At 45.4% G+C, this 57,671-nt stretch carries 55 protein-coding genes (2 of these 55 only partly in view); 21 read left to right on the forward strand and 34 right to left on the reverse strand.

Annotation, left to right across the window (positions count from 1 at the left end):
- The 17 genes from QZ371_RS02440 to glmS form a co-directional block, all read right to left on the reverse strand.
- Positions 1–547: the 5' portion of a DnaD domain protein gene (locus QZ371_RS02440; protein ID WP_295208688.1), read on the reverse strand. The gene continues 500 nt to the left of window position 1, outside the view; 547 of the gene's 1,047 nt are visible here — the first part of the coding sequence; its start codon is at positions 545–547; its stop codon lies beyond the left edge, outside the window.
- A gap of 107 nt (positions 548–654) precedes the next feature.
- Entirely contained in the window at positions 655–756 is a 102-nt protein-coding gene (gene spoVM / locus QZ371_RS11555; protein WP_366558686.1) for a stage V sporulation protein SpoVM, read from the reverse strand.
- A gap of 28 nt (positions 757–784) precedes the next feature.
- Positions 785–1,447: a thiamine diphosphokinase gene (locus QZ371_RS02445; RefSeq protein ID WP_295208695.1), complete on the reverse strand. Its 663-nt coding sequence runs from the start codon at positions 1,445–1,447 to the stop codon at positions 785–787.
- The gene (gene rsgA, locus QZ371_RS02450; protein ID WP_295208703.1) at positions 1,440–2,324 is read right to left on the reverse strand and encodes a ribosome small subunit-dependent GTPase A; all 885 of its coding nucleotides are present in this window, start codon (positions 2,322–2,324) and stop codon (positions 1,440–1,442) included. The genes QZ371_RS02445 and rsgA overlap by 8 nt, the downstream gene beginning before the upstream one ends.
- A gap of 3 nt (positions 2,325–2,327) precedes the next feature.
- Positions 2,328–4,448 (reverse strand): Stk1 family PASTA domain-containing Ser/Thr kinase, encoded by a 2,121-nt coding sequence (gene pknB, locus QZ371_RS02455; protein WP_295208715.1) that lies wholly within the window; start codon positions 4,446–4,448, stop codon positions 2,328–2,330.
- A 47-nt stretch (positions 4,449–4,495) separates the two neighbouring features.
- Complete coding sequence (locus tag QZ371_RS02460; protein ID WP_295208721.1) at positions 4,496–5,224, reverse strand: Stp1/IreP family PP2C-type Ser/Thr phosphatase; 729 nt, start codon at positions 5,222–5,224, stop codon at positions 4,496–4,498.
- Positions 5,225–5,247: 23 nt separating this feature from the next.
- The gene (gene rlmN / locus QZ371_RS02465) at positions 5,248–6,294 is read right to left on the reverse strand and encodes a 23S rRNA (adenine(2503)-C(2))-methyltransferase RlmN (protein ID WP_295208731.1); all 1,047 of its coding nucleotides are present in this window, start codon (positions 6,292–6,294) and stop codon (positions 5,248–5,250) included.
- Between the two features lie 4 nt (positions 6,295–6,298).
- The gene (gene rsmB, locus QZ371_RS02470) at positions 6,299–7,615 is read right to left on the reverse strand and encodes a 16S rRNA (cytosine(967)-C(5))-methyltransferase RsmB (protein ID WP_295208736.1); all 1,317 of its coding nucleotides are present in this window, start codon (positions 7,613–7,615) and stop codon (positions 6,299–6,301) included.
- Positions 7,616–7,628: 13 nt separating this feature from the next.
- Positions 7,629–8,561 carry a methionyl-tRNA formyltransferase gene (fmt, locus tag QZ371_RS02475; RefSeq protein ID WP_295208741.1) on the reverse strand — a complete coding sequence of 311 codons (933 nt, stop codon included), beginning with the start codon at positions 8,559–8,561 and terminating at the stop codon, positions 7,629–7,631.
- On the reverse strand, positions 8,561–9,025 hold the full coding sequence (gene def, locus QZ371_RS02480; protein WP_295208747.1) for a peptide deformylase: 465 nt from the start codon (positions 9,023–9,025) through the stop codon (positions 8,561–8,563). The genes fmt and def overlap by 1 nt, the downstream gene beginning before the upstream one ends.
- 18 nt (positions 9,026–9,043) lie before the next feature.
- The gene (gene priA, locus QZ371_RS02485) at positions 9,044–11,518 is read right to left on the reverse strand and encodes a primosomal protein N' (RefSeq protein ID WP_295208750.1); all 2,475 of its coding nucleotides are present in this window, start codon (positions 11,516–11,518) and stop codon (positions 9,044–9,046) included.
- Between the two features lie 24 nt (positions 11,519–11,542).
- Positions 11,543–11,752, reverse strand: a complete 210-nt coding sequence (gene rpoZ, locus QZ371_RS02490; RefSeq protein WP_295208753.1) for a DNA-directed RNA polymerase subunit omega — start codon at positions 11,750–11,752, stop codon at positions 11,543–11,545.
- Complete coding sequence (gene gmk / locus QZ371_RS02495) at positions 11,742–12,386, reverse strand: guanylate kinase (protein ID WP_295208761.1); 645 nt, start codon at positions 12,384–12,386, stop codon at positions 11,742–11,744. The genes rpoZ and gmk overlap by 11 nt, the downstream gene beginning before the upstream one ends.
- A complete protein-coding gene (gene remA / locus QZ371_RS02500) occupies positions 12,379–12,636 on the reverse strand; it encodes an extracellular matrix/biofilm regulator RemA (RefSeq protein WP_295208765.1) in 258 nt (85 codons plus the stop codon). Before remA ends, gmk begins: the two co-directional genes overlap by 8 nt.
- Positions 12,637–12,653: 17 nt before the next feature.
- Positions 12,654–13,532 carry a YicC/YloC family endoribonuclease gene (locus QZ371_RS02505; protein ID WP_295208786.1) on the reverse strand — a complete coding sequence of 293 codons (879 nt, stop codon included), beginning with the start codon at positions 13,530–13,532 and terminating at the stop codon, positions 12,654–12,656.
- Between the two features lie 124 nt (positions 13,533–13,656).
- Complete coding sequence (locus tag QZ371_RS02510; protein WP_295208791.1) at positions 13,657–14,304, reverse strand: HAD family hydrolase; 648 nt, start codon at positions 14,302–14,304, stop codon at positions 13,657–13,659.
- 55 nt (positions 14,305–14,359) lie between these two features.
- Positions 14,360–16,180 carry a glutamine--fructose-6-phosphate transaminase (isomerizing) gene (glmS, locus tag QZ371_RS02515; RefSeq protein ID WP_295208802.1) on the reverse strand — a complete coding sequence of 607 codons (1,821 nt, stop codon included), beginning with the start codon at positions 16,178–16,180 and terminating at the stop codon, positions 14,360–14,362.
- A 237-nt stretch (positions 16,181–16,417) separates the two neighbouring features.
- Between glmS and QZ371_RS02520 the strand changes: the two genes are divergently transcribed.
- From QZ371_RS02520 to QZ371_RS02555, 8 genes are all read left to right on the forward strand, one after another.
- Positions 16,418–17,017, forward strand: coding sequence for a hydrolase (locus tag QZ371_RS02520; protein ID WP_295208805.1), 600 nt, complete (start codon positions 16,418–16,420; stop codon positions 17,015–17,017).
- Positions 17,014–17,451, forward strand: a complete 438-nt coding sequence (locus tag QZ371_RS02525) for a YaiI/YqxD family protein (RefSeq protein ID WP_295208809.1) — start codon at positions 17,014–17,016, stop codon at positions 17,449–17,451. Before QZ371_RS02520 ends, QZ371_RS02525 begins: the two co-directional genes overlap by 4 nt.
- A gap of 155 nt (positions 17,452–17,606) precedes the next feature.
- Entirely contained in the window at positions 17,607–19,877 is a 2,271-nt protein-coding gene (locus QZ371_RS02530; protein ID WP_295208812.1) for a glycoside hydrolase family 3 C-terminal domain-containing protein, read from the forward strand.
- Between the two features lie 8 nt (positions 19,878–19,885).
- Entirely contained in the window at positions 19,886–20,767 is an 882-nt protein-coding gene (locus tag QZ371_RS02535) for a helix-hairpin-helix domain-containing protein (protein WP_295208814.1), read from the forward strand.
- Between the two features lie 237 nt (positions 20,768–21,004).
- A complete protein-coding gene (locus QZ371_RS02540; protein ID WP_295208817.1) occupies positions 21,005–21,301 on the forward strand; it encodes a hypothetical protein in 297 nt (98 codons plus the stop codon).
- Between the two features lie 8 nt (positions 21,302–21,309).
- Positions 21,310–21,675: a hypothetical protein gene (locus QZ371_RS02545; RefSeq protein ID WP_295208820.1), complete on the forward strand. Its 366-nt coding sequence runs from the start codon at positions 21,310–21,312 to the stop codon at positions 21,673–21,675.
- Positions 21,675–22,277 carry a flavin reductase family protein gene (locus QZ371_RS02550; RefSeq protein ID WP_295208822.1) on the forward strand — a complete coding sequence of 201 codons (603 nt, stop codon included), beginning with the start codon at positions 21,675–21,677 and terminating at the stop codon, positions 22,275–22,277. The genes QZ371_RS02545 and QZ371_RS02550 overlap by 1 nt, the downstream gene beginning before the upstream one ends.
- Before the next feature lie 4 nt (positions 22,278–22,281).
- Complete coding sequence (locus QZ371_RS02555) at positions 22,282–23,430, forward strand: zinc dependent phospholipase C family protein (protein WP_295208829.1); 1,149 nt, start codon at positions 22,282–22,284, stop codon at positions 23,428–23,430.
- 46 nt (positions 23,431–23,476) lie between these two features.
- Here the strand turns inward: QZ371_RS02555 and QZ371_RS02560 are convergent, their stop codons facing one another.
- The 14 genes from QZ371_RS02560 to QZ371_RS02625 all read right to left on the reverse strand — a co-directional run bounded on the left by QZ371_RS02560 (position 23,477) and on the right by QZ371_RS02625 (position 40,319).
- Entirely contained in the window at positions 23,477–24,253 is a 777-nt protein-coding gene (locus tag QZ371_RS02560; protein WP_295208832.1) for a hypothetical protein, read from the reverse strand.
- Positions 24,247–24,945, reverse strand: coding sequence for an ABC transporter ATP-binding protein (locus QZ371_RS02565; protein WP_295208835.1), 699 nt, complete (start codon positions 24,943–24,945; stop codon positions 24,247–24,249). Before QZ371_RS02565 ends, QZ371_RS02560 begins: the two co-directional genes overlap by 7 nt.
- A 70-nt stretch (positions 24,946–25,015) precedes the next feature.
- A complete protein-coding gene (locus QZ371_RS02570; RefSeq protein ID WP_295208838.1) occupies positions 25,016–25,276 on the reverse strand; it encodes a stage V sporulation protein S in 261 nt (86 codons plus the stop codon).
- Positions 25,277–25,414: 138 nt separating this feature from the next.
- Positions 25,415–26,182 carry a TIGR00282 family metallophosphoesterase gene (locus QZ371_RS02575; RefSeq protein WP_295208841.1) on the reverse strand — a complete coding sequence of 256 codons (768 nt, stop codon included), beginning with the start codon at positions 26,180–26,182 and terminating at the stop codon, positions 25,415–25,417.
- Positions 26,183–26,330: 148 nt separating this feature from the next.
- Positions 26,331–28,289, reverse strand: a complete 1,959-nt coding sequence (ftsH, locus tag QZ371_RS02580) for an ATP-dependent zinc metalloprotease FtsH (protein WP_295208844.1) — start codon at positions 28,287–28,289, stop codon at positions 26,331–26,333.
- 39 nt (positions 28,290–28,328) lie between these two features.
- Positions 28,329–28,853 carry a hypoxanthine phosphoribosyltransferase gene (gene hpt, locus QZ371_RS02585; RefSeq protein WP_295208847.1) on the reverse strand — a complete coding sequence of 175 codons (525 nt, stop codon included), beginning with the start codon at positions 28,851–28,853 and terminating at the stop codon, positions 28,329–28,331.
- 117 nt (positions 28,854–28,970) lie between these two features.
- Positions 28,971–30,296: a tRNA lysidine(34) synthetase TilS gene (gene tilS, locus QZ371_RS02590; RefSeq protein ID WP_295208849.1), complete on the reverse strand. Its 1,326-nt coding sequence runs from the start codon at positions 30,294–30,296 to the stop codon at positions 28,971–28,973.
- The gene (gene dnaB / locus QZ371_RS02595; protein ID WP_295208852.1) at positions 30,289–31,647 is read right to left on the reverse strand and encodes a replicative DNA helicase; all 1,359 of its coding nucleotides are present in this window, start codon (positions 31,645–31,647) and stop codon (positions 30,289–30,291) included. Before dnaB ends, tilS begins: the two co-directional genes overlap by 8 nt.
- A 1-nt stretch (position 31,648) precedes the next feature.
- Positions 31,649–32,095: a 50S ribosomal protein L9 gene (gene rplI / locus QZ371_RS02600; protein ID WP_295208856.1), complete on the reverse strand. Its 447-nt coding sequence runs from the start codon at positions 32,093–32,095 to the stop codon at positions 31,649–31,651.
- 36 nt (positions 32,096–32,131) lie between these two features.
- The gene (locus QZ371_RS02605) at positions 32,132–34,108 is read right to left on the reverse strand and encodes a DHH family phosphoesterase (RefSeq protein WP_295208859.1); all 1,977 of its coding nucleotides are present in this window, start codon (positions 34,106–34,108) and stop codon (positions 32,132–32,134) included.
- Positions 34,109–34,126: 18 nt separating this feature from the next.
- Positions 34,127–36,079: a ribonuclease J gene (locus tag QZ371_RS02610; RefSeq protein WP_295208863.1), complete on the reverse strand. Its 1,953-nt coding sequence runs from the start codon at positions 36,077–36,079 to the stop codon at positions 34,127–34,129.
- 343 nt (positions 36,080–36,422) lie between these two features.
- Complete coding sequence (locus QZ371_RS02615) at positions 36,423–38,786, reverse strand: ATP-dependent helicase (RefSeq protein WP_295208866.1); 2,364 nt, start codon at positions 38,784–38,786, stop codon at positions 36,423–36,425.
- A gap of 174 nt (positions 38,787–38,960) precedes the next feature.
- On the reverse strand, positions 38,961–39,173 hold the full coding sequence (locus QZ371_RS02620; RefSeq protein ID WP_295208873.1) for a hypothetical protein: 213 nt from the start codon (positions 39,171–39,173) through the stop codon (positions 38,961–38,963).
- 57 nt (positions 39,174–39,230) lie between these two features.
- Positions 39,231–40,319, reverse strand: coding sequence for a nucleoside recognition protein (locus tag QZ371_RS02625; protein WP_295208882.1), 1,089 nt, complete (start codon positions 40,317–40,319; stop codon positions 39,231–39,233).
- Between the two features lie 107 nt (positions 40,320–40,426).
- Between QZ371_RS02625 and QZ371_RS02630 the strand changes: the two genes are divergently transcribed.
- The 13 genes from QZ371_RS02630 to gatB all read left to right on the forward strand — a co-directional run bounded on the left by QZ371_RS02630 (position 40,427) and on the right by gatB (position 54,330).
- On the forward strand, positions 40,427–40,705 hold the full coding sequence (locus QZ371_RS02630) for a YabP/YqfC family sporulation protein (protein ID WP_295208886.1): 279 nt from the start codon (positions 40,427–40,429) through the stop codon (positions 40,703–40,705).
- 18 nt (positions 40,706–40,723) lie between these two features.
- Positions 40,724–41,911, forward strand: coding sequence for a sporulation protein YqfD (locus QZ371_RS02635; RefSeq protein WP_295208892.1), 1,188 nt, complete (start codon positions 40,724–40,726; stop codon positions 41,909–41,911).
- 142 nt (positions 41,912–42,053) lie between these two features.
- Positions 42,054–43,013: a PhoH family protein gene (locus QZ371_RS02640; protein ID WP_295208901.1), complete on the forward strand. Its 960-nt coding sequence runs from the start codon at positions 42,054–42,056 to the stop codon at positions 43,011–43,013.
- A gap of 8 nt (positions 43,014–43,021) precedes the next feature.
- Entirely contained in the window at positions 43,022–43,531 is a 510-nt protein-coding gene (gene ybeY / locus QZ371_RS02645; RefSeq protein ID WP_295208924.1) for an rRNA maturation RNase YbeY, read from the forward strand.
- On the forward strand, positions 43,518–44,003 hold the full coding sequence (locus QZ371_RS02650) for a diacylglycerol kinase family protein (protein ID WP_295208932.1): 486 nt from the start codon (positions 43,518–43,520) through the stop codon (positions 44,001–44,003). The genes ybeY and QZ371_RS02650 overlap by 14 nt, the downstream gene beginning before the upstream one ends.
- Before the next feature lie 43 nt (positions 44,004–44,046).
- Positions 44,047–44,958, forward strand: coding sequence for a GTPase Era (era, locus tag QZ371_RS02655; RefSeq protein ID WP_295208937.1), 912 nt, complete (start codon positions 44,047–44,049; stop codon positions 44,956–44,958).
- Between the two features lie 187 nt (positions 44,959–45,145).
- Entirely contained in the window at positions 45,146–45,904 is a 759-nt protein-coding gene (recO, locus tag QZ371_RS02660; RefSeq protein WP_295208944.1) for a DNA repair protein RecO, read from the forward strand.
- A 17-nt stretch (positions 45,905–45,921) separates the two neighbouring features.
- Positions 45,922–48,318, forward strand: coding sequence for an endonuclease MutS2 (locus QZ371_RS02665; RefSeq protein WP_295208948.1), 2,397 nt, complete (start codon positions 45,922–45,924; stop codon positions 48,316–48,318).
- A 50-nt stretch (positions 48,319–48,368) separates the two neighbouring features.
- Positions 48,369–49,004 (forward strand): sporulation protein YunB, encoded by a 636-nt coding sequence (gene yunB / locus QZ371_RS02670; RefSeq protein WP_295208950.1) that lies wholly within the window; start codon positions 48,369–48,371, stop codon positions 49,002–49,004.
- Positions 49,005–49,085: 81 nt separating this feature from the next.
- A complete protein-coding gene (gene ligA / locus QZ371_RS02675; protein ID WP_295208962.1) occupies positions 49,086–51,101 on the forward strand; it encodes an NAD-dependent DNA ligase LigA in 2,016 nt (671 codons plus the stop codon).
- Positions 51,102–51,142: 41 nt separating this feature from the next.
- Positions 51,143–51,412, forward strand: a complete 270-nt coding sequence (gene gatC / locus QZ371_RS02680) for an Asp-tRNA(Asn)/Glu-tRNA(Gln) amidotransferase subunit GatC (RefSeq protein ID WP_295208976.1) — start codon at positions 51,143–51,145, stop codon at positions 51,410–51,412.
- A gap of 12 nt (positions 51,413–51,424) precedes the next feature.
- Positions 51,425–52,876 (forward strand): Asp-tRNA(Asn)/Glu-tRNA(Gln) amidotransferase subunit GatA, encoded by a 1,452-nt coding sequence (gatA, locus tag QZ371_RS02685; RefSeq protein WP_295208989.1) that lies wholly within the window; start codon positions 51,425–51,427, stop codon positions 52,874–52,876.
- A 17-nt stretch (positions 52,877–52,893) separates the two neighbouring features.
- A complete protein-coding gene (gatB, locus tag QZ371_RS02690; RefSeq protein ID WP_295208992.1) occupies positions 52,894–54,330 on the forward strand; it encodes an Asp-tRNA(Asn)/Glu-tRNA(Gln) amidotransferase subunit GatB in 1,437 nt (478 codons plus the stop codon).
- Positions 54,331–54,441: 111 nt separating this feature from the next.
- Here the strand turns inward: gatB and QZ371_RS02695 are convergent, their stop codons facing one another.
- The 3 genes from QZ371_RS02695 to QZ371_RS02705 all read right to left on the reverse strand — a co-directional run.
- Positions 54,442–55,641, reverse strand: a complete 1,200-nt coding sequence (locus QZ371_RS02695; RefSeq protein ID WP_295209003.1) for a PLP-dependent aspartate aminotransferase family protein — start codon at positions 55,639–55,641, stop codon at positions 54,442–54,444.
- A gap of 190 nt (positions 55,642–55,831) precedes the next feature.
- Positions 55,832–56,299 (reverse strand): flavodoxin, encoded by a 468-nt coding sequence (locus QZ371_RS02700; protein ID WP_295209014.1) that lies wholly within the window; start codon positions 56,297–56,299, stop codon positions 55,832–55,834.
- Positions 56,300–56,385: 86 nt separating this feature from the next.
- Positions 56,386–57,671 carry the 3' portion of an L-fucose/L-arabinose isomerase family protein gene (locus QZ371_RS02705; protein ID WP_295209020.1) on the reverse strand. Its footprint extends 202 nt past the window's final position, so only the last 1,286 of its 1,488 coding nucleotides appear in the window; its start codon lies beyond the right edge, outside the window; its stop codon occupies positions 56,386–56,388.

Here is a 57,671-nt window from a genome sequence, read left to right on the forward strand (position 1 = left end):
ACGCAACGTCAAAATGATAATACTCATAAAGCGCCAAAAGCTCGCCCTGCTCCGTGCCGTTTATCGTGTACTGCAAAACAGTCTGTATCTCGTTGAAAAGGTGTTTGAGGTCGCTATCCTTGTTTACCTTTTCCAGTATCTCGGAATTCTTGTATCTTATGCAAAGCTTGTGTGATACCGCCGCCTTTGTAGGATTGACAGCTTCAACCGCCGAAACAGGCGGCTTCTCTGCCTTAACAGGCGCATCAACATTAACCGCGGGCTGAACATTTTCCGCCGACAGCGGCTGTGCAACAGAGTCAACAGACTTTTGCGCAGATATAACGCCAAGGTTCTGCCAATGGGTGATAGCGTCAATAACAGTTTCCTCGCCAAGACCCGATTTTTTAGCAAGCTCCGCCGTATCTATCTCACGGCTTGAGCTGCAAAGTATGCACAGCAGAACTTTTATAAAAGTCCCGTCACTAATTTTTATGTAATCATCGACCACCTTAGAAGGCACGCTGAAATTAGCCCCCCAGAGGTCGCAGTCAAATTTATATACCATTATCATTCTCCGCTCAACATTTTTGAAGCAATACTCCATATTAGATTATAACACATTTATCATCTTATTGCAACAAAAATCGGAGCGGATTTATCCGCCCCGACGTTTCAGCATTCTTCGTCTTTCTTGATCTTAAAAATGAGTCTCATTATTCCCGAAATGACCTTTGGACTTTTTACAACTACAACTTTCATAAGTATTACCTCCATAATCGTTATAGTTCATATTATTCAAAAATCAAAAATCGGTTACTAAATATGACTGCACCGCCAGCAAATATCCACTTTCAAAGGATATTTCGGCGTATTTTTCATCGTCCTGACTATCGTCACCCAGCACAACATTTGATATTCCAAGGGGAAAATCATTTGTCAGCAGGCAGTTTTCAACGTTGTATTTTGCACCAGTTATGGTTAGATTTTCGACCTTGTCAGTATAAGCCACCAGCGAAAATGAAAATCCCTCACGCTTATATATCCTGTATGTACCGTGGCGATAAAGCCGCAAAAGCTCTTTGTCAGCGATAATTTCAGCCTCGCCGCCGTGAGAAAGGATATATCCCAATGACTGGATATTGCCCAGCAGATGATCTATCCTGCCGCCTGTTGCGCCGAATATCTTAAAATTTGAGCAGCCCGACTCAAAGCCCTGCTTTATGGCAAGCATAAGGTCTGTGTCATCCTTTTCAGAGGGGAAAACCTCGATATTATCGAAAACAGGACGTTGAGCAGAGTCAAAATCTCCCATAATGATATCGGACTTTACCCCCACCGCCTGCGCAAGCTTATAGCCCTTGTCGGCGGATATCACAAGCGAATCGTCAATAAACCCCTTATGCTCTGCGACACATTCTGCCGAAACAGCTTCTCCGCCCGAGAAGATCGTACAATTCTTAGTCATTTTTATATTCCCACTCCTTGAGCTGCTTTGCTTGCTCGTACATTTCAGCATAGCTGTCGTGACGTGACTTTGCAATATCGCCACGCTTTACCGCCTCGATCACCGCACAACCTTTTTCCTTCGTGTGGCTGCAATCGGGAAATCTGCACTTGTCAGAGTATTCAGCAAATTCCGTAAAGCAATCAGCAAGTTTATCCTTGAAAATTATGTCATATCTGTTGGTATCGAATGAAGAAAAACCCGGTGTGTCGGCAATATATCCACCGCCCTCAAGCTTATAAAGCTCAACGTGGCGTGTGGTGTGCTTGCCTCTGCCAAGCTTTTTGCTTATCTCGTTCGTCGCAAGACCAAGCTCAGGGAACATATTATTGAGCAGTGATGATTTGCCCACTCCTGTATTTCCCGTGAAAGCCGAAAGCTTGCCCTCAAGATATGCCTTTACCTCTGCGCTGCCCTCGCCTGTGGTATTATCCACCTGAAATGTCTTGATACCAGCATTTACATAAATATCCGCAAGTTCTTTGCAGCTGCTCTTGTCGATCTTTGTAAAAACAACGACAGGCTCGATCTTCTTGAAAACTGCGATTGCGATAAACTTATCAAGCAGCAAAAGATTGGGCTTCGGCTCGCAGGTCGAGGACACGAACACCAGCATATCGAGATTTGCCAGTGGCGGTCTTATAAGCAGCGATCTGCGCTCGCCTATCTTTTCGATAACGCCGCAGCCGTCAGCTTCAAGTGAAAATTCAACTCTGTCGCCGCAGACGGGAGAAACGTTTTGTTTTCTGAATACGCCCCTAGCCTTACATTCATAAATGCCTTCGGAGGCTTCTACTGTGTAGACGCCTCCGATAGCTTTAACGATTATTCCGTTCATAGACTACTGATCCTGCTCGTCTGACTGCTGAGGCTCCGTTGTTGGAGCTTCAGTAGTAGTTGTTGTAGGTGCTTCAGTTGTCGTAGTTGTGGTTGTTGTAGTTGTAGTTGTCGGAGTGATGTTGATAAGTTCGCTCTCGTTGACACTACCGCTGAGCGTTGCTGTCTTTTTGTCATAGTCGATATCGTAAACAGCGTAGCGGCACTTCTGCTGACTCTCATCATTTGTGATGAAGATAGTCAGAGTTTCTGTCTTTTTGCCTTCAACTGTGATGTTTACAGAACCACCTGCAACAGACTCGCCGTCGCCGATTTTCTGTGTATAAGCAACGTTACCGTTTCTGTAAATGTCGATAGAATATGCGCCGTGGATACCGCTTGGCATTGGTAGAGCAAATGTCAGCTCAACAGGTGAAGTCTCACCGGTCGATACATAGATAATAACTGTTGAGTCACGATCAACATATGTGCCTTCGTCAGTATCCTGCTCGATTACCTTGCCCTTATCGCCTTCGTGTTCGATCTCCTTGACCTCAGCCTTGAGCTTGTTTTCCTTGAGAAGTGCAACAGCCTTCTCTTCTGTCAGTCCAACAACGCGTGGGACCTTAACTCTTGTTTCAACAGGACCCTTACTTACAAATATAGTAACGGAAGCGCCTTCAGGATACTTCTCGCCTGCTTTTGGCTCGGTCTTAACAACAAGACCTTCAGCGACTTCATCGTCCCAAGTCTCTCGGAACAATACTGTAAAGCCTGCCGCCTTCAATTCACTTTCAGCGACCTTGCTTTCCTTCTTGACCATATCCGGGATAACAGCCATCTTTCTGCCCTTACTTACTGTAAGCGTAACTGTGAAGCCTTCCTTAACGGACTTGCCTGCTGCCTGTCCCTGGAAGAAGATGATGCCTTCATCGTATTCGTTGTTATACTCTTCTGTGATATCGAACTTGAGCTTGTCCTTATAGTCCTGCTCGACCTGTACGATATTCTTGCCGACAAAGTTCGGAAGCGTTACTGTTCCTGTGTGGAGACCGTTCTGTCCCTTGAATGAGTTGAACACAACTGCCACGATAACGAACGCTGCAATAATTACGACTGCGACTGTTACAGCAAGCAGTATCGGAACGACGTAAGAACGCTTTTTCTCGTCCTCTTCGTCATCATCGTCCTCGATATCCTCGTCCTTCTCGTCATAGTCCTCTTCATCATAATCATCTGAATTGTTATCATCGTAATAACTATTGTCGTCCTGAATAGGAACTGCAACAGCGCTGTTCTTATAACCGAACACAACAGACTGATTGAGCTTGAATGTGTCGATATCCTTTATCATCTCAGCAGCGGACTGATAACGTCTTGCAGGGTCTCTTTCCATTGCGTGCATAACGATCTCTTCAAGAGCCTCTGGGATAGACGGCATGATCTCTCTTGGCGGGATAGGCTCTTCCTGCATATGCTTGAGAGCTATCGCAACAGGGTTCTCGCCGTCAAATGGCTTTCTGCCTGTGAGCATTTCGTAAAGCATAACGCCGACAGAGTAGATATCCGATCTCTCGTCAGTCATATCGCCTCTTGCCTGCTCAGGTGAGATATAATGAACTGAACCGATAGTCTTGTCGGAAAGCGTCTTTCCATCGATCCTTGAAAATCTTGCGATACCGAAGTCCATTACCTTAATAGTTCCGTCGGTAAAAAGCATAATGTTCTGCGGCTTAATATCTCTGTGAACGATACCCTTGTCGTGTGCGTGCTGGAGAGCACGGAGTATCTGTGTTACAAAGTGAAGTGCGTCCTTCCATCTGAGCACGCCCTGCTGTTCAATGAACTCTTTGAGGGTAATGCCGTCGATGTACTCCATTACGATAAACTGGATCTCGTCAGAAAATCCTACGTCGTATATCTTTACGATATTTGGGTGTGAAAGCACGGCGATAGCCTTGCTCTCGTTTCTGAAACGTCTGAGGAACTCTTCGTTCTCAGAGAATTCCGGTTTAAGTATCTTGACTGCTACGGTACGATTTTCCATAACGTCGTTAGCCTTATAAACGTCAGCCATTCCTCCGACGCCGATTAGCTCGGTTATCTCATATCTGCCGTCAAGCTTCTTGCCGATATTAGAATCCATATAATTCAACTCCTACATTATTTGAATAATTTCCACAATTTTATTTATCAATTAGCAACAACCGCAGCGGTGATATTGTCCTTTCCACCGCATTCGTTTGCATAATTTATCAGATCGTTGATCGCACCTTCGAGATTTTTTCCATAAACAGTTTCATATATCTGTTCATCGGTGCAGTAATTTGTCAGACCGTCTGAGCAAAGCAGCAGAGCGAAATTTCCGCTCTCCTCAAGCTCAAAATAGTCCACCTCAACATCAGACTCAACGCCCACCGCCTTGGTGATAACGTTTCGCATATGATGATTTTTAGCTTCTTCCCTGGTTATTTGACCCGAGCGGAAGAGCATTTCCACATAAGTATGGTCTGTGGTGATCTGCTTTATTCCCTCGTCTGTGAGCAGATATCCTCTGCTGTCGCCTACGCTGACAAGATATATCATCTTATCAACAACAAGTGCCGCAACGCAGGTCGTGCCCATTCCGTTTTTGTCGATATCCTCTCTGCTCTTGTCATACACAACGGTGTTTGCATAATGCACCGAGGTGAGCATCAGATTTCGTATAGAATTAGGCTTCATATCAGGTCTGAAATTCTCCTTGATACGGCTCACAACTGCGTCAATGGCAAGCTGGCTCGCAACACCTCCCGAAGAAGCGCCGCCCATTCCGTCGCACACCACCGCAACAGCAGTATTCTCAGCCAAAAACTCGGTATAAACTCTGTCCTGATTTTCGCTGCGCTTTTTTCCAATGTTCGTATCAGACGCTATAAACAAGCATTTCACCACCTTTTATCAAATCATATTTCATATTCCCGTCTAAGCTGACCGCATGCTGCGTCGATATCCGCACCAAGCGTTCTGCGAACAGTCGCATTGATACCAAGCTCTTCAAGATAGCCCTTGAACCGATTGGCGGACTTTCTGTCGGAGTGATAATTGCGCTCCTTGATCTTATTGACGGGTATTATATTAACGTGACAGACAAAGTTTTTCAGAAGCGAGGCAAGCTCTTTAGCGTCCTCCCTCGAATCGTTATGTCCGTCGATCAACGCATATTCAAAAGAAATTCGTCTGCCCGTTACCTTAAAATAGTATCGGCAGGCCGTAAGCAGTTCGTTGATATCATACTTATTATTGATAGGCATGATCTCACTTCTGCTTTTGTTATTAGAAGCGTGCAGAGATATTGAAAGGGTTATTCCAAGCTTTAGCTCTGCAAGCTCATAAATTCTAGGCACAACGCCGCAGGTGGACACCGAGACGTGTCTCAGCGACATATTGAATCCCTGCGGACAGGACAGCAGATTGAGAAAATTCACAACATTGTCGTAATTGTCCATAGGTTCGCCTATCCCCATAAGCACAACGCCAGATATCTTGCGGCCGCTGTCACGCTCGGAAGTGTATATCTGTCCGAGTATCTCAGAGGACGTAAGATTACGCTTGAAACCTGCAATGGTCGAAGCACAGAACCTACACCCCATTTTACAGCCCACTTGCGTTGACACACAAATGGTATTGCCGTAATTGTATTCCATTATAACAGACTCGACGTGATTGCCATCGGGAAGCTCATATAGATATTTTACAGTATTATCGGTATGAGATTCAAGCTTTTTTGACACAAATAGTGATTTTAAACAAAATTTTTCATTTAGCAGATTCCGTAATTGTACAGATAGATTAGTCATTTCATCGAAAGTCGCAACACGCTTGACGTGCAGCCATTCAAATATCTGTTTTGCACGGAACTTCTTTTCACCAAGCTTCAGTATCTCAGCTTCAAGCTCATCGGGCATAAGTCCTAAAATATCAATTTTTCCATTATCGTCAAACGATACCAAATTATCACCTCTGCCTGATAAACTTCGCTATAAAGAAACCGTCTGAATTGTATTTTGCAGGTGTTATGGACATTCTGCAAAGTTCGCTGTCGCCGCCAAAAGCCTCGCCAAGTGGCGCAGGCGCAAAGTCGGGATTTTCTTTCAAAAATCTGTCCGCAACTTCGTCATTCTCAGCCCTTGAAAGCGTGCAAGTCGAATACACCAGCGTTCCGCCCACCTTTACATATCCAGCCGACGTATTAAGGATATCGAACTGGATTTCGGGCAGCCGCTCAAAATCTTTGGGAGCTTTGAACTTGATCTCGGGCTTGCGCCTTATAACGCCAAGCCCCGAACAAGGTGCGTCACAAAGAACTTTGTCCGCCATTGGCATTGCCTCAGAGAACACCTTTGCATTGTTGACCCCAGCTTTCACGCAGTCAAGTCCCAGCCTTTTTGCTCCGCTTTCGATAAGCCTTGCCCTGTTGACGTGAAGATCGAAAGCGTGGACTTCGCCCTTATTGTGCATTCTCTCAGCGATCGTGAAAGTTTTGCCACCCGGAGCTGCGCAAAGATCAAGAACTACATCGCCCTCTTGTGTGTCAAGCGCCGCACAACAAAGCTGACTTGACAAATCCTGAACGTGAAGTCTGCCCTCTTTGTAAGCTTTCGTGTGCTCGATAGCCCCGGCGCCGCAAATTCTTATGCAGTCGGGCAAGATCGCAAGCCGTTCAAAGGTCACGCCGTCCTGCACAAGCATATCAAGCGTGCTTTCAAGAGAATGAAAGACCGTGTTGACCCTTGCGGTAACAGGTGCTTGTCCGATAGAGCTTTCAAGCATATCGAGACAGACCTCTTTGCCGTATTCTTTCTGCCATTTTTCCGTCAGCCAAACCGGTGCGGAATATTTTATAGACAGCTCTTCAAGAACATTTCTGCCCTCAGGGAGCTTTTTGTCATTTCGTATAAATTCCCTCAGCATTGCGTTTATAAAACCGCTTGCCGCTGGATTTCTATTTTTCTTCGCCAGCTTCACCGACTCGTCCACCGCCGCATTGTCGGGAACGGAGTCCATATACAAAAGCTGGTAAAGACCCATTCTGAGGATAACTTTAACCTCAGTACCAATTTTATTCTTAGGGTTGCGTGAGTATTCCCGTATTATCTCATCAATGGTTATCTGCCTTTCAAGAACGCCGTAAAACAGCGCCGAAGCAAACTTTTTATCCTGCGCAGAAAGATCGCTGCGCTCAAGCCCCTCGTCAAGAAGTATATTAGAATATGATCCGCTGTTTTCAAGCCTTGTGAGAAGTCTTAAAACAGTTTTTCTGGCATTTCCCATTATATCCTCCGAATTATCCCAGCACTATGCCGTTTTCAATGTGTCTGCCTCTCAAAAAGTCGGCAGTATCCATTCTCTTTGAGCCTTCGGCCTGCACCTGTGTAAATCTGATAACACCGTCTAAGCAGGCAACTGAAAAGTCGCTGCTGTCAACAACAGTACCGACAGGCTTGCCGCAAGGCTTTGTTGAAGCGATCTCCGACTTGTAAACTTTAAGTCTCTTGCCCTCAAGAACAGTCGTTGCACAAGGCCAGTCAGAAAGGCCGCATATCTGCTTGTGGACTTTTCTCACAGGGTCGTTAAAGTTGATCTGACACATATCCTTTGTGAGCATTGGCGCATATGTTGCAAGGCTCTCGTCCTGCTTAACAGGCGTAACTTCGCCCTTTTCAAGCTTTTCAAGTGTCTCTGTCAACACCTCTGCGCCCATTTCTGAGAGCCTGTCAAAAAGCTCTGCCGCCGTTTCGTTCTCACCGATAGGAGTTGCTCTTTCAACAAGAATATCGCCCGTGTCCATACCCTCAGCCATAAGCATTGTGGTTATTCCCGTCTCAGCCTCATCATTGAGCACAGCCCATTGGATAGGTCCAGCGCCACGATATTTCGGGAGTAGCGAGCCGTGAACATTCACACAGCCATACTTTGGAATATCAAGCACAGACTTTGGAAGCATTTTTCCATAAGCCGCAACAACGATACAATCAGGAGCTAAGTCCTTTATTATCTGAACGTACTCTTCGCCGTCTTTTTTAAGGCTCTGGGGCTGATAAACAGGCGTGCCGTGCTCCTGCGCCAAAACCTTTACAGGCGGCGGAGTGAGCTTATAACCTCTGCCCTTCGGCTTATCGGGCTGAGTGAAAACAGCCTGCACATTATAGCCGCAGTCATAAAGTCTTTTTAGAGTAGGAACGGCAAAATCGGGCGTTCCCATATATATAATATTCATTACTCGTCCTCGACCTCTACAAATTCCTCAACGATCTCTGTGAATAGATGACCCTCAAGGTGCGCAAGCTCGTGACAAACGCATTGTGCGAAAAGTTCTGACGTTTCCATTTCATACCACTTGCCGTGTCTATCCTGCGCTTTGAACTTAACTCTCATAGGTCTTGTTACATAGCCCCACTCGCCCGGACAAGAGAGACAGCCCTCAAGAACTCTTTGAGTTTCCTCGCTCTGCCAAGTTATCTCAGGGTTTATGAGCTCGTACACCTTGTCGTCGATGATGATGACAACAACTCTTCTGAGCTTTGCCACCTGTGGACCTGCAAGGCCAACGCCGTTTGCCTTGACAAGGGTCTCAGTCATATCGTCAAGAAGCTGACCAAGCTTGTCGTCAAACTCAGTAACAGGCTTGCAGACCTTGTGAAGTATCTCATCACTTTTATTAAGTATTTTTCTTAATGCCATTTGTTAAACTATCCTTTCTCACAGCCCGATATCGCCGTTTATATCTGCATAAATGCGGACTGACTGATAATCTCTGTTTTTATAGAACTCGCCCAGAACATACTTTATCATTTCACGAAAATCCGCAGTATTGCGTGTTTTCAAGATAAGTCTGTATCTGTAACGATTATTTATCATTTCAAATGTGCAGGGTGCAGGACCCAAGGCACGCAGCGGAAAATTCACCTTATTTTGTGAAACATACCGCCCGATACGCTCCGTCACCCAGCGTGAAGCGCCTATTGCTTTGCTTTCAAGGGGCGCTGAAAAGCCTATAACGCATATATCGCAGAAAGGCGGATAGGTCAGCGACTTTCGCAAAGCGATCTCCTCATTAAAGAACTCGTCATAATTCTGCTCCGCCGCAAGGTTCAGCACATAATGATCGGGCACGAATGTCTGAATATATGCCGCACCGGGCTTATCGCCTCTGCCGCTTCGTCCTGCCACTTGTGTAAGCAGCGAGAACGTGCGCTCATAGCTTCTGAAATCGCCTGTAAACAGCGCCTTGTCAAGGGATATCACGCCCACAAGAGTAACATTCGGAAAGTTCAGACCCTTTGCGATCATCTGTGTTCCCAACATAATGTCATACTCGCCGTTTTCAAATGCCTTAAAATTCTCTTCATAGGAATATCTCGAAGAGGTAGTGTCAGCGTCCATTCTGAGCAGCCTTGCTTCTGGAAAAAGCCTTGCGATCTCGTCCTCAACACGCTGAGTTCCCACGCCGCTTGATTTAAGCTTCTGCGAACCGCAATGTGGGCACTTCTCGATATTATCCATTGTATAACCGCAATAGTGACACATATACCGATCGTTCTTTTTGTGATAGGTCAGCGGTATATTGCAGTTAGGACAAGCCACAGGCTGACGGCACTCAACGCAGGAAATATACGTTGTATAGCCACGTCGATTGAGCAAAAGTATAGCCTGTTCGCCTTTTTTCAGCGTTTCACCAAGCTTATCGCTGAGCGTTCTGCTGAGTAGGCTGTCATTGCCCTCGGCGGCTTCCTGCTGCATATCGACTATCTCGACTGCTGGCAAAGGAACGTCTGAAAACCTTTTTTTAAGCTCAAACAAATGAAATCTGCCCTTTTGAGCGTAATAAAAGCTTTCCAGCGAAGGTGTTGCCGACGCCATCAGCAGCACACAGTTATTGTGTCCGCACCGCTGTATGGCCACGTCTCTTGCGTGATAGCGTGGGGTGGAATCTGATTTATAAGAGGGTTCGCCCTCTTCGTCCATTATGATTATGCCCACGTTTGATATGGGCGAAAATATAGCGCTTCTTGTGCCGATAACTATCCTCGCTTCACCGTTTTTGATACGCTTGAACTCGTCCGTCCTCTGTCCTAAGGACAAAGAGGAGTGCATAACTGCTATCTTATCGCCGAAAAGCGACTTGAACTTGCCAAGCATTTGCGGCGTCAGCGATATCTCCGGCACCAGCATAACAGCGGTCTTGCCCATTTTCAACACGCTGTCGATAAGCTTGATAAAAACGGAAGTCTTTCCGCTTCCTGTCACGCCGTAAAGCAATGCACCCGACGGCTTTTCAGCCTTGACAAGCTCCATTATCCCACCATAAGCCTTTGTCTGCTCTTCGTTCAAATGGATATCGTCGGGGCTCTGCCTGTCGCCAAGTTTGCCGATAGCGTCACGGAGGACTTCATATTTATACTGCTTTATAACGCCCTTGTCCTCCAGCCTTTTGAGTATGCTGGAAGTGCAGTTCGTCATATAGCATACTTCCTTGACAGAAGCACAGCCGCTCTCTTCAAGGAGCTTCACAACAAGGGTCTGCTTCGGCGTTAGGCTGACCTGCAAAGACCCCGAAAGATAATTCTCGGCAAGTCTCACCATACTGACGCTCTCATCGCCGACTTTGCGTTTAAGCTGATCGCTTATTTCCACAAAGCCTTTATCAACAAGGCTGTCAAGTATATTCTTTTTCTTAGGGTCGCCCTTTACGTCAAGAAAGCTGTCTATCTCACGCTGATTTTTTGCACAACGGAGAAAATCAATAATATTTTTTTCATCATCGCTAAGCTCGTCCTCGTCGATAAACGTATTGACTAGGCTGTAATGCTCAGAGAAATTATAGGAAAACCCTGTTGGCACAACCGATTTGAATGCGTCAAAATATGTGCAGAAAGTATTTTCTTTCAGCCAAAAGATTATCTTCATCATCTCGTCAGTAACAAGGCTTTCGCTGTCAATGACCGATATAACAGGCTTTAGCTTCTCGTTATATTCGGCCTCAGTATAAGTCCTTGCCACAAAGCCAACGGCTTTTTTATTGCCCTTTCCGAATGGAACGAGCACCCGCATTCCGATCGTCAGATTGGCTGCAAGCTCTTCGGGAACGCTGTAACTATACAGCGCATCAAAGCTATATGAGGCACGGCTGATAGCAACCTTTGCAACTGTAAAAACGCCTCGCAACCGTACCACACCTCCTTGAGAATGTTATGCTTCTTAGCTTCTGAGACTTGGATCTTCGATAAGCTTGTATTCGCCGTTGTAAAGCTCGTCAACAGCAGTCTTTACAGGCTTCTCATCAAGCACGATCTTGTTATCGAAAGCGTTGCTTGTGATCTCTCTTGCTCTCTTCGCAACTGCGATAACGAGTGAATAATAGCTCTCATTGTTCTTCAAAATCTGGCAAACAGCCGGTCTAAGCATCATGGTTAAGCACCTCATCAATTAATTTCTTAGTATCTTCATTTTCTGCTTTAAATTTATCCGCAGCGCCGTCCTCGGCCTTTACGGAATTCATAACTGTAACAAAATCATCAACGGCTTCTTCAAGTCCGTCATTCATTATAACATAGTCATAATCCACCGCTTTTGCGATCTCACCTGCGGCTTCGCTAACACGGTTCTGAATAACTTCCTCAGTCTCCGTTCCACGCTTTTTAAGTCGTCTCTCTATCTCCTTTACAGAAGGCGGCAGAATGAACATTAGCACAGCCTCCGGAAAAGCCTTTTTTACCTGGAATGCGCCGTTAGTCTCGATCTCCAGCACAACGTCTCTGCCCTGCTCGAGGTTATCGAAAACAGGCTTCTTAGGCGTTCCGTAAAAATGCTTCACATAGCCTGCGTGCTCGAGAAATTCATTCTGGTCTATCATCTTCTTGAAGCCGTCATCGGTGATAAAATGATAATGCACACCGTCAACTTCGCCCTCTCTGGGGCTTCTTGTGGTGCAGGAAACAGAATAAAAAACATCTCTGTTCTTGAACACTTCACCGAGGATAGTTCCCTTTCCGCAGCCCGAGGGAGCGGATATAACAAATAGCTTTGCGTTATTCTTATACAATTTCGTCGTCCTCCTCATCATCAGCAGCTCTGCCGCCCACAGTTTCGGGGGCAACAGCCGAAAGCACAACGTGGTCGCTGTCCATAATGAGCACAGCCCTTGTTCTTCTGCCGTATGTGGCGTCAATGAGCGTGCCCTTATCCTTAGCTTCCTGTATAATGCGCTTTATCGGTGCAGACTCGGGAGAAACTATTGCGATGACTCTTGAAGAGGACACCATATTTCCAAAGCCGATATTAATTAGCTGCATAATTTATCACACCGCCGTTATTCGATATTCTGTATCTGCTCTCTGATCTTTTCGATCTCTGCTTTAAGATCAACCACCATTTTAGTGATAGTAAGATCGTTGGCCTTTGAGCCGATAGTATTGACCTCACGGTTAAGCTCCTGCACGAGGAAGTCAAGCTTTCTTCCCACAGGCTCTTCCGAATTGATAAGCTCTCTGAACTGAGAAATGTGGCTTCTGAGCCTTACGGTCTCTTCGTCGATAGCCACCTTGTCCGCAAAAATTGCGACCTCAGTAAGTATCCTCTGCTCGTCGATATCCTTATCGCCAAGAGTTTCCTTTATCTTCGCATAAAGTCTTTCTCTGTAACTCTCCGTAACGTTTGGCGACTGCGCTTCTATCTTGCCCACAGTTTCCTCGATATAATCGAGTCTGCCGCTGATATCATCGTACATCTTAATGCCTTCGGTGCTTCTCATCTCAACAAATCTGTCAAGCGCCACCTGTGCAACAGCCTTTACTTCGTTCCAAATAACTTCCTCATCGTCAGTCTTTTTAACGACTGTGAACACGTCAGGCAGTCTCATAATATTGGAAAGTGTAAGATCATCGTCAAGGTCAAGCTCGTCCGCAGCACCTCTCAGAGCGTCAAGATAGCCCTTTGCAACAGCCTTGTTGAGTTCGATCTCAGCGTCAGTACCCTCTTGGTTATAGATAGTGACCGCAGCCTCTACCTTGCCTCTTGAGATACCGCTCTTGAGAAAGCTCTTGAGCTTTTCATCAAGATAGCCGTAAGCTCTCGGCGTCCTCGAAGTGAACTCATAATATCTATGATTTACAGAACGTATCTCAACGATAATTTCTCTGCCGTTGGCGACGATATGCTCTCTTCCAAATCCGGTCATACTTTTTATCATAGCATACCAGCCCTTTCATATAATAATTTTATAATATCATAGTACATCAAATTATATTATAACATCAAGCGCATAAAATAGCAATAGTTTTTCACATTTATTTAAAATTATATTTACTTAAAATTTATATATTTTGAAATATATCCAACAGACTTTTTCCAATATAGCTATTAGGATATTTCTCAAAGTCTGCCTTTGTGGTCGAACCTGTTGTAACGCCCGCAAAATCTACCCCTGCGTTCTGCGCCGTCTCGGCGTCAATATAGCTGTCGCCGATATACAAAACGTCCTGCTTGTCCGCACCAAAACGCTCTATTATAAGCTCAAGTCCCTGCGGGTCTGGCTTTGCCGCCTTTACGTCCTCGCCGCCGATAACTATATCAACAGGGAAAGAGCCTGCCTGCTGTTTGAAAGTATCAACGATTCGATAACGATACTTTGTTGACACTATGCCCACCTTGACCCCAGCGTTTTGCAATGTCTGCAAAATTGCGATAGTATCGTCATAAAAATATGTGTGCTTCACCATAACCTCGTCAGCCTTTTTCACATAAGCCTTGCGCATTTCCTCACGCTTTGGATTGTTCGGCGTATCAGTCAGCAGATCAAATGCGTCAACAAGTGTCAGACCGATAGTGTTATATATGGTGGTATCGTCCTTTTCAGGATAGTTATACTCTTTCAGAACGTGTTTGAAGCACTCGAGTATTCCTTGTGATGAGTCAGCAAGGGTAAGGTCAAAATCGAAAACAAAATATCTGTATTTGCTCATAAATAAACTCCCGTCTTAAACAGCAAGGGCAACCCTGCTGCGGATTGCCCTGTTTTTATTCAACTGTTACTGATTTTGCAAGATTTCTCGGCTTATCAACGTCATTGCCTCTGAGAACAGAAGTGTAATAAGCGATAAGCTGGAGCGGAACGACTGCAAGCATTGGCATAAGCAGGTCGTCGATAGTCGGCAGACCGATCTTATAGTCAGCCACGTCAGTTTCAACATTTATGTATCCGTGAGTTACAAGCACAACATATGCGCCTCTTGCCTTGACTTCCTTAACATTGCTTATGGTCTTGTCAAAAAGCTCACGCTGTGTCGCAACGGCGATCACAGGCATACCATCTGTTACAAGTGATATAGTTCCGTGCTTGAGCTCGCCTGCTGCGTAAGACTCAGAATGAATGTAGGATATCTCCTTGAGTTTCAAAGAACCTTCCATTGAAAGGGCATAGTCAAGACCTCTGCCGATATAAAGCAGGTTCTCGTCATTGACAAGCTGTGAAGCAACATACTGGCAATTGTCAGGCGTTTTCAGAACAATGTCTATCATATTAGGAACGTTTTGGAGTTCTGCTGTAAGTCTCATACACTCTTCCTTTGAGATAGCACCGTGAGCATATGCAAGGGCAAAGCTCAGCAGATAGAAAACAGAAAGCTGAACGATATAAGCCTTTGTTGAAGCAACGGATATCTCTGGGCCTGCGTGAGTATAAAGCACCATATCTGACTCTCTTGCGATAGAAGAACCTTTTACATTTACGATAGAAAGGGTGTCAGCGCCTCTCTCCTTTGACATTCTCAGCGCTGCAAGTGTATCGGCAGTTTCACCCGACTGTGAGACCAAAATAACAAGGTCTTTGTCGCTTATGATCGGGTCTCTGTATCTGAATTCAGAAGCCACGTCAACTGTAACAGGTATCCTGCCTATCTTTTCAAGAACGTACTTGCCAACAAGTCCTGCGTGCATAGCTGTTCCGCAAGCAACAACGAAAATGTTGTTGTAGCTCTTGAGCTTATCATAAGTAAGGCCGCACTCTTCAAGATTCGGCATACCGTCGATTATCCTTGGTGTGATAGTTGTTCTGATAGCTGTTGGCTGCTCGTGTATCTCCTTGAGCATAAAGTGCGCATAACCACCCTTTTCAGCCGCTTCCATGTCAAAATCAGCGATAAGCATTTCCTTATCCAACTCTATTCCGTGATCGTCATAGAATGATACCACACCGTCATCAAGTACAGTTATCTCATTCTCATTGAGAAGATAATATTTCTTTGTATACTTTAAAATCGCAGGAACGTCAGAAGCGATAAATGCTTCATCATCGCCAACCGCAACTATAAGCGGAGAGTCCTTTCTTACTGCATAAATACGTCTCGGAAAGTCCTTGAACATAATTCCGAGAGCGTATGAGCCCTCGATCTCAGAGATAACACGCTGGATACAAGCCATAGGGTCGCCTTCATAGTAGTAATCAAGAAGCTTTGCAACTGTTTCCGTGTCAGTCTGTGACTCGAACGTGTAACCCTTTTTGGTAAGGAAATCCTTTATCTTTCTGTAATTCTCGATAATGCCGTTGTGCACGATAGTGATATTAGCATTACCGTGTGGGTGAGAGTTTATGTCAGAAGGCTCACCGTGAGTTGCCCAACGTGTGTGACCGATACCACAAGTGCCGTTGAGCCAGCCATCTCTCTTGAGCTTTTCTTCAAGGTCGGCAAGTCTGCCCTTTGTTTTCTTTGTCTTTATAACGTCATTTTCAAAAACGGCTATTCCTGCCGAGTCATAACCTCTGTATTCAAGCTTGGAAAGCGAATCGAGCAGCACCTTTGTGCAGTCCTTCTTTCCAACGTAACCAACTATTCCGCACATATTCAAGACTCCTTTCAGTCTGTGTACATAATATTTATATCAATCATCGAATTATCTTTAAACAAATATATTGTAATGATAACACATAAATGCCTTAAAATCAAGAGCATACGCAAAAAATTAAGAAAAACACTTTTAATCGTCTTAAAAATATGATATAATATTGTCGAAAAAAGCTATCGCTTTAAGATGAAAACAAACTGCGCTTTTGCGCTGATACATATAAGGAGGATATTTATGTCAAAGGTCACAGAGATGAAAGACAAATTCGTAGAAATATACACAGAGAACATCAAGCGCCCGGGCTCTGACAAGCTGCTCAACTATCTGCTTTCAGAAAGCAGCGATTTCTTTGTCGCACCTGCTTCAACACGCTATCACGGAGCATATGAAGGCGGACTTTGCGAGCACAGTATCCACGTTTACGAATGCTTGAAAGACTATCTTGAAAGAGAACGTGTCAAGAACGAATATCATATGGAATATTCTGAGGAAAGCGTTGCTATCGTTTCCTTGCTCCACGACATCTGCAAGGTAAATCTTTACAGAACAAGTTACCGCAACGCAAAGAACGAGCAAGGCGTATGGGAGAAAGTACCTTATTTTGAGTATCACGACACGCTGCCATACGGACACGGCGAAAAGTCTGTTTACATAGTCAGCAGCTATATGCGTCTCACCCGTGAAGAGGCAATGGCTATTCGCTGGCATATGGGCTTTTCGGGCGAGGAGAACACAAATACTATCGGCCGTGCATTGGAAATGTACCCGCTTGCCCTTGCCACACACATTGCCGATATGGAATCAACATTCTATATTGAGGGTGGCAAGCTTTGAGGTTACTTATCGACGCCGACGGCTGCCCTGTTGTGGATATCACAGTCAGAACGGCGAAAAAGTTCGGGCTGGAATGTATCATCATCTGCGACAGTTCGCACATTTTTAGTTCCGACTATGCACAAGTCATAACAGTTGACAAGGGTGCAGACAGCGCCGATCTGCGGCTCGTTAACCTTGCTCAGCGTGGGGATATCGCAGTAACACAAGATTATGGGCTGGCGGCAATGTGCCTTGCCAAACATGTGCTTGCACTTAATCAAAACGGACTTGTTTATGATGATTCCAACATTGACAGCTTGCTGCTTTCACGACATACAGCCAAAAAGATAAGGCGCAGCGGCGGTCGGCTTAAAGGCCCACCAAAGCGGACTTCTAATCAGGATAAAGACTTTGAGACGGCGCTTGTAAAGCTTATAACGAATAATAAATAGCAAAAGCTTTGTCTGTTCCGAGAATATTAATAATATGTAAAATGTACACAAAAACTATGGTATTTGATATCGAATTGTGTTACAATTACACTATGGAATGTTTTATAAAATGCCATAATAGCGATATCAGATCATAGAAAAGAGGTAATAAAAAAATGAACATAGAAAAAATATTAAAGGAACTGACCCTTGAAGAGAAAGCCTCCCTTTGCTCAGGCTCTGACTTCTGGCATACAGAGGCTATCCAGCGGCTCGATATACCAAAGATTATGGTATCAGACGGCCCTCACGGACTTAGAAAAATGAAAGAGGGTTCGGAAAATCCAAACGAAGCCATAAAGGCCGTTTGCTTCCCTGCCGCCTGTGCCCTTGCCTGCTCATTTGACAGAAAGCTGCTCACTACTCTCGGCAAGGCTCTTGGCGAAGAGTGCCAAGCAGAGGACATTTCAGTAATTCTTGGCCCTGGCTGCAATATCAAACGCTCACCACTTTGCGGACGTAATTTTGAATATTTCTCGGAAGACCCTTATCTTGCTTCACAGCTTGCCTGCGCACACATCAAGGGCGTTCAGAGCAAGGGCGTTGGAACGTCGTTGAAGCATTTCGCTATGAACAATCAGGAGACACGCCGAATGAGCTATTCTGCGGACGTTGATGAAAGAACGTTCCGTGAAATATATCTCAGCGCATTTGAAACGCCTGTCAAGGAGGCCAAGCCTTGGACTGTTATGTGCTCATACAATCGCATAAACGGCGAATATTCGTCACAGAACAAGAGACTTCTCACGGATATCCTCCGCAATGAATGGGGCTTTGAAGGCCTTGTTATGAGCGACTGGGGCGCAGTTGACGACAGACCCCTTGGAATTGAAGCAGGTCTTGACCTTGAAATGCCCACAAGCAACGGCAAGAATGACGAGCTTATTATCGAAGCAATCAACAACGGCACTCTTTCAATGGAAGCACTTGACAACGCCGTTAGAAATGTGCTCAAGCTCGTTCAAAAAGCTGAGGACGGCTATGCCCCTGCAACAAAGTGGGATAAAGAGAAGCAGCACGATCTTGCCGGAAAGATCGCTGCTGAATGTGCTGTTCTGCTGAAAAATGATGACAAACTGCTGCCGCTCGACAAGTCCGCAAAGGTCGCTTTCATAGGCGAATTTGCCGACAAACCAAGATATCAAGGCGGTGGCAGCTCACACATAAATTCGTTCAAGGTAACGTCTGCACTTGAAGCCGCAAAGGACATGGATAATATTACATATGCACAGGGCTTCGTAACAGACAGAGACGAGACAGTTGACGAGCTTCTTGGAGAGGCTGTTGAACTTGCTAAAAACAGCGACGTTGCGGTTATCTTTGCGGGTCTGCCCGACAGCTTTGAGTCTGAGGGCTTTGACAGAAAGCATATGAGAATGCCAAATTGTCAGCTCAAGCTTATCGACGAAATTTATAAGGAAAACAAGAATATCGTTATCGTGCTTCACAATGGTTCGGCTGTTGAAATGCCGTTCGTTGACAAGGCAAAGTCTATCCTTGAAATGTATCTTGGCGGACAGAATGTCGGCTCGGCTGAAGTGGCGCTTCTCTTCGGCGATGAGAACCCAAGCGGCAAGCTTGCTGAAACATTTCCTGTAAAGCTTTCGCACAATCCGTCCTATCTTAACTTCCCCGGCAATATGGATAGCGTGCCATATGCAGAAGGAATTTTTGTGGGATATAGATATTATGACGAAAAGGGCATTACACCGCTGTTCCCGTTCGGTCACGGACTTTCTTACACCACATTTGAGTACAGCGATCTTACTGTTTCTGAGAATGAGATCAATGATGATAAGACACTTACAGTTATGGTCAACGTGACAAACACGGGCGATCGTGAGGGTATGGAAGCGGTTCAGATTTATGTTTCCGACAAGGAAAGCTCAGTCCGCAGACCTGTCAGAGAGCTCAAAGGCTTTGAAAAACTCACACTCAAACCGGGCGAGACAAAGAAAGCTGTTTTCCACCTTGACAAGCGTTCGTTTGCTTATTATGAGCCTGAGATACAGGATTGGTTCGTTGAATACGGCGAATTTATCATCGGCGTTGGTTCTTCCTCGAGAGATATCAGGCTGGAAACTTCTGTTTATGTATCCTCAGAGGCACGACTTCCGATACACTTCACCCTTAACACCACCTGCGGTGAGATCAATCAGATACCCGAAGGCAAGGCAATGTTCGGCGACCTGTTCGCAAAGATCGACTGCGGTTTTGGCGACACGGCTACTGACGATATGGGCGCTTCCGCAAAGGAAATGCAGGAAGCAATGCTGAGAGATATGCCGCTGAGAACGCTTGTTACTTTCACGAATATCCCTGAGATAACAAGGACGAAAATATCCGAAATGCTGGAAAATCTCAACGATATGCTGACACAAAAATAGTTTAAAATATGGACAACAAGGAAACGACACAAACAGAAAAGAAATACCGCAAGAACGCCATTATCTGCGCAATCGTTGTGGGTGCGGCGATCTTGTCGGCAGCTGCGGCTGTTATTGTCAATCGGCCGCAAAGAGACGATGTTATCGTGCTTAAACCTGCGGTGCAGACTTCTGAAACAGAGCGAACCACCAAGGCAACTCACAAAAGTACCAAGACCAGCAGGACGACAAAAGCCACCACCACAAGGGTGAAAAAGTCCACTACGACCGCTTCAAAAACGCAGAAAACCGAACCCGAAACTCAGGCTGAAATAGCGTACAGCTTCCCTGCCGATATCAACACGGCGGACAGAGATATGCTTATGGCAGTCAACGGCATTGGCGAAGTTACGGCGGACAGGGTGCTGGATTATCGTGACAGCGTGGGCGTAATATACAATATGGATATGCTGTTGGAAGTCAACGGTATCGGTGACGGAACGCTGGGGCTGCTGAAAGAGTATTTTTATGTTGACGAAGCCGATTATCGTGATATGCCTGAGGATAATGACGAGGGTGAAAATGGCGATAATAATTACAATGACTATGAGCAGACGCAGACCTCAAAAGCTGAGACTACCGCCCGTCAGACAACGACACGTCAGCGGCGAACGACAACTGTTCGCACGACCACAACAACTATCCCGAAAGAACGTCAGCCCGTGAATATAAACGCCGCCGACTGGGAAGAAATCGCCGACAAGCTGCTGCTTGATGAGGACAGGGCAAAAGAGATCGTTGCTGTTCGTGAGCAGATCGAGTATTATTCTAGTCCGAATGAACTGCTTCTTTGCAGCGGCTTTTCAGAAAAGCTTGTGGCTGAGCTTTGGGACTATATACTCTTGGAATAACTAGGGCACCACCGCACAAGGCACGCCTAGCGGCTTTGCATGCAATCTGACTGCGCATCTTACGCACAATCCTTGTGCGGTGGCGCCCTTAACAATTTACTGAGCGGAAATTTCTCTGTGAAACTTCCGCTCTTATTGTGATTATTCATACATTGGTACTTGAAATGTGGCAAAAAATATAGTATAATAATTATGTATTGTATAAAAACAACGCAGAGGAAGGACTGGTGGAACGATATGAAAAAAGCTGTTTTTTCGGTCAGCTCAAACGCTGAAAAAACTATTCTTGCAATGACGGCTTCTTTCGTGCTTGCGATATTGTTTGACGGCAAGAAAAAGAAACCCTCAAAGCGCAAAAGCTTCACTCAGCGTGTTTCAAAGCACTATAAATTCATCGACGAGCTTCTACTTATGACTGTCGCAAGGGACGTTAAGAAAAACGAAGAGGAAAAGGCTAAGCTCAAGGAAAAAAACTCTTTCAAGACAAAGCTCCGTGACCTTGAAGTTCAAGACGCTGAGTTTATCGAATTGTAGGTGAGCTTATGACAGAGTATTTCAAAAGCTACCGCAAATTCGTGAGAGACTGCCTTGATGATGAGAATTGCGATCTCGAAAAACTGCTGGATTATCACAAGGAGCATATCGGCTTTTTTCAGCACGAAAGGCTCATTCATCTAATGGTGACTGTGCTGTTTGCACTTTGCACTGTGATGACATTTATCGCCATTGCTGTTTGGCAGATAATGCTGCTCATTCCCCTTGCAATAGCCTTTCTTGTCCTGCTTATCCCTTATATCAAGCATTACTACTTTCTTGAAAATCAGACACAGCTGCTTTATAAGGACTATGACGAGATTTACAGACGAGTACATAATTTTGGTCTTGAAGCAGAGAAAGGCAAGCTATAATGGAATATACAAAGTATACTAAAGAACAATGGAAAGGCAGCGTGATAACATCTCCCCTGCCGCCTACCCTCGTCACCTGCGGCGATATGGACACGCCAAACATTTTCACAGTTGCGTGGACGGGAATTTTATGCACGCAGCCACCTGTGACTTATATATCGGTAAGACCTGAGCGCTATTCACACGAGCTTATTTCAAAAAACGGCGAATTTGTCATAAATCTGCCAACAAGAGAGCTTGTCAAGGCTGTTGACTGGTGCGGCGTAAAGACAGGCCGAAAGGTCGATAAGTTCAAGGAAATGAAGCTCACCGCTGAGCCGTCGGCAAAGGTATCGGCACCTGTGCTGGCTGAATCACCTGTGAACATCGAATGTAAAGTCCGTGAGATCGTGAGCCTTGGAACCCACGATATGTTCATTGCGGATATCGTCGGGCTGGACGTTGCAAAAGAGCTGCTTGACGAAAAGGGCAAGCTTTGCCTTGATAAGGCTGGACTGCTGGCATATGCCCACGGAGAGTATTACGGGCTTGGCAAAAAGCTGGGTACATTTGGCTACTCAGTAAGAAAGACAAAGAAAAATAAAAACAGAAAAGGAAAATAGAGTTATGAAAAAGATTTTGGCTGTTTGCTGTGCATTGGTGCAATGCTTCCGTCTGAAGCCGATAAAAGCCTATGCGTGGAGCGGCACGACACACGAGGATATCACAAAAAAGGCGCTGGCGCTTCTTGAAAAGGAGAAAAAGCTAAAGCAGGCGACTTTTTACAAGGACTATCACAGTCAGCTTTTGAAAGGCTGCACAGAGCCTGACGGCGAAAAGGATATGGACAAAGGTCCTGGCAAGCATTATTATGCCTGCGTCAATCCAAAGGGTAAGGAGCTTCCCGACACTAAGGGCTATTACAGAAACCGTCTTGGAAACCTTAACGAAAGCGCTAGGACAATGCTTGAAGAGAACTACACGGCGGCAGTTTCTCTTTACAAAAGCGGCGATATCGACAACGCTATGCGAGTTCTCGGCCGTGCGATACACTTTGTCTCCGATATGGGCTGCACAGTCCACGTTGCAAATATGAAGTATCAGGACAAGGCGAACAACGTGCATTTTGCTTTTGAAAGGCACGTTACCACCACCTGCACAAGTCACACAGCCAATAGCTTTGACAAAAGACTTTTAAAATATTATGATAAGGACGGCTTCGGCGAGGCTTCAAACAAGCTTGTTAAATATGCGGCAAAGTTCGTTGACACCATTTCGCACCTTGACCCAAGAGCATTTGATGATGTCGCAAAGAACACCCTGCCTGTAACACAGCAGAACGTTATGGCGCTGCTGCTGAAATTCTATGATGACTGCACGGCTGATAACGGCAATTACATTGTCAACGGCAAGGCGTACACATTCAAGAATGAAGTTTCGGGACTTATCCTCACAGTAACTCCAAAGGGCTTGCAGCTTGAAAAGGCTGACAAGGAGCTTGAGCAAAAGCTGACAGTCTGTCTCACAGAGGATGGCACTTTCGGACTTAAGATCGGCGACGGCGGATATGTGAACGCTTCCTGCAAGGGTTACGACTATATCAAGCTTGACGGCCAGCCTGTTCAGTTCAGAGTGGCAGCCCTTGGCAAAAGACGTTTCAGGATTTCCACAGAGTCCACCGACTACATAAAAATGCTGGCAAATTCAAAAGGAGGCAAGCTGAGCTTTGCAGACTTTGACCCCGAAAATCCAGCGCAGATATGGATAATGAACTGATGTGAATAAAACGAAAAGCGGACACTTTTTACGGTGTCCGCCTTTTTTATTGCAGATTGTGTTTTCTTGTGATGATGTAGTTCGTGAGGAAATAGAATATTACAGCATATACCAGCTGATAGATTATCATAAACAACGTTCGCAGGTGGTAGTCAATATCATAGAAGTTTGTATCAACAACAAATACCAAGCTCCACAAAGAGTAATTGCCCACAAAGCTGCCGATAATTGAGCTTATAACATTGCAGCCGAAAACGATAGCAAAGCCTGCAAGGATCTTATGTCTAAACAAATTCGCAAGGGATATGACAAAATAGAAAAATACTTGCAATGTCGCAAACAGGACGATAAAGTACAGGCAAACAAGAATTACCATCAATGGGTCTTGAGCCATTGAATCAACAGCACCCTTTACAAAATCGCCCAAATATCCCGTAAATTCTTCGGGGTCAAGTATGAGAAGCGATATTACAAAGAACCCAAGACTTGCGATCGACCATATCACAGATGAGATAAGCTTTGTGATAATATGGTAATATGGCTTCACAGGTATGGTGAGCATTAAATAGCCCTCGTCTGTAAACAGCGTTTGGTTGAAGCTCGCCAATGAGATCACAAAACCTAAAATAAAAATAGCCGCCGTACCAATAACGTATGGCAACCCAACCACTATTAGCGGAAAAATAAAATTCCGGTCATAATTCGCAATACTGGTGGTTATCAGCAGCGATAATATCAGGCTAATTATAAGATAGCCTATGGCGAATGGGAAAAACTTTCTTGCAGAGCGTTTTAGCTCGTATTTAAGGAGTTTACCTAACATCTGTACACCTCCCTAAAAAGCTGATCGACAGTCTTGCCGGTCTCACGGTGGATAGCTTCAACAGACTGGTGCAGGCGCAGAACGCCGTTTTGCAGCATTACCACGTCGTCAAGCACAGGCTCGATGTCAAGTATAAGGTGCGTGGATATTACCACCGCCGCCTTTTCGCTGTAATTTGAGATTATCGTGTTGAGGATATATTCTCTCGCCGCAGGGTCAACGCCTGCGATAGGTTCGTCAAGGAGATAAACGTCCGCTTCCCTGCTCATAACAAGGCAAAGCTGAACCTTTTCCTTTGTACCCTTTGACATTGCCTTGAACCTCATTTTCGGGTCTATACCCAACCTGTTCATCATATCCCAAGCTTTCGGCTGATTAAAATTCTCATAAAAATCTTGGAAAAAGTCCACCATATCCTTAACAGTCATATCGTCGGGGATAAAATTTCTGTCCGGCAGATATGAAACTATCTTTTTGGTCTCCACACCCACAGGCATTCCACCAATGAGTATCTGACCACTGGTCGGCTTTATAAGTCCGCAGCAAAGCTTTATAAAAGTCGTCTTGCCGCTGCCGTTTGGTCCAAGCAGACCGATTATCTTTCCTCTTTCAAGCTGGATATTCAGTCCATTCAAAGCAGTAAAACCGCCATATTGCTTTGTAAGCCCCGTTGTCTGTAATACAGCTTCCAAAATATCTCCTCCTATATTTTCTATTTATTATAAAAAAGCAGCAAGACAAAAGCCGTCCTGCTGCACTTTATCATCTTTCTTCACAAATGAGCTTGATCGCTGTTCTCTCTTCGCCATCGATAAGAACATTGGCAAATGCAGGAATGCAGATCATATCAATACCCAAAGGGGCAAGATAGCCTCTTGCGATCGCAATAGCCTTGATCGCCTGGTTCGCTGCGCCTGCGCCGACAGCCTGCACTTCAACAGCGCCGCTGTCTCTTATAACACCCGAGATAGCGCCTGCAACTGAATTAGGAACAGACCTTGAAGAAACCTTTAAAACTTCCACAGTTAATGACCCTCCACACTTATTTTATGCACATATAGTCGTCTTCGCCGCCCCCACGGCTGAAATATGTCGACTAGCACTTTATACATTATAACACGCATTAACGCATATTTCAAGCGTTAGTGCTTTTTTTCGTTATTATCGCTTAATAACACGCTTTATATTTGTTGCTTTTCCCGATTTTTCATCAAACTGCACAACCACGCCATTGAGGAAGCAAGGCTTTTTGCTCTCCTCAAATTTAACGGGCGTGAGATATTTGAACTTATTTATGACGATATCGCTTTCAACGCCGAGCACGGAAAGCTCCGCTCCTGTCATACCAACATCCGTGATATAAGCCGTATGTCCGCCGAGGATAGTCTCGTCAGAAGTCTGCACGTGAGTGTGCGTGCCGAGAACAGCGGTACATCTGCCTTGGAGATAAAAGCCCATTGCCTTTTTCTCAGAAGTCGCCTCAGCGTGAAAATCAACGATTATATTCGGCGTGTCGATATCCGCAAGCACTTTATCAACATAGTTGAAAGGATTTTCAACCGCTTCCATATACATCGTGCCCATAATGTTCACCACAGCGATCTTGTACGGGCACATATCAATGCAGGTAACTCCGTGACCCATTACGCCGTCGGGATAATTTGCAGGTCTCAGCAGCGCTTCATTATCGTCATAAAGTTCAGCAGCTTCACGGCGTCTGAAAGAATGGTTGCCCGTGGTCACAACGTCAGCGCCCATATTAATGAGCTGTCTGTATGACTGCGGCGTTATGCCATTGCCCTGAGCGGAATTTTCGCCGTTTATTACGGTCACATCAATATCATATTCACGTTTGAGCTGATACATTCTGCTCTCCAGAAAATCGCAGCCGCTTTGTCCGACAACATCGCCGATAAAAAGTAAATTCATAATCGTCTCTTTTCTATTCTGTTAAGATCAGTTCCATCCTTTGGCGCACAACAGATAACGCCTCTGTTAATTATACACTATTATGGCTGCAAAATCAAGTGTGGACACAAAAAAACAGGCACATTTCTGCGCCTGTTTTGAAATATCATTACTTGTTTTCATCATCTATGGTGATGCTATCCTCAACTGTTGGAGTATCGGAAACCGTAACGTCCTGCTGTTCAGCAGCTTCATCGCCCATAAATTCAGCCTCTGTGAGCTCGCCGCTCATAAGCTTATAGAAGTGATCGCCGTCAATCTTTTCGTACTTCATAAGGTACTTGGCAACAACGTGGAGCTTGTCAATATGCTCCTTGAGTATTCTTTCAGCGTCGTCGAATGCGCTCTCAACAAGTGCTCTGATCTCGTTGTCGATCTCAGCGGCAACGTTGTCAGAATAACTTGGAGTATTTGTGTAATCTCTGCCAAGGAATACCTCATGCTCTCCCTGTCCGTAAACTACAGGTCCGAGATTATCGCTGAAACCATAGCGTGTTACCATATTTCTTGCTGTGCCTGTGGCTCTTTCAAGGTCATTTGAAGCGCCTGTGGAGATATCGTCAAGAATGAGCTTTTCAGCAACACGTCCGCCCAAAAGAACTATGATGTTCTCATACATTTCATTCTTGCTCACATAAGACTTATCCTTTTCAGGCAAACTCATCGTAAATCCGCCAGCCTGACCCCTTGGAATGATCGAGACCTGATGAACTCTATCCTGCGTCTTGCAGTAATAGGTACACAAAGCGTGACCGCCTTCGTGGTAAGCTGTAAGTTTCTTTTCGTCCTCTGTGACAACCTTAGACTTTTTCTCAGGACCAGCTACGACCTTAATGGAAGCTTCTTCAAGTTCTTCCTTAGTGATAGCCTTTCTGTTCTTTCTTGCCGCAAGAAGTGAAGCTTCATTTACAAGGTTTGCAAGATCAGCGCCCGTGAAGCCTACCGTTGACTTAGCGATAGTCGCAAGATCAACGTCCGGAGCAAGGGGCTTATTTCTTGTGTGAACTTTCAAAATGGCTTCTCTGCCCTTAACGTCAGGATAGCCAACGAGTATCTGTCTGTCAAAACGACCCGGACGAAGAAGCGCAGGGTCAAGAATATCACGTCTGTTTGTGGCAGCCATAACGATAACTGAATCGTTATCCTCGAAGCCGTCCATTTCGACCAGCAATTGGTTAAGAGTCTGCTCCCGTTCATCGTGTCCGCCGCCAAGACCTGCGCCTCTCTGACGACCAACTGCGTCGATCTCATCAATGAAGATGATAGACGGAGCGTTCTTTTTTGCCTGCTCGAAGAGGTCTCTTACTCTTGAAGCACCGACGCCGACGAACATTTCAACGAAGTCAGAACCCGATATCGAGAAGAACGGAACGTTTGCCTCACCTGCAACAGCTCTTGCAAGAAGGGTCTTACCTGTACCCGGAGGGCCAAGCAAAAGCACGCCCTTAGGTATCCTTGCGCCGATCTCCTTATACTTTTTATTATCACGAAGGAAGTCAACGATCTCCTTGAGCTCTTCCTTCTCCTCGTCTGCGCCTGCAACATCGTCAAATGTTGCCTTCTTGCTGCTCGGCGCCATTTTGGCATTAGTCTTGCCAAAGCCGTTCATCTTTCCGCCGCCGACATTCTTTAACATAAATACCATAAAGAATATCATTACGCCGAGAGTCAACAGCGTCGGGATAAGATTGAGCCAAAAGCTGTTATCTGATATCGGGATAAGATTATACTCCAGCGGATCATCGGGATTTGCAGCGTCATACTTCTTACGGTAATTCTCTGCGTCCTCACCGCCCAGAACTTCGTTAGCAAAAAGTGAAACGTTCGGTACCGTATAGCTATAAACCTTGTCATCATCTTTCAGCTTATACTTGAGCTGTCCCGAACCGAGATCAAGCTCAAACTGTGATACCTGCAAGGTGTCGAACTGTCTCATAACCTCAGAATACTTCTTATCAGAAGTTTTTGAGCTCATACTCGTCAGCATATACACCAGTCCGCAGATTATCGCCACGGACACCAGCAGATAGATAAGCAAATTCTTTCCGTTACTACTGTTATTTTTCAATCCATCACAACCTTTTGTTCTATATTAAATTTTGCCAAATTATTCGTTAACTATGCCGATATAAGGCAGATTTCTGTATCTTTCATCATAGTCGAGACCATAGCCCACAACGAACTCGTCCTCTATCGCATGACACTTATAGTCGGGGGTTATATCAGCAACTCTTCTTGACGGCTTGTCAAGCATAACTGCGATCTTAACGCTTGGCGCACCTATTGAAGCAAATCTCTTTTTGAGCTCGCAAAGTGTCCTGCCTGTATCGAGGATATCCTCCACCAGCAAAACGTCCCACTCTCTAAGATCAAGACCCATAAAGTCGTGATCGCCCGAAATGGTCACATTTCCCGATGAATTTGTTCCGATATAGCTCTTTGCTGTAATAAATGCGATCTGCATATCGTTGTCGATACGTCTCACAAGGTCAGCCGCAAAAACGAACGCACCTTTGAGCACACATACCACAAGAAGCTTTTTGCCCTTATAATCCTCAGTTATCTTATCACCCAGTGCTTTAACGCTCTCAGCAAGCTCTTCCTCAGAATAAAGAACAGATATATTGCTCATTATTTTAACAACCTTTCTGATTATACCATATTATTGTGACGAACTGGTGAAAAGTACAAAATCATATGAAAAAAATAACGCTTTTGTGCAGTTTTCGTCACATTTATGTTTTTCTCTTCATTTTATCTCAAAGCTGAGAATGTGTTTTGTATCGGGGGTAATTTTCACCCTGTCAGCCGCACCATAGCTTTCAACAAAAACTACGCCCTCATTGTCTCTAAGGATAATAACCGACCGCCTTTGTTCAAGTCGGAAAGCTTTATTTATCAGTTTTCGCAGATCACTTTCAAAGTCCCTATTCACAAGGCGTATCTTATCGCCCTCTTTGCGGTTTGAAAGTACAATTTCACCTTTTATTTTATCATAATCGAGACAGCAATTTGCAAACATTTTATGAACATTTCCGTTTTTGCCGTCATAGTCTGATATCTTGAAATCTACTGTTCTGCCATTGAATATATATTCACCTTCGCCAATTATAGGCACATCGTCAACATTTCGTTGTGACAAGTCATTTAACTTTACAAAGCTTAGTATACCTTTAGCGCACAAAACAAACATATCACTCGATATATTGTACTTGCCACCCTGCAATATTATCCTGTCGATCTGTTCTATCCTGTCACGTGATATGTCAAGTTTTTCTGCTTGCAGGACTTTCATAACACCTCTGCGGCGTATGCTTTCGTGCAAAGTTTTAAGGTACTCAGCATTGTAGCCACCTTCAACGACAGCTTTTTCAAACGCTTTCTGCGCAGTCGTTTCAAGATAGTCGCTGTCCGTGCGAAGCCTGTCGGCAGTCTGTTCATATGAAGCAAACAGCGTGTCATTAAGTTCACGCAATCTCGGCACAACAAGATGTCTTATCTTGTTTCGTGAATAATCGTCCGTAAGATTTGTGGAATCGGTGACAAAATCCTGCCCTTTTTGCGCAAGGTAGCCCTCTATCTCCTCACGAGTGCACTCTATAAGAGGTCTGATAATGTTGCCACGCACGGGGGGTATTCCACAAAGTCCTTTAAGACCCGTGCCCCTTGCAAGATTGAATATCGTCGTTTCAAGGCAGTCCGACAAGCTATGCGCTGTACAAATCTTATCAACGCCGACAGTTTCAAAGAAGCCGTAGCGCAGAATTCTTGCCCCCTCCTCTGTCGATACCGAATGTTCTTTGCAATAGCCGATAACATCTGCGTGGAACACTTTGATGTCAATGTCAAGTGCTTTACAGAGATCCACACAAAATTTTTCGTCTCTGTCGCTATCCTCACCACGAAGATGATGATTGACGTGACAAGCACACACATCATAACCCAGCTCTTTTAAACACAAAAGGAGCGTAACGCTGTCAGCGCCTCCCGAGAGGCACACAATCAAGCGTTCGCTCTTATTTGTCATATGAAATTTCTCAATGGTCGCAGCGACCTTTTTAAGAAAACTATTCATCTTCTCTCCTGAAATCAAGCCCTCTGAACAAGGTGTATTCGCCTATCCAGCCAAGCTTTACAGTATCTGTCTGACCGTGGCGGTTCTTCGCTACGATACATTCAGCCACGGATTTATCGTCGTTTTCATTATAATAAGCGTCACGATAAAGGAACATAATGATATCTGCGTCCTGCTCGATAGAACCCGATTCACGCAGGTCTGAAAGCATTGGACGCTTGTCCTCACGTTTTTCCGAGCTACGTGAAAGCTGTGAAAGTGCGATAACAGGCACATTAAGCTCCTTCGCCATAAGCTTCAAGGAACGTGTTATTTCCGAAACCACTTCAACACGGCTTGCGTTCTTGTTAGTCGACTGCATAAGCTGGATATAGTCGATGACAACAAGTCCCAGATTTTTCATTCGTCTGAGCTTTGCTTTCATCTGCGGAACAGTCGCACCTGCGGCGCTGTCGTCAAAGTATATCGGAAGCTGCGACAAAGTGTCGGCGGCCGTTGCGATCTTTTCCCAGTCAGTCGGTTCAAGTCCGCCCGAACGTAGCAATGTGTTATTTACAAGCGCCTCAGAGGCAAGCATACGGGAAACAAGCTGTTCCTTGCCCATTTCCAAAGAGAAAATAACAACGTCACGCTTTGTTGCTTTACAGGTGTTCACCGCAATATTCAGCGCAAAGGCAGATTTACCCATTGCAGGACGTGCGGCGATTATTATAAGGTCAGTCCTATTAAGACCCGTCGTGATCGCATCAAGCTGTTTGAAGCCCGACTTTGCGCCAAGGTGCTCCTCAGCGTCAGCACCCGATATCTCCTGCAAATGCTCGAAAGTTTCGACGATAACATCGCTTATTCGTGTCAGACCTTGAACGTCTCTGCCCTGTCTGATGTCAAATATCGCCTGTTCGGCTGAATCAAGCTGCATTGCAGAATCTTCACCGCCGTCATAGGCTCTTTCAAGTATCTGATTTGCGGCAGTTATAAGCGAGCGTATCTTCGCCTTTTCGTCGATTATCTTGCAGTAGCTTTCGATATTCGCCGTTGACGGCACATTCTCCATAAGTCCCGTGAGATATGTTTTCGCCATAGCCGAGGTTTCGAAGATCCCCATTCTGACGGCTTCGTCAATAACGGTGATAACGTCCTCCTTGTTGCCTGTGGTGAACATTCTCATTATTATGGTGAAAAGCTGCTGGTGCTGTGGGCGATAGAAACTTTCGGGGCGTAGCTTTTCGATCACCTTCGGCAAAGCCTGCGGATCAAGCAAAATTCCGCCGATGACGGCCTCTTCCGCTTCCTGTGAAAATGGCAGCTCACGTCCTAAAGGATTGGCGAGACTGCTGTATTTATCAGCCATATTATTCCTCTATTACCTTGATCTTGATAGAGCAGGAAACGCCGTGAGTAAGCTTCACAACAGCTGTAAAATCGCCGTAAGCCTTGATCTCGCTTGCAAGGTTGATCTTCTTCTTTTCAACGTCAACGCCGTACTGAGCCTTAATGCACTCAGAAATTACAGAAGCCGTAACAGCGCCGAAGAGCTTTCCGCCCTGTCCTGCCTTTGCCTTAACGACAACTTCCTTATCTCTGATCTTGTCAGCGATAGCCTTGTTGTCGGCTGTCTCAACGTCGATCTTGTGCTGAGCAGAAGCCTTCTTGCCAGCAAGGTCGTTAAGGTTCTTTGAAGTTGCCTCAAGTGCCAGACCCTTTCCAATAAGGAAATTTCTTGCATAGCCGTCAGCCACGTTGATGATATCTCCCTCTTTGCCTGAACCCTTTACATCTTTTAACAAAATAACTTTCATAGTTACACACGCCTTTCATATTTTATTTGCAGGAACCTACTCCCGCACGTTATTTTCAATATATTCATCAATTGCGGTGGCAAGCTTGCTTCTTGCGTCAGCCATAGAACATTCAAGCTGTGTTGCAGCCATTGTCAAATGTCCGCCGCCGCCAAGTGATTCCATAATTATCTGAACATTGTAAGCGCCCATACTTCTTGCGGAAATATTTATAACGCCGTTTGTTTCATAAAGCACGAATGAAGCGTTTACTCCCGATATGCCGAGAAGCTCGTCCGCTGCCTGTGAAGCTGCAATTCTTATATCAGAGAACTGCTCTTCAGTGAAAGCAACTGCGCACTTTTTATAAAGGTGTGCGCTGTTGATAAGAGCAGATTTCTGATGATATGTGTCGATCGAATTTGCAAAAAGCTTCTTGACAGCAATGGTGTCAGCGCCCTTTTTCTTGAGGAATGCCGCCGCTTCAAATGTTGACACGCCGGTTTTCATAATGAAGTTCTTAGTATCAAGCATAATACCCGACAGCAAAGCCTCAGCCGCTGGAACAGAAATGTTTGAATCCTCGCCGAAATACTCGATAAGCGCCGTCACAAGCTCGCTGGCCGATGAAGCGTTCGGCTCAAGGAACGACATAATAGTCGGCTCGATACCGTTTACCATACGTCTGTGGTGGTCGATAACAACTACATTCTTTGCCTTTGCAAGCATTTCCTTTGACTCAACAAGGGCTGGATTATGGGTATCCGTGACCACAAGCAGGGTGCTGTCGTCAAGCTTTTCAAGACCCTCTTTCGGGGTTATGTAATAATTTTCGCTCTCTTTTTCGTTGATATAATTTATCAGCGTCTTTGAAAGGTTCTGATCAGGGTCAACAACAACATATGCTTCTCTGACCATATTTCTGATAGCACAACAGAAGCCCGTTGCCGAACCAACGCTGTCAAGGTCGCCGAACCTGTGACCCATAATAAGCACCTTATCGTGGTTGCAGATAAGCTCAAGCATTGCCTTTGCGACCATTCTGATACGGGTCTTGTTGTTCTTATCGGGTGCAGATGAAATGCCGCCGAAGAACTTGAATTCGCCGTCCTCTTTAACAGCCGCTTGGTCGCCGCCTCTGCCGAGACACATTTCAAGAGCCTGCTTTGCAAACTTCTCGCTCTCTGCAAGGTTTGCGCCGTCTCTGCCCACGCCAATAGAAAGCGTAAGGTTAGAACGCTCGCCGACTGCGATCTTTCTTGCCTGCTCGAGTATCTTGAAACGCTGCTCGATTATCGGCGCAAGGTGTCGCTCTTCCATATAAACATAGAACTTATCGCTTGCCACCTTCTTTGAAACAGCTGTGGTGTTATCCATAAACTCTTCGATAAGCTTTTCGATCTCAACGACAACGTGAGCCTTTTCGCTTTCACGAATGTTTGACATAAGCTCGTCAAAGTTGTCGATAGTCACGATTATTACAGCCTTGTGGGACATTCTGAACTCATATTCAAGCTCAACATAATCGGTGACGTCGTTGAAATACACCATTGAAAGCTCGCCGTTGGTGTCGGTATGGATAGCCTTAGCCTTGTAAAAGTGCGAATTTACGCACACAAGATCTCCGTCTGAGGTGAATATCTTATCCATATCAATATTCATAAGCTCGGTGAGGTCAAGACCGTAGGCTTCTTCTTCGTTGTATACCTGTCTGCCGAAAAGCCTGTTATACCAAACTATCACATCGGCAGAATCAATGATTATTGCAGGAGCAGGAAAATTCAGCAGCGAATCTCGTTCCGTCTTTGATATCATCGTGGAAAGCTTCGCTATATATTTCCTGTTGTAGTTGTGAAAGAAAAATTCTTCCGCCACAAGCAGTATCACTGCTGTGACTGATACCATTATGAGCACACTTCCCGACTCTCGTCTGCTCGGCGTTGAATGAAGTATGAAAGCACCTACAAGCGCCGCAAGAGCCGTCACAGCTACAGTTATTTTCATTATCAACTGCAATCCATTGTTACTTTTCATTTCATTTTCCTTCTCTTTTTAAATCTCCATTATCACAGGGAGGATCATTGGGCTGCGCTTTGTCTTTGCAAAGATGAAGTCTGAAAGATCGTCTCTCATCTTGCCCTTGATCGTGTTCCATTCCTTTATATTTCTGTCAAGACAGTTTTGAAGCGTATCTGTAAGAAGCTTCCTTGCCTCGTTCATAAGCTCTTCGCTTTCACGAACGTACACAAAGCCTCTTGATACAACATCAGGACCTGCAAGTATCTCGCCCGTCATTCTGTCGATAGTCGCAACTGCGATTATAAGACCATCCTGCGCAAGATGCTTTCTGTCACGAAGAACGATAGCACCAACATCGCCGACGCCAAGACCGTCAACAAGGACCTTGCCCGCAGGGACCTGTCCTGTTATCTTCATATCAACGCCGTCTGTTTCAATGACGTTGCCTATATCTGCAATAATAATATTCTCTTCGGGAATACCGACTGAAAGCGCCGTATCCTTATGCTTCATAAGGTGCTTATACTCACCGTGAACAGGGATAAAGAACTTAGGCTTTGTGATAGAAAGGATAAGCTTCTGCTCTTCCTGGCAGGCGTGTCCCGAAACGTGTACCTCGTACATCGATTCATATATAACTTCTGCGCCAAGTCTCATAAGATCATTGACAACTTTTGTAACATATTTCTCATTTCCCGGGATAGGATTTGCTGAGATTATGATAAAGTCCTGCGGAGTGATCGTCACATTTCTGTGCTCCCCTGCGGACATTCTTGTCAGCGCCGACATCGGCTCGCCCTGACTGCCTGTCGTTACTATAACAGTCTTTTCAGGAGCATACCTTGACAAGCTGTCGATATCCACAAGCACGCCATCGGGCACTTTAAGATAGCCAAGCTCAACGCCCTTGCCGATAACGTTCACCATACTTCTGCCTGACACGGCAACTTTTCTGCCGTGGATAACAGCATTATTGATTATCTGCTGAACTCTGTGAACGTTTGAAGCAAAGGTCGCAATGATTATACGCTTACCCTCAGCCTTGTTGAAGAGCTTTTCAAAGCTCTCTCCAACTTTTCTCTCGCTCATCGTATAGCCTGGTCTCTCGGCATTTGTGGAGTCAGCCATAAGCGCAAGAACGCCCTTATTTCCCAGCTCTGCAAACCTCGGCAAGTCGATTATTCCGCCCTCGATAGGCGTATAGTCCACCTTGAAATCGCCCGTGTGAATGATAACACCGGCAGGTGTGTGGACAGCCATTCCAACAGCGTCGGGGATAGAGTGGTTCACTCTGATAAACTCAACGGCCATACAGCCAAGCTTTACAGTCTGTCTCGGCGTTACAACGTTAAGCTTTACCGAGCCAAGAAGCCCGTGTTCCTTGAGCTTGCCCTCGACAAGGCCAAGTGTCAGCCTTGTGCCGTAAACAGGCACGTTGAACTTCTTGAGAAAATAAGGCAGACCGCCGATATGATCTTCGTGGCCATGGGTCAGCACAACGCCTCTCAGCTTTTCCTGATTCTTTTCAACATAGGAAAAATCAGGGATAACGATATCTACACCGGGCATTTCGCTGTCCGGAAAAGCAAGACCGCAGTCGATTATGAACATATCGTTCGAGCACTCGATAACTGTGAAATTCTTGCCGATCTCGTTAAGACCGCCCAAAGGGATTATCTTGACAGGTGTGCGCCTTACAGGCTCTTTAACGCTATTGTCATTTCTTGTCTTTTTCTGATTGTTATTTCTTCTCTGCTGAGCGTTCTGCTCGCTCCTGTTCGCAGGTCTTGACTGCTGACGAGGGCTGAGCACTCGCTTTGATCTGTCAGCCTTTTCATTCTTATCGTTTCTTTCTGTTGGATTTCTGCGCTGGTTCTTGACTATCTCCAACTCCTTTGAAGCCTGATCAAGCGAAATAGCGCCCTTATCGGTCTTTTTTCTAAAAAAACGTTTTGATGAGTTTCTTGAATTATTCTGATTATTCATATAACAAAAATCTGCTCTGCCGACTGCATTTGCCCAAATAAAGCAACACAAATACACGGCAGCAGCACAAAGCTCCTTCCTTGCAATAAAAATATTCGATTTTCCGTTAGGTAACATTAAAGGCTGCGTCTGAGACTTTATAAAGCAACATGATGTCTCAAAGAATGAATGATTGGTGGAACGAACGCAGTTTATAATTATTGGCAGCTTCCGCCGCTTTTATCCGAACAAAAATATCTTTATTTATTATACAACATTTAATAGAATATGTCAAGAGCGGCAGGCAAGGCGCTTTCGGTCATAAAATGCAATAAAGGAGACACAAAAAAGGTCTCCTTTATTATCACGAAATGTGCGTTATCTTGGTGTAATTTGCCATAATCTTCTTTGTGCCACGATTATCGAAAGCTATCTCCACAAGAGTATCCCCTGCCATTGGCTTTGATGAAAGCACCGTGCCTTCGCCGAATATCTTGTGCTTTACCCTGTCGCCGGGAGCAAAAACTTCTGTGTTTTTTGATACAGGCGAAGCATTCCTGCGCTGAGCCATTTGCTGCTGCAAAGATATGCTGTGAGGCTGTTCATAGCCGTTTAGATATGCAGACTGTGTCGTCTCCTCTGTCTGCTTTTCGATATTGTCCGCTGGGAGCTCTTTCACAAAACGTGAAATGCGGTTTCGATCTGTACGACCATAAAGCATACGCTGTGCGGCGTGGGTTAGATAAAGCTTTTCTTTGGCTCTCGTCACCGCAACGTAAGCAAGCCGGCGCTCTTCTTCCGTGTCCGCCTGTGATTCAAGGCTTCTTGCCGACGGGAAAATGTTGTCCTCCATTCCCACAACAAAAACTATCGGGAACTCAAGTCCCTTTGCAGAGTGCATTGTCATCATCACAACGTAATCTGCGTCAGCGTCAAGGTTGTCGATATCGGTATAAAGCGATATCTCCTCCAAAAAGCCCGAAAGCGACGGCTCTTCCGCATTTTCTTCATAGCTTGTCATAGTTGATTTAAGCTCATTGATATTTTCAAGCCTTGTAAGACCTTCATCGCCCTCGGCTTCAAGCGCTCGCTTATAGCCCGTCCTGTCAAGAAGTTCGTCAAGAAGTTCCGGCAGGGTGATGTGGTCTGCAAGTTCCATAAGCCCATTGAACATATCGCCCACGGCCATAAGCGCCGCTGATTTCTTTGTCAGCGGCGCAAGCATATCAGCTTGACACATAAGCTCTATAGGGCTTTCGCCAAGATCTGACGTTACCTGCTCAAGTGCTGAAACAGTTGCCTCGCCGATACCCCTTTTAGGCTCATTGATAACACGTCTCAGGCGCAGAAAGTCAGTCGGATTGTTTATTACTGAAAGATATGAAAGGATATCCTTGATCTCTTTTCTGTCATAGAATTTAAGTCCGCCGATGATCTTGTATGGGATTCCGCTTTGAATAAACGCTTGCTCAAGAGCGTTTGACTGGGCGTTCATACGATAAAGTATTGCGTGCTCGTTATACTTTCTGCCCTTATTTACATCATCAAGGATGGTGTCCGCAACAAATTTCGCCTCCGAACGCTCGCTGGAAGCTTTGTATACAACGACTTTTTCGCCGTCGCCTGCGGCAGTCCAAAGATTTTTGCCCTTTCTGCCCTCATTATTCTTGATAAGCTCGTTTGCGCAGGTCAGAATGTTCTGCGTTGAACGATAATTCTGCTCCAGCTTTATAACGTCAGTATCGCTGTTGCAGTCAAACTGCTCCTCAAAGCTTAGAATGTTCTCGATAGTCGCACCACGGAATTTGTAGATACTCTGATCGTCATCACCAACAACGCAAAGGTTGTGGAACTTCTGCGAAAGCAGGCTCACAAGTCTAAACTGCGCCTTGTTGGTGTCCTGATACTCGTCCACCATTATGTATTTATACAAATTTTGATAGTGATCGAGCACATCCGGAAACTGTTCAAATAGTTTTACTGTGTGGCAGATGATATCGTCAAAGTCCATAGCGTTTGCAGCCTTCAAACGGCGCTGATACGCCTTATAGACCTTGCCAACAGTTTGCAGTCTGTAATCTCCGCCTGCGCTCCTAATAAACTCGTCAGGCTCTTGGAGGCTGTCCTTTGCGTGGGATATCTCGCCCAAAATAAGCTTTGGCGGGAACATTTTCTCTGATATATCAAGGTCCCTGAGAATCGCCTTAACTGTCCTCTGTGAATCGTCAGAATCATAGATCGTAAAGCTGCTTGCAAAACCAAGTCGGTCACATTCACGCCTTAAAATTCTTGCACAAGCCGAGTGGAAAGTCGCCGCAGTAATGCCCTGTCCTGCCTCACCAAGCATTGCCGCAAGCCTGTCTTTGAGCTCGCCTGCCGCTTTGTTCGTAAATGTTATCGCCAATATCGACCAAGGCTTTATGCAGTCATAAGCCACAACGTCCGCAAGCTCCTGTGCGTCGTCCGTCTTGCCGTCAATATAATCCTGCAAAAACTGGATATCCTGCTGACTTGGTTCGCCGTAGGTATCATTGCTGTTGTAAGCATTGCCAAAAAATATCATATTGGCTATCCTGTTCACAAGCACCGTTGTTTTTCCGCTTCCTGCGCCTGCAAGGATAAGAAGAGGACCTTTTATCTTAAAAACAGCTTTGCGCTGCTGATCGTTCATTCGTGAGAAATATTTTTCAAGAGCCTTTCGCTTTAGCTGCATAAACTGCTCTGTCATACCGCACCTCCGTGATAAAAACTGTTCATTTGTTTGCACTTTCATAAGTATAGCACATTTCCATTAACATTGCAACTTCCTTTAATGAAAAAAAGACACAAAAAAGGAGACCGCATAAAAACAGTCTCCCGTCAAATCATTATTACATTCTTTCAGATGTGCCACGCCAACAGATTAGATAACATCGTCCTCCTGATTAGGAATGTTGAGCTGCTTCTTCGGAACACGCTTGATAGGGTCGTATACCCACTTCTTGCAGCTGTAATCAGCGTCAACAAGACCCTGCTTCTCGCAAAGGACTTTGTTTCCCTCTCTTGAACGATTGCCGAACAAACAGTAGGAACAAGACGGTGATATCTTATTACCAAAATAACTCTTTTTTGCCATAGTAATACAGCTCCTTTTATATGTTAGATTAACTAAATTTCATTTACATCAATTATATCATACTGTTTTATAAAATGCTAGTCTTTTCTTCAAAATTAGTAATAAAATCATCATAATCAAGCAAACCGAGGGTACAAAATTGTTGATTTTGACGAAAATCTTAGTTTGCTGATTTGCGGCTTCAAGAACCGTCGGAACAAATAAAGGCGAGATAAATCGGCATATTACTGCACTTAAAAACGCCGCAGGAACTCTTGATATAATAAATGGCACAAGGTTCATTCCGCCGCTGAGCGCAATGACTTGCAGCAGCACGCACAAGCCGCCAAATGAGCAAACCGCAGTTATCTGCGGCAAAAGGTCATAAGGCTGACCTGTTAGCTCCGTGATATTTGTAATCTCAAAACAACTCTTTATAAGCGTGACCTCATTGTCCGAAAGTCCAAGACTTGAAAGCTTGTTGAATACTCCCGTGTGATCTATCACAGCCATAACCGCCGCAAAAAAAACTATCATCACGCATATGACGAAAAGCGACTTTCCTGCCGATATGACAGAACTCGTTATGTTTTCAGCCGTCAGCTTTGCTTTATCGTTCTTAACGCTTGATATATCAACATTGTCTTTCTTGACAAAAAATCGCAGCACAACGCCCATAATAACGTTAGCAAGCACGATAGATAAAAACACAGCAGTGCCCACTTTCGCCTGCCCGAATACTCCAAGCCCCACAGTACCGCTGTAAAAAGCAGGTCCTCCGCAAAAGCACCAGCAGGCCATAAGCGCCGCATTACGCCTGCTCACAATGCCTTTATTTTGCATATCGCTGAGCATTTTCACGCCCATTGGATAGCCTGCGGTATTCGCCGCCAGAACAACGAAGATCATTCCGCTGGGGATATTGAAAAGCCGCCTTGCAAGAAAGCCGAAGGGCTTTGTTATGTAGATATAAAGCCCGCTGGATATAAGTATGTCTGCCGCCGCCATAAATGCAAAAAGCGAGGGTATTATAACATTGATACAGCGCATAACCGCCGATATAACGCTTTCTTTCACCTCCGCCGAACTGCGCACAAGGCATATGCAGAACCACAGACACAGCCCTGCGGCAATGTACATAAAAAGCTCTCTCATAAGTTTTTTCATAATTTTCAGTCCTCCGTAATTTCATATATTTTTATGTATATGTGCACCCCTGCGGCAATATAATTTGAAGTGAACGATAATGCAGACAAACTTAAAGAGGTGTGAAAATGAGCAGACCAAATATCAAATTTCTCGGAAAAGTCAGAGAGCTTTCTTATCTCAGTTCATATATCAACATAATCGACGACAGCGCCGTGCTTATCGAAAATTGCAGGCAGATAACTGAATGTACCGAAGTGCTTGCTCGGGTGTCGACAGGTTCCTTTGAAGTGGAGATATGGGGCAGCGGACTTTCGCTCTCAAACTATTGCACGAACTGCGTTGAAGTCCGTGGACAGATACAATCTGTTAAGCTTGCCCGAACAAGAAGCAGGCACGAGGAATAAAGAAAGCGAGGAACATAAATGATCTTTGGTTATAAGGACTACATAATAACAGGCGACAGCTTCTCACGTTTTTACCGCAGGATAGGCAATGACGATATCCCCGTCCGCAATATGTGTGAGAAGGACGGCAAGGTCTCACTCAGATTATCGGCTGAATACTGCAAGGCTTTGGAAAGCCTATGCAACGAGCTGGGGCTTGAATACACCACGATAAGACAGCGTGGCGCTGTGAGTATCTTTAAAAAGCTTTTATCCCGACCTGGTATGATCGCAGGGGTGCTTTTTGTGTTTGGAGCTGGGTTTTATCTTTCAAATATCGCCGTGCGGTTCGATATACTGTCAGATGATGAAAATATCAAAAAAGGCGTAATGAACGTGCTGAAAGCCGAGGGCATTGAAGCAGGATGCTATATCCCGAACATTGATCTTGTTGTAACAGAACGTGCTCTAAAGCAGAATGTTGAGGGCATATCTTGGGCTGGAATAACCCGAAAGGGCAATACGCTTATTATAGACGTTATTGAGACCGAGGGCGGCGAAAAGCGTGAAGCCAACCGATATCCCTCAAATCTTGTTGCCTGCGAGGACGGCGTTATCGAAAGCGTCAGCGTTTATGACGGACAACTTCTCGTTCCTGTTGGAAGCGGCGTAACAAAGGGCGATATCGTCATTAGCGGTGAGATAATAACGTCAAAGTCAAGCTGGATCGACGGCAAGGAGAATATCGAGACCAAGACCAATTATGCACGTTCAAAAGGCTCTGTTATCGGCACTTTTGAGCGAACTGTCACCTTTGAACAGCAATTCTTAGATAATATCGAAACAGATACAGGCAAGACGGACACAAAGCGATATTTCAGCTTCTATGACGCAGATATACCGCTGTTTCTATCAAAGCCCGATGGCTTTTGGCGTTCGGAGCAAAGCTATTGTCCGCTGGAATTGTTCGGATTTGAACTGCCTTTCGGTATAAAAAGCCTTTCGCTGACCGAATATGACTTTGAGGATCATAATTACAGCGAAGCGGAAGCCCTTGATATCGTTCACGATAAGGCTTATCACTATGAGCGGAATTTTCTAAGCGGTTATGAAATAAAAGACAGGCAGGCGGAGGATACTGTTACCGATACAGGCGTTAAGACAACTGTTACATACACTCTCAAAGGCGAAATGTGCAAAGAGGTGGAGTTCTTTATAAGAAAATGATAAAAGAGTGTTAAAGCCTGCATAAAATTATGTTAAAACTTAACTGATGTTGTTGCATTACAGAAAAAAACGTGCTATAATATATCATGTATCATTGGCGGCGTATGCCGTATCAAAATGTAAAGAAGAGGAAGTTGTGCTAATGGCAGAAAAACTTATCAGCGTTGACAGAATGGAAACTGTGCTCAGCCTTTTTGGCAATTATGATGAGAATGTCAATCTTATACAAAAAGAGTATAACGTTGTCATTTTAGGTCGTGGGGACGATATCAAGATAACAGGCGATGAGGAGAACGTATTCAACGCCTCGGAAGCTATCAATAGTCTTATCGCTCTCATCAATAATGGCGAGGCCATAACCGAGCAGACTATCCGCTACGTTTTCTCGCTGGTGCGTGAGGGCAAGCAGTATGAGATAAAGCATATGTCAGACGATGGCGTGTGCGTGACTGTCAGCGGAAAGCTTGTCAAGCCAAAGACTTTGGGTCAGAAAAGATATGTTGAAGCCATAAGAAAAAAGACTATCGTTATGGGCGTTGGTCCTGCGGGAACGGGAAAGACTTACCTTGCGGTGGCAATGGCAGTTAAGGCTTTCAAGGCTCACGAGGTCGAGAAGATAATCCTTACACGTCCTGCGGTGGAGGCCGGTGAAAAGCTGGGATTTCTGCCGGGCGACCTGCAATGCAAAGTAGACCCATATCTCAGACCGCTTTATGACGCACTTTTTGAAATGCTGGGGCCTGACACCTTTGCAAGACAGCAGGAGCGTGGCTGTATCGAAGTGGCACCCCTTGCTTATATGAGAGGCCGTACTCTTGATGATTCGTTCATTATCCTTGACGAGGCGCAGAACACAACTCACGAGCAGATGAAAATGTTCCTTACACGTCTTGGTTTCAACTCAAAGATCGTTATAACAGGCGATATCACGCAGATAGACCTGCCCGATCAGAGAAAGTCGGGACTTATCCAAGCTATGAACGTGCTCAAAGGCATTGACGATATATCAATAAACAGATTTACCGACAAGGACGTTGTCCGCCATAAACTTGTGCAGGACATTATCCTTGCCTATGAAAAATATAACAAAAAAGGAATGTGAAGAAAACAATGGGCAAGATAAAAGTAATGATCTCAAACGATCAGACGGAAGTAAAAATACCTGTGGGAATAAGACTTCTTGTGAGACGCTGCTGTCACGCCGTTTTGGAATATGAAGGATATAATGACGATTTTGAGGTGTCTGTATCATTTGTCAATGACGAGCAGATACACGAGCTCAACAAAGAACATAGAAACGTCGATCGTTCAACAGACGTGCTGAGCTTTCCTCTTGGTGAGAACGGCAATTTTGACGTCAACCACGAGACGGGCGCTCTGCTGCTGGGCGATATAGTTATAAGTCTTGAGACCGCTTGCAGACAGGCTGAGATATACGGTCACTCCCTCGAGCGTGAGGTGGGCTTCCTTACAGTTCACTCAATGCTCCACCTGCTTGGCTACGATCACGAAGAGAGCAATTTGCAGGAGCGCATTATGCGTGAAAAGGAAGAGGCGATACTCGGAAATCTCGGCATTTCGAGAGACGCAAGCTTTTTAGGAGAACATGAACACAGATAATTCCGGCCTTGTTAAGTTTATCAAGGGATTTGGCTATGCCTTTCAAGGACTTTGGTATGCGGTGAAGTATGAGCGCAATATGCGCTTTCATATCGGCGCTGGAGCTTTTGTTTTGTACATTATGAGATTTTTTCAGCTATCGGGTGCTGAGTGTGCCGCAGTTTATATCTGCATTGGACTTGTGATAGCGTTGGAGCTTGTGAACACGGCTATCGAGAGCGTTGTTGATATGGTCTGCAAAGGCGATCACCCGCTTGCAAAGGTCGCAAAAGATTGCGGTGCTGGGGCTGTACTTACGGCAGCGATAGCTTCTGTCGGCGTTGCTGTGAGGCTGTTTGGGCAGCCTGCTGTTTGGAAAAGCATAATTGCATTTCATTTGCAGCGGCCTGTGCTTTGCGGAGCTATTGTCGTGTTGGCGATAGTTTGGATAGCTCTTGTGCTCACGACACCAAAGAAACCCGATGATAAATAACAGGATAACAAAAACTGACATTGTAAAAATAAAGGATAGATATATGAACAATAATAAAAATTCAAAGAACGCATTCGTCACCATTGTGGGACGTGCCAACGCAGGAAAGTCTTCCCTGCTCAATGCACTTGTGGGCGAGAAGATCGCCGCTGTCAGCAATAAACCGCAGACAACAAGAACAAAGATAACAGGCGTGCTCACAAAGGGCGACACTCAGTTCGTATTTATGGACACACCGGGTATGCACAAGGCTAAGAACAAGCTTTCTGAGCATATGCTCAACGCTGTCAGCGAGTCCGTAACTGGTGTCGACCTTATCATTCTTATGGCGGACTGCACAAAGAAAGTTTCTGAAAACGAGACAGAGCTTATAAAGAGCTTCAAGCCAGGCAAGACAAAGGTGATACTTGTGCTCAACAAGATCGACTTGCTTGAAAATAAAGAAGATCTTATCGCAAGGATAGCTGAGTATTCAAAGCTTTATGACTTTGCGGATATCGTGCCTGTGAGCGTGCTCGAAAAGGACGGCCTTGACATTATTATGGAAGATCTTGAAAAGAACGCTGTTGAAGGGCCGCATTACTTCCCTGACGATAAATTCACCGACCAGCCTGAGAAAGTCATTATGGCTGAAATGATAAGAGAAAAGGCGCTCAATAACCTCAGCGACGAAGTGCCGCACGGCATTGCTGTGACTATCGAACAGCTTAACGAGCGTGAGAACAGAAACGGCGAGGCTATACTTGACGTGACTGCAACTATCTATTGCGAGAGAGAGTCCCACAAGGGTATCCTTATCGGCAAGGGCGGCTCGATGCTCAGAAAGATCGGACAGGAAGCAAGAGCCGATCTTGAGGACTTTTTCCAGATCAAAGTCAATCTGCAATGCTGGGTAAAGGTAAAAGAAGGCTGGAGGAACCGTGAGGGTATGATTAAGAACTTCGGTCTTGAATAGAAGGCAAAACAAATTTTTCCGCTTATAATGCTCCCGAAGAGCGTGGATAATAATATCACCGAGATACTTGCTATCTGAAAGGCGGTTATTATTATGACTCTTTGGGACAAATTTTTTGCAAGCGGCAGGATAGAGGACTATCTGCTGTATAAACAGCAGTTCACCAACGGAAAAGAGGACGCTGACAATGGGATTGCTGACATTGAAGGGACTGATACTAAAAGAGAACGACAGGGGCGAGTCCAGCAAATCGGTGACGGTGCTGACTAGCGAACGTGGTGTTATAAACGTTTTTATAAGAGGCGGCCGCAAGAGCACGAAAAACGCCTCAGCCACCCAGATGTTCGCATACTCAAAGCTATGCCTTGACGAGCGCAGGAACGCACGAAATCAGACTTCATATTATCTCAACAGCTGCGAATCGGAAAAGCTTTTTTACAATCTGCGGCTCGACCCGAAAAAGACGGCGCTTGCCTGCTATCTGACGGAGCTGCTTATGTATGTGGGTACGGAAAGTTCGGATAATCTCGATATAATGCGGCTGACCCTTAACACCCTGCATTTTCTCAACAACGGTCAGCGTGATATGGAGCTGCTGAAATCAATTTTTGAGTTCAGACTGCTTTGCGAAGCAGGCTTCCGCCCCGATCTTTTGTGCTGTGCAGGCTGTATGGCTTATGAGGCAGACACGATGTATCTTGACCTTGTCAGCGGAAAAATTCTTTGCGAAAATTGCTGCAAAGACCCCGATGATATAAACACTATCCCACTTGACAGGACTATGCTTTACATAATCCGCTTTATTGCGCTGACTGAATATGAGCGGCTGTTTGCTTTTAAGATTTCGGAAAATTATCAGAAAAAGCTTACGCACTTTACGGAAAGCTGCGTGGGATATCACCTCAAGCGGAAGTTTACTTCCCTTGATTTTTACAAAATGCTTTAAGGAGAAATAACATATATATGGACGAAAAATTTTACGACTCGCTGGAGCTGCATAAAATTCTTGAAATGCTTTCAAAAGAATGCTCCAACGACAGGACAAGGAAAATGGCTTTGGCGATAAAGCCCAGCTCCGACCTTTACACGGTCAGAAAAGAGACGGGCAAGACAGCCGAGGCTTTGGAACTCAGCGTGAGATACGGCACGCCGAATTTCTATAACATAAGCGACGTATCCACTTACATCAAAAGAGCCGAGGCAGGGGGCGCGCTTTCCCTTGCCGAACTGATACAGATAAGAAGGCTGTTGGCGCAGACATATGAGCTGCACCATTGGTATGAGCAATGCGAAAACAAGGACACTTCCCTTTCTTATCTCTTTGAAATGCTCTTTCCTAACAAATACTTACAGCAGAGACTTGAAACTGCTATCATAGACGATACAAAGCTTTCTGACGACGCAAGCGCTGAGCTTAGAAGCATAAGGCAGAAGATAACACGTTCGGGTCTGAAAATTAGAGAGACGCTGGACAAGATGATAAAGTCCCCAAGCACACAGAAATACTTGCAGGAAAGCATCGTCACAATGCGTGACGGACGTTTTGTTCTGCCTGTAAAGACTGAGTTCAAGGGCAATGTCAGCGGTCTTGTTCACGATACTTCCGCAACTGGTTCGACCCTTTTTATCGAGCCAATGTCAGTCGTTGAAGCAAACAACGATATCCGCATTTTGCAGGGACAGGAACAGGACGAGATACACAGGATAATCGCTGAATTTTCAATGGAATGTGCTGAAATGAAAGACCAGCTCATTTCAAATTACAATGCTGTCACGGAGCTGAACCTTTACTTTGCAAAGGCAAATCTTGGTGCAAAGATGAAAGCAATGCTCCCAGAAATATCTGATGACAGCGTTATCGTGCTCAATAAGGCTCGTCACCCGCTTATCGACCCGAAAAAGGTTGTGCCTATAAACTTTTCTATCGGCACGGACTATCATTCGCTCATAATCACAGGCCCGAACACAGGCGGTAAAACTGTCGTGCTCAAGACCGTGGGACTTCTGACGCTTATGACTATGTGCGGCCTGCTCATCCCAGCTTCTGACGGAAGCAGAATATCAGTTTACAAGCACGTTCTTGTAGATATCGGCGATCAGCAGTCTATCGAAAACAATCTGTCCACTTTCTCATCTCATATGAGCAGAGTTAAGACGATTCTTGACGAGGCGAACAGCGAAAGCCTTGTACTGCTGGACGAACTTGGCTCTGGCACCGACCCAGTTGAGGGTGCGGCCCTTGCCGTTGCGATGATAGAGCGCATAAGAATGTTCGGTGCAACACTTGTGACGACGACACATTACCAAGAGCTTAAAATGTATGCTATCGACACGCCAGACGTTGAAAACGCTTCCTGCGAATTTGACGTTGAGACCCTGCACCCTACTTACAGGCTTATAATCGGTTCGCCAGGTAAATCCAACGCTTTTGCCATATCTGAAAGTTTGGGCATTGACAAAGATATCATCAAGTATGCTGAATCGCTTATTTCTGAGGACAACAGAAAGTTCGAGACCATAATAGACAACCTTGAGCGCACGAGGATACAGCTTGAGGAAAACAACGGACTTGCGGAGAAATACCGCAAGGAGAGCGAAGCCCTCAGAAAAGATCTTGAAGAGCAGAAAGAAAAGTTTTACGATCAGAAAGAGGCGGAGCTTGAAAAGGCAAGGCGTGAGGCTCAGCAGATCGTCAATCGTGTTCAGCGTGAATCGCAGGCGCTTGTCGAAGAGCTTGACAAGCTGAGAAAGGAAAAAGAGAACCCGAACTTCACACAGAAAGCCATTGATGCAAGGCACAAGCAAAAATCCACGATGAACAAGCTTTACAACGAAGCTAACCCTGTTTCAGAGAGCCGCAACGAGGGCTATGTTCTGCCGAGACCTCTCAAAAAGGGCGACAACGTGCTTATCGTTGACACCAACCGCAAGGGCATTGTGGTAACGCCGCCGGACAACAACGGAATGTGCTTTATCCAAGCTGGCATTATGAAAACGAAGATCGACGTCAAGAAGCTGCGACTTGTTGAAAAGCAGCAGCCTCAGAAGCAGGCGAAAAAGCCTGTCAAAAAGGGCAGCGTTTCAAAGAACGGCATTGAGAGCCGTATGACACGAAAAGTATCAACCGAACTTGACATAAGAGGTTATGCCGCCGACGAGGGCGTTCACGAAATGGAGCAGTTCATTTCTGACGCAATAATGTCGGGCGTGACAATGCTGACGATCATTCACGGCAGAGGCACGGGAATTCTCCGTGACGCTATAAGACGTGCGCTGAGAAGCCACCCGTCTGTAAAGTCGTTCAGAAAAGGCGTTTACGGCGAGGGCGAGGACGGCGTTACTATCGTTGAACTGAAATAATCACATATCACCGCATTTTGGTATATAATAAGCCAAAGGCGGTGATTTTTTTGAGCGTACACAGGCGTTCTTTCAAGAACAGATTGTCATATATAGTCCTCGGAATAATTGCGCTGCTTGCATTGCTGACGGCGGTGTTTTTCACGCAGCTTTCAAGGCATATCAGCGAGATAAGCGAATTTGAGAGCCGTCAGCAGGCTCTTGACGTCATAAATAATGCTGTCAACAGCGAACTGCGTGACAATGATATGGGCGGCGTTATCAAGATAACAAAGAACGAAAGCGGCAGGATTACGGCGATAAACAGCGACACAGAACAGGTGAACAAACTGCAAAACAGGCTTTCGGAAGCTGTTAATGAAAGTCTCAGCAAGCTTGAGGGCAAGGAGATATCCGTGCCTATCGGAACGCTTTCGGGCATTAATATCCTCACAGGACGTGGCGCTGACATTCCTCTGAGACTTCATCAGATCGGTGCGGCAAAAACTGAGCTCAGAAGCGAAATGACTGACGCTGGGATAAATCAGACCAAATACAGGCTTTATGTGACTGTCACAGTCGAAATGACCGCCATATTGCCTGCACATTCAACAGATATTGCCATTTCAAGCGATTATCTCATCGCCGAAACTGTTATCGTGGGGGATATCCCGAAAATGTATCTTGACGGCAGCGGCAAAAGCTGAAATTTATGTGGATTATTGCGGCTATATCGCAAAAAATACTTGTATTTTGCTGATCTATATGGTATAATATTAGGGTATGATATGCCGTTTTTTATAGCGGCGGAACGGAGTTGTAAGGATTTGAACGAACAGGAAGCAAAAAAGCGTATTGACGAGCTTGTGAAGCTTTTGAATTATCATTCACAGCTTTACTATGTTGAGGACAGAAATGAAATATCCGACTATGAATACGATATGCTCCAGCAGGAACTTAAAGGGCTGGAGGAGCAGTTTCCGCAGTTTGTCAGAAGCGACTCCCCTACTCAGCGAGTGGGCGGCAAGGCTGTTTCAATATTTGAGAAAGTTCAGCATAGGGTTCAAATGGGCTCGTTGCAGGACGTTTTCTCCTTTGAACAGGTAAGAAGCTTTATCGATACTGTTCAGCAGACTGTGGATAAGCCGCAGTTCGTTGTTGAGCCTAAGATCGACGGACTTTCCGTATCGCTGGAATATCATAATGGCGAGCTTGTTATGGGCTCCACCCGTGGCGACGGATTTGTGGGCGAGGACGTTACTTCAAACCTCAAAACTGTCAAGTCCATTCCACTTAAAATAAACGAAGAGCTGCCTTTGATCGAGGTCAGAGGCGAAACTTATATGCCGAGAAACGTTTTTCTAAAGCTTGTGAAAGAGCAGGAGGATAATGACGAGCAGCCTTTTAAGAACCCAAGAAATGCTGCGGCTGGCTCTCTGCGACAGAAAGATCCGAAGATAGCTGCAAAGCGAAAGCTTGACATTTTCGTTTTCAATGTTCAGCAGATCGAGGGCAAGGAGATCGCTTCACACAAGGAGTCACTTGACTATCTCAAGAGCCTTGGCTTCAAGACGATACCGAATTACAAGCGTGTTTCCACCGCTGATGAAGTTATAAAGTGCATTGAGGCCATCGGCGAAAAGCGTTTTGACCTGCCTTATGACATTGACGGCGTTGTAATAAAGGTCGATAGTTTTGCTCAGCGTGAAGTCCTTGGCGCAACGGCTAAAGTGCCGAAATGGGCGGTGGCTTATAAATTTCCGCCAGAGGAAAAGACTTCTGAGCTCCTTGACATTGAGTTGAACGTCGGCAGGACGGGTGCGATAACCCCTGTTGCCGTATTCAAGCCTGTTTTCCTTGCAGGCACAAGCGTTTCAAGGGCGACGCTTCACAATCAAGACTTTATCAATGAGAAAAATATATCCGTTGGCGATATCATCAAAGTGAGCAAGGCCGGCGATATCATTCCCGAGGTGCTGGGCTCAGTTGAAAAGCACGGCGACGGCGTGTTCACTCTTCCCGAATGTTGTCCTGTTTGCGGCACTAAGCTTGTTAAGTCGGAAGAGGAAGCGGCTGTCAGATGTCCTAACGTTGAGTGTCCTGCGCAGATATTCAGAAGCATTGTGCATTTCGCTTCAAAGGGTGCGATGAATATTGACGGATTAGGTCCGCAGATAGTGCAGACTTTGCTTGACAACAAGCTTATCGCTTCTGTTGCCGATCTTTATACTTTGAGCGCTGACAAGCTTATGCAGCTTGATAACTTCAAGGAAAAATCCGTGAACAATCTGCTTGGCGCTATCGAAAAGTCAAAGTCCAATTCTTTGGATAGATTGGTGTTTGGCCTTGGCATAAGAAATATCGGACAAGCTTCTGCAAAGCTTTTGTGCGACAAATTCGGCGACCTTGACAACATAATGAAAGCTTCCGCTGATGAGATAGCCGATATTGACGGTTTCGGCGGCGTAATGGCGCAAAGCGTTTACAACGCATTCCACGAGGAGCATATGAAAGAGCTTATCGCCCGACTGACGGAGTGCGGCATCAATACAAAATACGAGAAAGTTCAGATAGACGACCGATTTGCAGGCAAGACTTTCGTGCTCACAGGCACTTTGCCAACACTGAAAAGAAGCGAAGCAAAAGCACTCATTGAGAAATACGGCGGCAAGGCAAGCGGTTCAGTGTCCAAAAAAACGGACTATGTTCTTGCAGGTGAGGAAGCAGGAAGCAAGCTTGATAAAGCTCAGCAGCTCGGTATCGAGATAATCACCGAAGAACAATTCAAAGAAATGATAAAATAGCATCTCAGCTTTTATATAAAATAAAACAGGAGGAATGTAAAATGAACATTGACATTAAACACATTGCCAAGCTCGCACGACTTCGTATCGAAGACGACCAGCTTGAAAAGTTTGAGTCAGAAATGGAAAACATCGTGGGAATGGTCGAAAAGCTTCCCGACATTCAGGACGAAATGACCCTTGACCCCGATAACCCGATGATACTCAGAGAGGACAAGGCTGTCCAGGATAAATTCACAAGACAGGAGCTTATGCAGAACGCTCCACAAGTAAAGGCAGGCTGTCTCGTCGTGCCAAAAACAGTAGAGTAAGGAGTGTTGAATTTGGAACTTTTTGAAAGAAACGCCTGCGACTTGTCAGAAATGATAAAGAACAAGGAGATAAGCTCCGCAGAGCTTACAAAGTCTGTTTTCGACAGGATAAAGGCTGTTGAGGACAAGGTCGACGCATATCTCACAATTGATGAAGAGAATGCAATGAAGAAAGCTGCCGAGATCGACGAAAAGATCGCTAATGGCGAAGAGCTTTCACCACTGGCAGGTATCCCTGTTGGTATTAAGGATAACATTTCCACAAAGGGTCTTAGAACGACTGCCGCTTCTAAAATGCTCGGCAATTACGTTCCGCCTTTCAATGCGACGGTTATGGAAAAGCTTGATGATATCGTAATCACGGGCAAGCTCAATATGGACGAATTTGCAATGGGTTCATCAACTGAGAACTCACATTTCAAGGCAACAAAGAACCCATTCGATACTGAAAGAGTTCCAGGCGGTTCTTCAGGCGGATCGGCTGCTGCTGTTGCTGCCGGCGAAGCTATCGTTGCCCTTGGTTCAGATACAGGCGGATCAATCAGACAGCCTGCTTCGTACTGCGGCGTTGTAGGTCTCAAGCCTACATATGGCAGCGTTTCAAGATATGGTCTTATCGCTTTCGCTTCATCGCTGGATCAGATCGGTCCTCTTGGCAGATGTGTCAAGGACGTTGCAATGGTCCAGTCCGCTATCGTTGGTCACGACAGATATGACGCAACTTCCGCTTACAGAGAATATCCGAACTTTGCCGCTGATCTCAATGCTGACGTAAAGGGTCTTAGGATCGGTATTCCAAAGGAATATTTCGGCGACGGTATCGACAGCTTTGTTAAGCAGTCTGTTATGAACGCAGTCAAGGAGCTTGAAAAGCAGGGTGCTACTGTTAAGGAGATCTCCCTGCCGTCAACTGACTATGCGCTTTCATCTTACTATATCATTTCATCTGCTGAGGCTTCATCGAACCTTGCAAGATTTGACGGCGTGAGATATGGTTTCAGAGCTGAAAATTATGACGGACTTGTTGATATGTACGAAAGAACACGTTCAGAAGGCTTTGGCGACGAGGTCAAGAGAAGAATTATGCTTGGCACATTCGTGCTTTCATCTGGTTTCTATGACGCTTATTATAAGAAGGCTAAACTTCTTCAGAAGAGGACTATGCAGGAATTTGCCGCACAATTTAACGATGTTGACGTTATCGCAACACCGACAGTTCCTTCAACCGCTTTCAAGATCGGCGAAAACACAGGCGATCCCCTCAAGATGTACGCTAACGACGTCTGCACAGTTACAGTAAATATCGCAGGACTTCCTGCTGTCAGCATTCCTTGCGCTTATGACGACAAGGGTCTGCCTGTTGGTATGCAGCTTATCGGCGGAAAGTTCACAGAGCAGCGCTTGCTCAACACAGCATACGCTTATGAGCAGCTTGTCGGCGGATTTAAAATGCCGAAGCTTTAAGGAAAGGGGTCACTAAAATGGTTAAAGGCTATGAAGTTGTAATCGGTCTTGAAACTCACGCAGAGCTCAACACCGAATCTAAAATATACTGCGACTGCAAGAACCAGTTCGGTCTTGAAGTCAATTCACAGGTCTGCCCTATCTGTATGGGTATGCCCGGCACGCTGCCAACGCTTAATGAAAAGGTCGTTGATTATGCTATCAGAATGGGTCACGCACTCAACTGCGAGATAAACCGCATATGCAAGCAGGACAGAAAGAACTATTTCTATCCCGACTTGCCAAAGGCTTATCAGATTTCACAAGCGGAAGTTCCGCTCTGCGGCAAGGGCTATGTTGACATTCTTGTTGACGGCGAAGAAAGACGTATCGGTATCACAAGAATACACATCGAAGAGGACGCTGGTAAGCTTCTTCACTCCGACAAGTTCCACGGCGTTTCGCTGGTTGACCTCAACCGCTGCGGCGTACCGCTTATCGAGATAGTTTCCGAGCCTGATATGCGTTCCTCACAGGAAGCAAAGGTTTATCTTGAAACCCTCAAGTCTATCCTCCAGTATCTTGGTATCTGTGACTGTAAAATGCAGGAAGGCTCTATCAGATGTGACGTTAACGTATCTGTTCACAAGCCTGGCGAGCCATTCGGCACACGTTCTGAGATGAAGAACGTAAACAGCTTCTCTGCTGCCGTAAGAGGTATTGATTACGAAGTCGAAAGACAGATCGCTATCCTTGAAGCAGGCGGAAAAGTTGAGCAGGAAACACGCCGTTGGGATGATGACAAGGGCATAAGCGTTTCAATGCGTTCAAAGGAGGACGCACAGGATTATCGTTACTTCCCTGAGCCGGACCTTCTCACCATCGTTGTAGATCAAGAGCGTGTTGACGAGCTCAAGAGAAGTATCCCTGAGCTGCCAAACGTTAAGATACTTAGATATGTAAAGAAGTTCGGTCTTAACATCAAGGACGCAACATTTATCGCTGAGTCTGTTTCCCTTGCAAAGCTGTTTGACGGTTGTATGGCTAAGGACAAGTTCCCTGCTAAGTGCTACACCACTTGGATACTTGGCGACCTTGTAAAGTATATGAACGCAACAGGCAAGACACTTGAGGACACAAAGCTTACGCCTGATAACCTTACTGATCTTGCGGCTGCTATCGAGGCGAACACAATTTCAAATGCAGGCGGCAAAAAAGTATTTGCAGTTCTCCTTGAAGAGGACAAGAAGGTCAGCGACATTATCGAAGAGCAGGGTCTTGCGCAGGTATCTGACGACAGCGCTCTTGAAAAGATCGCAGAAGAAGTGCTTGCTGCAAATGAGAAGTCGGTCAACGACTACAAGGGCGGAAAGACTAACGCTCTCGGCTATCTTGTCGGTCAATGTATGAAGGCTTCAAAGGGCAAGGCTAACCCCGGCAAGATGAAGGAGATCATTCTTGCAAAGCTGGGTTAATTTCCTGTTATAGTAACATATCAAAGAGACGTGCAGATCGTGCGTCTCTTTTTTTGCGCAAAAAAACACCGCAGAGATATTACCTCTGCGGTGAAAATGTGCGAAATGAAATTAGTCTACAACTTCAAGACCTTCGGCAACAAATGCCTGTCTCAGATCGTTAATAAGGTCGTTCTTGTCCTCGATACCGATAGCAACACGATAGAAACCGCCGTGGAACTCCTCAGGATAGAGGTACATTCTCTCGTCGTCCTCGCCAAGGAACACGATAAGGCTTGCGTCGTGACCAAGTGAAACTGCTGATGTGAAGATGTTAAGGTGTGTAACGACTCTGTTGTAAAGGTCATGCTCGCCCTTGAGACCGAATGAAAGCACGCCGCCAAAACCGTTCTTCATCTGCTTAACGGCAAGGTCGTGACCCTTGTGGCTCTCAAGTCCCGGATATGCAACGAAACTTACGCAAGGCTGCTTTTCAAGCCACTTTGCGATAGCAAGAGCGTTATCGTTGTGAACCTGCATTCTAAGTGGGAATGTAACAGCGCCTCTCATAATGAGCCAAGCATTGAACGGGCTTATTACGCCGCCGATGTTTACCTGTGCCTGATAACGAACCTGCTCGAGATCTTCGTGAGGTCCGATGATAGCGCCGCCCATTGAGTCGCCGTGGCCGTTGATGTACTTTGTAAGGCTTTCAACAACGAAGTCAACGCCGTATTCAAGAGGTCTTGTGTTATAAGGCGATGAGAATGTGTTGTCGGCAGAAACGAGAATACCGTGCTCGTGAGCAAGCTTTACAATGCCTTCGATATCGCAAATGCAAAGGGTAGGATTTCCCGGTGACTCAAAGTGTATAAGCTTTGTGTTTGGTCTGATAGCTGCCTTGATCTTTTCAAGGTCTGTGCAGTCAACGATAGAAGTCTCAATGCCCCACTTCTCTGTCCAGAGCTCATTGAAAATTCTGTATGTTGCGATATATGTAACTGTTGAGAAGATAACGTGGTCGCCCTTTTTCAGCTTAGTGAAGAAGAGTGCGGAAAGCGCAGCAACGCCGCTTGCGAGACAAACGCAATCCTCGCCGCCCTCAAGGTTAGCGATCTTCTTTTCAAGAAGTCCCTGATTCACGCCGCCGTTTCTTGTGTATATCTTATCCTCAGAAGCTGACCAGTTCATTGTTGAAGGGTCATAAGGCAGCAGGAAGCTGTTTGCCATATTGATAGGCGGCTCGATAGCGCCTGTGCCTGGGTCGGGTTCATTTCCAACGTGGATAGCTCTTGTGGTAAAGCTAAGTCCGTCATAATTCTTTTCGCTCATAAATTTTACGTCCTTTCGATACTTTTTGCGAGTTCGCAATACAGTAATAATTATAACACATATCTTACGACAATTTGTAAATTTATAATTAATTTTATGGTATTCCCATATGATTTATTCAATTGCTGTATAAATATGCAAAAAAACTGCCCCGCAGCATTGCCGCAGGACAGTCTTAATTTATTCAGTATCAATAAATAGCCCAGTTTTTGATCTCTATATTTTCAACCGTTCCATTGAACACCTTGCCGTCAAGGATCTCGCCGCCGTTCATAAAAGGCTTGAGTTTTTCAGCTGTCTTACCCATATCGCTTCCGCCGGAAGTTGCAAAGAGCATAATCTTCTTGCCGCTCAGATCATATGACTTGACGAACGTATTTATAATGTTCGGCGCAGCCCAGTACCATATCGGGAAGCCGAGATAGATAACGTCATAGTCCGCCATATCTGACACGGTGCCGCTTATCGGCACGTCCTTGCGTGCGATCTTTTCTTTATTGCAGCGTGAGATAGGATTTTTCCAGTTGACATCGGCGTCAGTATAAGGCACCTGCGGCTTGATCTCAAAGAGATCAGCTTCCGTCAACGCTGCGATCTTCTCAGCGAGCTTTTTCGTTACGCCGCTGACTGAAAAATATGCAACAAGCTTTTTGCTCATAATAATTCCCCCTTGATCCATATAAAAGCAATACCGCACCCATAAAAAGTGCGGTAACTGCCAGTTATTTTTTTGATCTCGCACTATTATCTCTCAAATGGGTTTTCTGTCGGATAAAGCATACCCTTAGGCTGATTGAAGCCGATATCTTTCATTCCGAGATAAGTCATAACGCTGTGGAGTGCCTTTCCATAATGGCCGAAGGCAACAGCGCCGTGGTGAGGATAATTTTTCTGAACGAGAACGTGACGATAAAATCTTCCCATTTCGTTGATAGCGAAAATGCCAATCGAACCGAATGAACGTGTTGCAACAGGAAGCACTTCACCCTCTGCGATATAGCCCTTGAGCTGTGCGTCAGCTGTGGACTGGAAGCGGAAGAACGTGATATCTCCGTCGATAATATCGCCCTCAAGAGTACCTCTCGAGATGTTCGGCTCGCTGTCCGGCTCGAGGTTTCTCTTCATAATACGCTGGAACTTCATTTCAGGCGCTTTAACAAGGCTTGAAGCTGTGTTTCCGCAATGGAAGCCCATAAATGTGTCCTTATGTGTATATGGGAACTTGCCTGCGATATCTTCATTGTAAATATCAGCAGGAACTGTGTTGTTGATGTCGAGGAGCGTAACAGGTTTTTCTGATACGCAAACGCCTATGTACTCGCTGACAGCGCCGTAGATATCTACCTCGCAGGCAACAGGAATGCCGATCTTTGTAAGTCTTGAATTTACATAGCAAGGAACGAAACCGAACTGTGTCTGGAATGCAGGCCAGCACTTGTTTGCAAATACAACGTACTCTCTTGAACCCTTGTGAGCCTCAGCCCAGTCAAGAAGCGTCAGCTCATACTGCGCAAGTCTTGGAAGGATACCAGCCATCTTGTTGCCCTTGCCAAGCTCAGCTTCCATATCTGCAACAACGGCAGGTATTCTCTCATCGCCAGCGTGGTTATTGAAAGCTTCAAACAGGTCAAGCTCGGAGTTCTCTTCGATCTCGATACCCATATTGTAAAGCTGTCTGATCGGCGCATTGCAAGCAAGAAAGTCCTGTGGACGTGGGCCGAATGAGATAACTTTCAAATTATTAAGACCAAGGATAGTTCTTGCAATGGGAACGAACTCGCTTATCATCTTTGCGCACTCATCAGGCGTGCCAACAGGGTACTCAGGGATATAAGCCTTGATATTTCTCAGCGCAAGGTTATAGCTTGCATTGAGCATTCCGCAATAAGCGTCGCCTCTATTGTCGATAAGTTCCTTACCGCAAGGCTCTTCGGCTGCTGCAACGAACATTACAGGGCCGTCAAACTTCTTTGCAAGCAAAGTTTCTGATGACTCAGGGCCAAAGTTTCCGAGATATACTACAAGAGCAT

It is taken from the genome of Ruminococcus sp., from assembly GCF_019423705.1.
Taxonomy (GTDB): Bacteria; Bacillota; Clostridia; order Oscillospirales; family Ruminococcaceae; genus Hominimerdicola.

Excerpts from the sequence above, each read along its gene's own strand:
- spoVM (WP_366558686.1), bottom strand. The coding sequence starts at position 756 with ATGGAGGTAATACTTATGAAAGTTGTAGTTGTAAAAAGTCCAAAGGTC.
- QZ371_RS02445 (WP_295208695.1), bottom strand. The coding sequence starts at position 1,447 with ATGACTAAGAATTGTACGATCTTCTCGGGCGGAGAAGCTGTTTCGGCA.
- rsgA (WP_295208703.1), bottom strand. The coding sequence starts at position 2,324 with ATGAACGGAATAATCGTTAAAGCTATCGGAGGCGTCTACACAGTAGAA.
- pknB (WP_295208715.1), bottom strand. The coding sequence starts at position 4,448 with ATGGATTCTAATATCGGCAAGAAGCTTGACGGCAGATATGAGATAACC.
- rsmB (WP_295208736.1), bottom strand. The coding sequence starts at position 7,615 with ATGGGAAATGCCAGAAAAACTGTTTTAAGACTTCTCACAAGGCTTGAA.
- fmt (WP_295208741.1), bottom strand. The coding sequence starts at position 8,561 with ATGAATATTATATATATGGGAACGCCCGATTTTGCCGTTCCTACTCTA.
- def (WP_295208747.1), bottom strand. The coding sequence starts at position 9,025 with ATGGCATTAAGAAAAATACTTAATAAAAGTGATGAGATACTTCACAAG.
- rpoZ (WP_295208753.1), bottom strand. The coding sequence starts at position 11,752 with ATGATGCTTAGACCGGCTGTTTGCCAGATTTTGAAGAACAATGAGAGC.
- remA (WP_295208765.1), bottom strand. The coding sequence starts at position 12,636 with ATGCAGCTAATTAATATCGGCTTTGGAAATATGGTGTCCTCTTCAAGA.
- QZ371_RS02505 (WP_295208786.1), bottom strand. The coding sequence starts at position 13,532 with ATGATAAAAAGTATGACCGGATTTGGAAGAGAGCATATCGTCGCCAAC.
- QZ371_RS02510 (WP_295208791.1), bottom strand. The coding sequence starts at position 14,304 with ATGAGCAAATACAGATATTTTGTTTTCGATTTTGACCTTACCCTTGCT.
- glmS (WP_295208802.1), bottom strand. The coding sequence starts at position 16,180 with ATGTGCGGAATAGTTGGTTACGTTGGAAAGAAGGACTGCACAAAGGTG.
- QZ371_RS02520 (WP_295208805.1), top strand. The coding sequence starts at position 16,418 with ATGTCAAAGGTCACAGAGATGAAAGACAAATTCGTAGAAATATACACA.
- QZ371_RS02530 (WP_295208812.1), top strand. The coding sequence starts at position 17,607 with ATGAACATAGAAAAAATATTAAAGGAACTGACCCTTGAAGAGAAAGCC.
- QZ371_RS02535 (WP_295208814.1), top strand. The coding sequence starts at position 19,886 with ATGGACAACAAGGAAACGACACAAACAGAAAAGAAATACCGCAAGAAC.
- QZ371_RS02540 (WP_295208817.1), top strand. The coding sequence starts at position 21,005 with ATGAAAAAAGCTGTTTTTTCGGTCAGCTCAAACGCTGAAAAAACTATT.
- QZ371_RS02545 (WP_295208820.1), top strand. The coding sequence starts at position 21,310 with ATGACAGAGTATTTCAAAAGCTACCGCAAATTCGTGAGAGACTGCCTT.
- QZ371_RS02550 (WP_295208822.1), top strand. The coding sequence starts at position 21,675 with ATGGAATATACAAAGTATACTAAAGAACAATGGAAAGGCAGCGTGATA.
- QZ371_RS02555 (WP_295208829.1), top strand. The coding sequence starts at position 22,282 with ATGAAAAAGATTTTGGCTGTTTGCTGTGCATTGGTGCAATGCTTCCGT.
- QZ371_RS02560 (WP_295208832.1), bottom strand. The coding sequence starts at position 24,253 with ATGTTAGGTAAACTCCTTAAATACGAGCTAAAACGCTCTGCAAGAAAG.
- QZ371_RS02575 (WP_295208841.1), bottom strand. The coding sequence starts at position 26,182 with ATGAATTTACTTTTTATCGGCGATGTTGTCGGACAAAGCGGCTGCGAT.
- hpt (WP_295208847.1), bottom strand. The coding sequence starts at position 28,853 with ATGAGCAATATATCTGTTCTTTATTCTGAGGAAGAGCTTGCTGAGAGC.
- tilS (WP_295208849.1), bottom strand. The coding sequence starts at position 30,296 with ATGAATAGTTTTCTTAAAAAGGTCGCTGCGACCATTGAGAAATTTCAT.
- dnaB (WP_295208852.1), bottom strand. The coding sequence starts at position 31,647 with ATGGCTGATAAATACAGCAGTCTCGCCAATCCTTTAGGACGTGAGCTG.
- rplI (WP_295208856.1), bottom strand. The coding sequence starts at position 32,095 with ATGAAAGTTATTTTGTTAAAAGATGTAAAGGGTTCAGGCAAAGAGGGA.
- QZ371_RS02605 (WP_295208859.1), bottom strand. The coding sequence starts at position 34,108 with ATGAAAAGTAACAATGGATTGCAGTTGATAATGAAAATAACTGTAGCT.
- QZ371_RS02610 (WP_295208863.1), bottom strand. The coding sequence starts at position 36,079 with ATGAATAATCAGAATAATTCAAGAAACTCATCAAAACGTTTTTTTAGA.
- QZ371_RS02615 (WP_295208866.1), bottom strand. The coding sequence starts at position 38,786 with ATGACAGAGCAGTTTATGCAGCTAAAGCGAAAGGCTCTTGAAAAATAT.
- QZ371_RS02620 (WP_295208873.1), bottom strand. The coding sequence starts at position 39,173 with ATGGCAAAAAAGAGTTATTTTGGTAATAAGATATCACCGTCTTGTTCC.
- QZ371_RS02625 (WP_295208882.1), bottom strand. The coding sequence starts at position 40,319 with ATGAAAAAACTTATGAGAGAGCTTTTTATGTACATTGCCGCAGGGCTG.
- QZ371_RS02630 (WP_295208886.1), top strand. The coding sequence starts at position 40,427 with ATGAGCAGACCAAATATCAAATTTCTCGGAAAAGTCAGAGAGCTTTCT.
- QZ371_RS02635 (WP_295208892.1), top strand. The coding sequence starts at position 40,724 with ATGATCTTTGGTTATAAGGACTACATAATAACAGGCGACAGCTTCTCA.
- QZ371_RS02640 (WP_295208901.1), top strand. The coding sequence starts at position 42,054 with ATGGCAGAAAAACTTATCAGCGTTGACAGAATGGAAACTGTGCTCAGC.
- ybeY (WP_295208924.1), top strand. The coding sequence starts at position 43,022 with ATGGGCAAGATAAAAGTAATGATCTCAAACGATCAGACGGAAGTAAAA.
- QZ371_RS02650 (WP_295208932.1), top strand. The coding sequence starts at position 43,518 with ATGAACACAGATAATTCCGGCCTTGTTAAGTTTATCAAGGGATTTGGC.
- era (WP_295208937.1), top strand. The coding sequence starts at position 44,047 with ATGAACAATAATAAAAATTCAAAGAACGCATTCGTCACCATTGTGGGA.
- recO (WP_295208944.1), top strand. The coding sequence starts at position 45,146 with ATGGGATTGCTGACATTGAAGGGACTGATACTAAAAGAGAACGACAGG.
- QZ371_RS02665 (WP_295208948.1), top strand. The coding sequence starts at position 45,922 with ATGGACGAAAAATTTTACGACTCGCTGGAGCTGCATAAAATTCTTGAA.
- ligA (WP_295208962.1), top strand. The coding sequence starts at position 49,086 with ATGCCGTTTTTTATAGCGGCGGAACGGAGTTGTAAGGATTTGAACGAA.
- gatC (WP_295208976.1), top strand. The coding sequence starts at position 51,143 with ATGAACATTGACATTAAACACATTGCCAAGCTCGCACGACTTCGTATC.
- gatB (WP_295208992.1), top strand. The coding sequence starts at position 52,894 with ATGGTTAAAGGCTATGAAGTTGTAATCGGTCTTGAAACTCACGCAGAG.
- QZ371_RS02695 (WP_295209003.1), bottom strand. The coding sequence starts at position 55,641 with ATGAGCGAAAAGAATTATGACGGACTTAGCTTTACCACAAGAGCTATC.
- QZ371_RS02700 (WP_295209014.1), bottom strand. The coding sequence starts at position 56,299 with ATGAGCAAAAAGCTTGTTGCATATTTTTCAGTCAGCGGCGTAACGAAA.